Source organism: Acidithiobacillus sp. IBUN Pt1247-S3 (genome assembly GCF_041146875.1).
Lineage (GTDB): Bacteria > Pseudomonadota > Gammaproteobacteria > Acidithiobacillales > Acidithiobacillaceae > Igneacidithiobacillus.
Genome location: NZ_JBFRXP010000017.1, coordinates 1 through 56,284 on the forward strand (window position 1 = coordinate 1; position 56,284 = coordinate 56,284).

Here is a 56,284-nt window from a genome sequence, read left to right on the forward strand (position 1 = left end):
CACCACAGACGTTTTCGAAAATAGGCGCTGAAACCCCTATGAATGCTGGGGTGGCATTACGAATTTGACGATTTTTGCCGTTGAACTGTCGAACTCGGGAGGCACGAAGCGCACCAGCACCATGGGCGCGGCCGTGCTTGCCGACTATAGCTTCACCGATACCGTTTCCCTCGCTGGCCGGGTGGAGTACATCAGTAACTCGGGGAATATTGCTGACGGGGCTGCCAATCTAACCGGCTTTGGCGCGGGTTCGCACGCCTGGTCGCTCACGGTTACGCCGACCTATCAGAGCGGCGGTTTCTTTGCGCGCGCTGAGCTGGCTTATGTGGGGGCGAGTATGGCAGCAGATGCGGGTATTTTTGGGCGCAGCGGCCTGAATCAAAGTCAGGTCAGGGGGATGCTGGAAACCGGTTTCATGTTTTAATTTTTGGATGATTCTGCGATCGGCGCGTGGCGTTGGGCCTCGCGCCATTTTTTTGGGCTTCCCTGGCGGCGCTAACTACGCCAGAATGATCCTTCGCTACACCGCATGAAAAACGAGGAATTGAAGATGACCTATTGTTTGGCCATCCATGTCGAGGGTGGGTTGGTGTTTTGTTCCGATTCGCGGACCAATGCCGGCACAGACCATGTCAATACCTACTCCAAGATGCACGACTTCGCCAAGCCCGGGGAGCGCTACTTCTGCCTGCTTTCGGCAGGTAATCTGGCTACCACTCAAGTGGTCATGCAGCGACTGCGCCAGGATTTGGAGACCGCATCGGCACGTAGCTTGTGGACGGTAAAAACCCTCGCCGAGGCGGCGGATTATGTCGGTTGGGTAAACGCCGATACGCAGAGAGTGCAATCCAGCCGTGATACCGCCAACACCGTTTTTGAAGCGACTTTCATCCTCGGCGGGCAGATAGCTGGTGAGGCACCAGGAATTTATATGGTCTACCCGCAGGGTAATTATATTCACGAATCCGCGGAGCATCCTTTTTTGCAGATTGGGGAAATCAAATATGGGAAACCAATCCTCGACCGGGTAGTACAATCGGGCATCTCTTTAGAGATGGCCGCACGTTGTGCCCTGGTTTCTATGAATTCCACCATCCGCAGTAATTTGACGGTAGGACCACCCGTGGAGTTGGCGCTCTATCATAACGATGCAATGGAAAAAGGCGAATATCTGAGTTGCAGCGAGGATGACTGCCTATATAAAAGCATTGCCGACGGCTGGAGCGCAGGTTTGGCGCGTGCCTTGGATGAGTTGCCACACTTTCCCTGGGAAGATGCACCATTGTGATGCAAATCTGCTGGAGATAATGGCGTATATGCACCATTATTGTGCGGAAAATCGGGAGAATAGACCAAAAGTATACTGATGTAAGCGGCATGCCCCTTGCTAGTCTATAGCTAAGGGGTGCTGTACGACGGTACCCCACGACGGAGCAAGACCCGTAAGGGAGACAGGCGATGCAGAAGATACTCTATGAGTACCCAGAAGGAAGCTCATATGATGAGCTTTTGACAGCAGCGGGAAGGCCGCGTGCAGTGGCCCGCGCGGTGCTGGAGCATTTTGAAAGGCTCGGGCCCGAAGCCTTGCGTCAGCGTCAGGAAACGGCTGACACGGCCATCCGGGCTATGGGTATCACTTTTACGGTATATAGCGAGGCCGGTAATATTGATCGCTCCTGGCCCTTTGATATCGTGCCGCGCACCATGTCGGCGCGCGAGTGGAGCCATATCGAGGCCGGTTTACAGCAGCGCCTAAAAGCCCTCAACCATTTCATCGACGACATTTACAACGAGCAACGGGTTTTCGCGGATAATGTCTTCCCGCGGGAAATCTTGGAGGGTTCGCGTAACTTCCGCGCGGCCTGTCGCGGTGTGCATCCGCGCTTTGGCGCCTGGGCCAACATCTGCGGCACCGATTTGGTGCGTGACGCGGATGGCAAGATGTACGTGTTGGAAGATAACTTGCGTGTGCCCTCGGGGGTTTCTTACATGCTGGAAAACCGCGCGATTATGAAGCGGCTTTTCCCCGAGATATTCGCGATGTGCTCGATCCTGCCGGTAGATGATTACCCGGCACAGTTGGCAAGCATGCTCGGCGATCTCAGCCCGCGACCCAGCGACAAGCCGGTGATCGCAGTCCTTACCCCAGGTATTTACAATTCCGCCTACTTCGAGCACAGCTATCTGGCACAACAAATGGGTGCCTATCTGGCCGAGGGCACGGATTTTTTTGTCGATAGCGAAGACCGCGTGTTCTTGCGGACGATCTCTGGGTTGTTACAGGTGGATGTGATCTATCGCCGGGTGGACGATGACTTTCTCGACCCTGAGGTGTTTCGCGAAGACTCGGTCATTGGCATCTCTGGGCTCATGCGCGCTTGGAAGCGCGGCACGGTAGGCATTGCTAACGCCCCCGGAACTGGGGTTGCCGATGACAAGGTGGTCTACGCTTTTGTTCCAGATTTTATCCGCTATTACCTAAAAGAAGAGCCCATTTTGCCCAACGTACCGACCTACCTTTGCATGCGCGAAAAAGACCGGGAATATGTGCTTGCGCACCTCGACGAACTGGTGGTGAAGCCTGCCAATGAGTCAGGTGGCTACGGTATGCTCATCGGCCCCCGGGCAAGTGTAGAAGAGCGGCAGCGTTTTGCCGAGCGTATTCGCGAGGATCCGCGTAACTATATCGCCCAACCGACCCTCGCCCTGTCCACCGCCCCCACCTTGGTTGGAGATCATCTGGAGCCGCGTCATCTTGATATGCGCCCGTTCATCTTGCAGGCAAAGGACAGCTATGTGACCACCGGGGGGCTTACCCGCGTGGCCATGAATGCGGGCTCGTTGGTGGTGAATAGCTCTCAGGGTGGCGGCAGTAAAGATACCTGGATTGTCGAGGAGGATGACTGATGCTCTCGCGTGTTGCAGAAAACCTATATTGGATGGCCCGTTACCTGGAGCGGACCGAGGACCTGGGGCGCTTTATCAACTCAGCCACTATGTTGCTGCTCGATTTGCCTTTGGGTACGCGCTTTGGCTGGGATATTTTGTTGCAGATCACCGGCGAGGCAGAGCGCTTTCAACAGTATTATGGACAGCCAACGGAAAAGGCGATCATGCGCTTTTTGATCGCCGACAGTCGCAATCCTAGTTCCCTTCTGTCCTGTGTACATCAGGCGCGAGAAAATTGCCGCACCTTCCGTGACCTCTTACCCGGAGAGTTTTGGGAACGGATCAACTCCCTCTTTCTCTATGTGCAGGATGGTCTGGAAAAGGAGGATGTTGCGGAAGACCGGCGCGCGCGCCTCGATTTTCTCGAAAATGTCATCGCCCGTCGCCACGCCTTAGTCGGCTTGCTGGTGGGAAGCATGAGCCAGAATCCGGCCTACCAGTTCATCAAGTTGGGACGAAATCTGGAACGCGCAGACATGGGATCACGCATCATCGACGTCGTCAGTGCTGTGATTCCGCCGGAGGATCAGGGCTTGCGCAAGACCGTGTATCAGAGCCTTTGGGTGGGTGTGTTGCGCGCCATGAGTGCGCTGGAGATGTACCGCCAGCACGTGGGTGTGCAGATCCGTTCCGGGCGTGCGGTGGAGTTCTTGCTGCGCGATAGCAAATGCCCGCGCAGTGTACGGAGCTGCTTGGCAGACATGGAATTGGGCCTTGCTTACCTGCCCAACGCCGGTATTCCCGCCGAAGCCTTGCGCCGTACGCGCCGCCGTCTCGATCAGTTGCAGCTCAAGGAGCTAACGCCAGCGGTGTTGCATGAGTATCTGGATCAGGTGCAGAAGGATCTGGGGGTGTTGCATCGCAGCATCGAAAATGCCTATTTCCGCGTACGTGAGGAGAGGGACCCGTATCCGCATCCATCGTCGCAGCGCATCGCACTGCAGGCTTGAGCGGGGAATCTATGGCCATTCAGGTAGCGCTGTCGCATGTCACCGAGTACCGTTTTGACCGTCTAGTCGGAATGGCCCCCCACATCGTTCGGCTGCGGCCAGCGCCGCATTGTCGCACGCCCATTGTTGCCTACTCCCTGAACATTGAGCCGGAGCTGCACTTCATCAACTGGCAGCAGGACCCGTTCGGCAACTATCTGGCGCGCCTGATGTTCCCTGAGCCAACGCGAAACTTTCGCGTGGCGGTAGAGCTCATCGCCGAATTGGTAGCCATTGATCCCTTCGATTTCTTTTTGGAGGAAGCGGCAGAGGATTATCCCTTCCAGTACGATGCTGAGACACGGAGTTCTTTGCGCCCCTACCTCGAGTGCGAAACCGCCGGACCACTATTGCAGGATTGGCTCGCGGGAGTTTCGCGCAACCGGCACCGCACGATTGATTTTTTGGTCGACCTGAATCAGCGCTTGCAGAAGGATATTGGCTACCGCATCCGCATGGAACCCGGAATTCAGGCCTGCGAAAAAACCCTGGGTCTCGCCTCGGGTTCCTGCCGCGATAGCGCTTGGTTGCTGGTGCAGATCCTGCGTCATCTGGGCTTTGCCGCGCGCTTTGTTTCCGGCTACCTGGTGCAGTTAGTGGCAGACGAAAAGCCCATCAAGGGGCCATCGGGGCCAAGCGCCGACTTTACCGACTTGCATGCCTGGGCCGAAGTCTATTTGCCGGGAGGTGGCTGGGTGGGGCTCGATCCCACATCTGGCCTCTTTGCCGGAGAGGGCCATATTCCCCTGGCCTGCACCCCCAAACCCAGCGATGCGGCGCCCATCAGTGGCGCCATCGATCCTTGCGAGGTGGAGTTTTCCTTCAGTAATGACGTGCGGCGCATTCACGAGGACCCGCGGGTAACCTTACCCTACGATGAGTCGACCTGGGCAGACATTGTTGCTATGGGGCATAAGGTAGACGCTGATTTGCAGCGTTTGGATGTGCGCCTCACCCAGGGCGGCGAGCCCACCTTTGTTGCCGTCGATGACATGGATGCGCCAGAGTGGAACACCGAAGCCTTGGGAAGAGAAAAGCGCGCACGTGCCGAACAACTGCTGCGCCGCCTGGCGACCCAGTTTGCGCCTGGGGCGCTCTTTCATACGGGACAGGGAAAGTGGTATCCCGGTGAGCCGTTGCCCCGTTGGGCTTTGAGTTGTTATTGGCGGATCGATGGCGTACCCATCTGGCGCCAGCCGCAGTTGCAGTGGCAACCGGGCGCTGTGCCTGCCGCTGTCCCCGCAGATGCCGAACGTTTTGCCAGCATTCTCACGCAGCGTTTGGGTTTGCCTGCAGATTGCTTGAGCCCAGCCTATGAAGACCCCCTCTACCATCTCTGGCGCGAGGCGCAGCAGCCCACCGATGTCGATTGGTTGCAAGTGGAGGGTCTTGACGATCCCGCCGCGCGCAGCGAACTGGCTATCGCCCTTTCCCGCGGTTTACGCGCGCCGGCGGGCTTTGTCTTGCCGCTCTCCTGGGATTGGCGGCAAGGTACTTGGCACAGCGCACCCTGGGTGTTTCGTCGTGGTGCGTTATTTTTGCTGCCGGGCAACTCTCCGCTCGGTTTGCGCCTTCCTTTGGCGGGTCTGCCCTGGAGTGCCGAACAAGAAATTCAGCCCGAACCGGATCCCTTTGCGGAGCGTCCGCCTTTGGCTCCCGATATTCATGGCGAGGTTGAGGCGCGTTATTCCACTTGGACGCAAATCCAGTCACCGCAGCCGCCACCTGCGGATTTGCAAGTGCCAAACAGGGATTGGGTGAAAGTACCGCATACCGCCTTGGCAATCGAATGGCGCGAAGGTGGGCTGAATGTGTTTCTGCCACCCCTCCAGGTACTTGAACATTACCTCGATCTGGTGGCCGCCATCGAGGGCACCGCGGCTGAGTTGGGCGTACCGCTGCGTATCGAGGGATACCCGCCGCCCAAAGACGCGCGTTTGCGCAGCTTTGCCGTCACCCCCGATCCCGGCGTTATCGAGGTCAATATCCACCCTTCGGCGAGCTGGGATGAACTGCAGGACAAGACCGTGCGCCTCTTTGCCGAAGCACGGCAGTGTCGTCTGGGTGCGGAAAAATTCATGCTCGATGGCCGCCATACGGGCACGGGTGGTGGCAACCACATGACCCTGGGCGCGGCAAGGGCGGAGGATAGCCCATTTCTGCGTCGCCCCGATCTCTTGGGTTCCATGCTGCGCTACTGGCAGAACCATCCAGCGCTTTCTTATTTCTTTAGCGGCCTCTTTATTGGTCCGACCTCACAAGCGCCGCGGGTGGATGAGGGGCGTGATACTGCGCTCTACGAATTGGAGATCGCCCTGGCGCAACTGCCGCAAGGGGAGAGCCAAGCACCCTGGCGGGTCGATCGTCTGCTGCGCAATTTCCTCGTCGATCTCACCGGCAACACCCACCGCGCCGAGTTCTGTATCGATAAATTGTACTCCCCGGATTCCGCTAGTGGACGCTTGGGTCTGCTGGAGTTGCGCGCCTTCGAAATGCCGCCGCATCCGCGCATGGCTTTGCTGCAGAGCCTCTTGGTACGTGCGCTGGTGGCGCGCTTCTGGCAAACGCCCTATCTGGGGCGTTTGCAGCGCTGGGGAACGGGTCTCTACGATCGTTGGATGCTGCCGCATTATCTGTGGGAGGATCTGCGCGAGGTCTGTGAGGAACTGCAGGAGTTTTCCTATCCTCTGGCTCTGGATTGGTTTGCGCCGTTTCTGGAGTTTCGTTTTCCGGTTCTTGGACGAGTGCGCATTCGCGACGTGGAAATCGAGCTGCGTATGGCCTTGGAGCCCTGGCCGGTACTGGGGGAAGAGGCGACCGGGCAGGGCACGGCGCGTTTTGTCGATGCCTCACTGGAGCGCCTACAGCTGCGGGTGACGGGGATGCTTAGCGAGCGCTATGTGCTCGTTTGTAATGGTCGACGGGTGCCGCTGCGCAGCACCGGTACACAAGGCGAGGCAGTCGCTGGGGTGCGCTATCGTGCTTGGCAGCCAGTGTCGGCTTTGCATCCAGAACTTCCCACCCATGTGCCTTTGGTCTTTGACCTCATTGATACCTGGAATGGCCGCTCTATTGGTGGCTGTACCTATCACGTCTCACATCCCGGTGGGCGCAATTCTGAACGCTTTCCGGTCAATGCTTATGAGGCTGAAGGGCGCCGCATCGTGCGTTTCGAGCCCATGGGCTTCACCCAAGGCCCCCTGCTGCCGCCACCGGAACGCGGTGGTCTACGGGAGTTCTATCCCTATGGAAATCCGTTGGGGCCAATGCAGCCTCCCTCAGAAGGGCCGAACCCCGAGTATCCCTGCACCCTGGATATGCGTCGCCTCTAAGTAGAGGTGCCGCTCTCAGGGGTCGGGCGGCAGCTCCGTATCCTTCTCTGGTGAATTCAGTAGCGGAGCAGCTGCGGCAAGGTTTTGCCGGCGCTGCTCCAGGAGTATTCCCTCGGCGCGCGCCCCCAGATAGACATAGACCCCGAGAGCGGCAAGCAAGGTGGCGGTGGCGAGCAGTAGTAGCACAGCCAACCACAGTTCCTGCGGATGATCGAGGGCAAATTTAAAGACCAACATCAGCCCTTCGATGGAAACGGCAATGGCGATGGCGGCAACGAAGCGCGTTAGTGTGCGCCGCGTGGTGCTATGACGGCGCACATCCTTGCGTAGCAGAACCTCTTCTTCGACGATGGTCTTGGCGAGGTCAAAAACGGCCAAGGCCAGGGTGAATAGAATCGTTGCCTGGAAAGGTGCGGTGAAATCGCTCAGGGGGTTTTGCCAATGCCAGAGCCCCCGTAGTGCGACAAAGCCATGCAAACCCAAAGATGCACTGACGAGCAGCAATCCGCACGAAAAGAGTGCATAGAATGCCTTGAAAAAGGGCTCGAAGCTGCGCCGCGTATCGTCTTCCTGTAGCAGTGAGAGTGCACGATCAAGCTCGCTGTCGCCAACCAGTATGCCCAATAACCCCCCACTACCGTCGTAAACAGGGATGGCGACCGTGATACAAAGGCGGTTGGTAGCCAGAGACAGATAGGGTTCGGTAATGATGGATCCACTGGCGCTAAGCGCTAGGCGGTAGTACGGGCGGTGGCTGCGGTCGATGCCATCGCCACTGCGGGCGGCGCGTAGACGTCGGCAGGCGACATTGTCGCCGCGTTGAATGCCCTTGGCATCAAGAAGATAGAGCAGGTCGAGAAAGGAGTGGCGATGGATGAGATGCGCCAGCGTATGTCTTTGCTCGGCTGGGGACTGATGAAAGAGTTGTGGGCTGGCGATGCTTTCCACGGCTCCAGCTAGGAGCATGCGCAGCTCGCGCTGCGACTCGTGGAACTGTTCAAAGCGATTCATGGCTTGGACCTCCACGGACGGACTCAAGTAGAGCAAGCAAGGGTCGCGCCGCTACCTGGCACGGTAACTGCTAGATACAGAGCGATCATAGTCATGGTCACTCCTCCTCGAATGTCTCGGCGGCTTAGGCCGCCTTTTTTATTGGCCGGTCTGCCTTGGGCATCCGCTTTGCACTATACTGGTGCGGTGTTTGCCCCGGAATACGCAAAAATAGATATTTTTATTGGCATAGGCTTTGCACCATTCCGGCAAAGAGGAAATGGGAAATACTCGTGATTCCAATCAAACGTTCGAAAAAGAAACTCGCAGCCCCAGAGCCATTGGCCATCCTGGATGGACTTGATGCTGCAGTTGTGCTCTTGTCCGTAGGAAATGAGATCGAGTACCTCAATTCCAGCGCGGAAAATTTACTGCGAGTAAGTAGCAGTGTTTCTGTGGGGAAAGATCTGAAGTCTTTCTGTGCCACTCTGGAAGGAGAGAGCCTAGAAAATATTTTGAACGACGCGCGTCGTGCAGGCACGGTGGTTAGCCGTCATGCCTTGCCTCTGCGGGTGGCGGATGGTGGTCGGGTAGTGGTGGACCTACTTTGCAATGGGTTGAGCACGAGTAGGAGCTGGGTACTAGAGTTACGGCCGGTAGAGGCATCGCTGCGACGGGCGGAAGAAGAGATGCAAGACAAGGTCTTCGAGGCGGCGCAAGAAATGCTCGCTGGCCTGGCTCATGAAATCAAAAATCCTTTGGGTGGTTTGCGTGGCGCAGCGCAGCTCCTGGAGCGGGAATTGCCAACGCCGGAGTTGCAAGAGTACACCCGCATTATCCTGCATGAGGTGGATCGCCTGCGGCGCTTGGTCGACCGGCTACGGGGGGATAAGACCCAGCCACAGAGGCGAATGGTGAACATCCACGAGGTATTGGAGCATGTGCGCCGCTTGCTGCAAGTCAATTTACCGACCGGGGTCGCCCTGCGTTTCGATTATGACCTCTCAATCCCAGAATTTGAGGCGGACCCCGAGCAGTTGGTGCAAGTGTTTCTCAACCTCTTGCGCAATGCCCGCCAGGCCTTGGCCGGGCAAGGCATGATTCTGATCCGCACACGGGTAGAGCGCTTCGTTAACCTGCAACAGCATCTCTATCGCTTGGTGTTGCGCGTGGACATTAGCGATGACGGCCCAGGGATTTCCGAAGATCTGTTGCCACGCATTTTTTTGCCTTTAGTTACCAGCCGAGCAGAGGGAATGGGAATGGGGCTCGCGATTGTGCAAAATCTCGTGCGTGCTCACGGCGGAACAGTACATTGTCGTTCTCTGCCTGGAGATACCGAATTTTCGGTACGTCTACCGTTGTCTGATGGGAGATTTGCATGAATTCCGCTGTGTGGGTCATCGATGATGATCCTTCTATCCGTTGGGTTTTGGAAAAGGCCCTGCAAAAAGCAGAGATCCCCGTCCGCAGTTTTGCCGATGCCGACCTAGCCCTACGGGCAATGGGGCGGGAGCGTCCGGGCGCAGTGGTCAGCGACCTGCGTATGCCGGGTCTTGATGGATTGAGCTTTTTGCGCGAGATCCAACAGCGTCACCCGCAGTTGCCGGTCATCATCATTACCGCCCATTCTGATTTGGAAAATGCAGTAGCGGCATTTCAGGGTGGGGCATTTGAGTATCTCGCCAAGCCCTTTGACATTGATGACGCAGTGTCTTTGGTGCAACGCGCTCTTACAGTTGAGGGCAACCAAGCCTCGGAAGAGGAGACCGGTTTTGATCGTCGGGATACCGAAATCATTGGTGAGTCGCCAGCGATGCAAGAGGTCTATCGTGCCATCGGGCGCCTCTCCCGTTCCAGCATCAATGTGTTGATCTTGGGTGAATCGGGATCTGGCAAAGAACTGGTTGCCCGTGCGCTGCACCGCCATAGCCCCCGAGCCAATGGGCCCTTTGTGGCCATCAACACTGCAGCCATTCCTGCTGAGCTACTCGAATCTGAGTTGTTTGGCCATGAAAAAGGCGCCTTTACCGGGGCGGTCCAGACACGCAAAGGTCGCTTTGAACAAGCGGCGGGCGGTACCCTGTTTTTGGATGAGATCGGTGATATGCCGGCGGCGCTGCAAACCCGTCTGTTGCGCGTGCTTTCCGATGGCAGCTACTACCGCGTGGGTGGGCACGCATCGATCCGCTCCGACGTGCGGATTCTCGCGGCAACACACCAAGATCTGCAGGCCAAGGTGCGTGATGGTAGTTTCCGCGAAGATCTCTACCATCGCCTAAACGTTATCTCTGTGCACATCCCGCCACTACGCGAGCGTCGTTCTGACATTCCCCGTTTGGCACGCTATTTTCTGCATCGCGCAGCGGAAAGTTTGGGCGTGGAAGTGAAAATACTGAGCCCAGAGGCGGAAGCGCGGATGGCAGGGTGGTCGTGGCCTGGAAATGTGCGGCAGCTGGAAAATAGTTGCCGGTGGATTAGCGTGATGGCGCCCAGCCAGCGCGTGGAACTGGGCGACCTGCCACCAGAATTGTTGCCTCCGGGAGGCGTGAGCGAAGACAATGACGGCAGCATTGCATCCGGATTCATTGGGCAGGGAGACGGGGAGGTGCAACTTTCTGGCGATTGGCGCACGTTGCTGCACAAAGAGGCTGAGGCGCGCCTACTGAGTGGGGACAATGCCGTGCTCGATGCCCTCTTGCCCGATTTTGAACGCGTTTTATTGCAAGCAGCGTTGGATGCCAGCCGCGGCCACAAACAACTGGCGGCGGAACGTTTGGGCTGGGGGCGTAATACCATTGCCCGAAAGATGCGTTCCCTCGGCATGGAGTAATTGCAGATAAAAAAGCCCGGGCGAACCCGGGCCAATGACGACGGAGGGTAAAACACGGATCAGAGGCTGTAGTACATCTGGTATTCGACCGGGTGGGTGGTGACGCGCAGGGCCTGGACCTCGGCCCACTTTACTTCCAGATAGCCTTCCAGCCAGTCGGGGGTAAAGACGCCGCCCTTCAGCAAGAACTCATGGTCGGCTTCCAGCGCCCGCAGGGCCTCTTCCAGGGAGGCCGCCACGCCGGGGATCTTTTCCTGCTCTTCGGCGGGCAGATCATAGAGGTTCTTATCCATGGCATCGCCGGGATGAATCTTGTTCTGGATGCCATCCAGACCCGCCATCATCATCGCCGCAAAGGCCAGATAAGGGTTGGCGGTGGAATCTGGGAAACGCACCTCGATACGCCGCGCCTTGGGATTGCTCACATAGGGGATGCGAATGGAGGCAGAGCGGTTCTTTGCCGAGTACGCCAGCAGCACCGGTGCTTCAAAGTGCGGCACTAAGCGCTTGTAGCTGTTGGTGCTGGGGTTGGTGAGGGCGTTGATGGCCTTGGCGTGCTTGATGATGCCGCCAATGTAATAGATCGCCAGCTCCGACAGGCCGCCATAGGCATCGCCAGTAAAGAGGTTCTTGCCGTCCTTGCCCAGGGACTGATGCACGTGCATACCACTGCCGTTGTCGCCCACGATCGGCTTGGGCATGAAGGTGGCGGTCTGCCCATAGGCGGCGGCGACATTGTGGATGACGTACTTGAGGATCTGCACCTCGTCGGCCTTGCGGGTGAGGGTGCTGAAACCGACTCCAATCTCGTGCTGACCAGCAGTGGCGACTTCGTGATGGTGCACCTCTACCGTCAGGCCCATCTCTTCCAGGGCTAAGCACATGGCCGAGCGCAGGTCTTGCGCAGAATCTACGGGAGGAACCGGGAAATAGCCGCCCTTGACGCCGGGGCGGTGGCCCATGTTGCCGGATTCGTATTCCTTGCCGGAGTTCCAGGCCGCCTCTTCGGCATCGACCTTGTAGCCACAGCCGCTCATGTCGATGTGCCAGGTAACGGAGTCAAAGACGAAAAACTCATTCTCGGGACCGAAGTAGGCGGTATCGGCAATGCCGGTGCTCTGCAAATAGGCCTCAGCGCGCTTGGCCACCGAGCGCGGATCGCGCTCATAGCCCTGGCCGGTGGCCGGCTCGATCACGTCACAGCGGATAATGAGGGTGACTTCGTCGGTAAAGGGGTCGAGCACTGCGGACTCTGCTTCGGGCAGAAGGATCATGTCGGACTCGTTAATGCCCTTCCAGCCAGTGATGGAGGAACCATCAAACATCTTGCCTTCGACAAAGGTCTTTTCTTCGATGGTATGGGACGGCACCGAGACGTGCTGTTCCTTGCCCTTGGTGTCCGTAAAACGAAAATCAATGAACTTTACATCCTTGTCGGTGATGAGTTGTAAAACTTCTGCTGGGGTCATGCCCATCTGTATGCACTCCTCGGTTCTGTGAAAACTCATCGAAGTAGCAAGCAGGTTATGTGCCATCATCATCTGCGGCAAATAATGGAGATTGCTCTTTGTTTGTGCACTAACGTGGTGCATTGCGAAATATATCCGCACTAAAAAAGTGCATAAAATGCGGACACTGGTTTTTTATTTTGCGTAACATTTTATAACCATTGGATTATATGTTATTTTTTTAGTGGCACGGATTCTGCAGGAGGACATTCGCTTTTTTACCACCCACTGAGGACAACCGCGATGAAGAAAAAGCTTTTGGCAGTCACCGCTTCTGTTTTGAACGTTCTCGCTAGCAGATTGACTATACCAATCCTGCCGGTAGCAATTTTATCTGCATTGGCGCTGGTATCGGATATCGCCCATGCGGCGCCGCTACCGATGCCAGCGATGGCCGGTCCGCTTGGTTCTCCGTCACCCTTTCAGTTCGATGCCGGCCCCCTGGGGAAACTGGACATCACCGGGGTGATGAGCGGCATGGGCGTCTGGCAAGACAATCCGGTTCCTGGCGATCGATTCACGCACGCCGATATTAGTAACGGCCAGATCTTCATCCAGAAAACGCACGGACTGATTCAGTTTTTTCTCCAGGCCGGTGCCTACAACATGCCAGCATTAGGGACGCCCTTTCTTTCCACAGGAAACACGACCAGCGACTACTATGGTGCCTTGCCGCAAGCCTATCTGAAGATCGCGCCTACCAAGAATTTCTCGGTCCTGATCGGCAAACTCCCCACTCTGATTGGTGCGGAATACACCTTTACCTTCGAAAACATGAACATCGAACGCGGCTTGTTATGGAACCAGGAAAACGCCGTCAATCGCGGAATCCAAGTCAACTACAGCGCGGGGCCGCTGAGCGCATCTCTCGCATGGAGTGATGGATTCTATTCCAACCGCTTTAACTGGCTTTCCGGCGATCTATCCTACGCCATCAACTCCGCCAACACCGTGAGCTTCGTGGGCATGGGTAACGCGGGACAGACGGATTATTCCACACTTGCGACACCGTTATATCAAAATAATAGTGATATCTACAACCTGATTTACACCTATAGTTGCGGCCCATGGATGATTCAGCCCTACCTCCAGTACACCCAAGTGCCTGCCAACCCCGCTATCGGCGTGGAACACAGCACGGGGACCAGGGGCGCAGCTCTCTTGGCGAGTTATGCCTTCACCCCTCACGTTACCCTGGCCGCCCGGGCCGAGTACATTGCCAGCACCGGCAATGCCAGCGATGGCGCGGTTAATCTGATGTATGGGCCTGGTAGTAATGCCTGGTCCATCACATTGACGCCCACCTACCAAGATCACGATTTCTTCGCTCGTGCCGAGTTTTCCTATGTGCAGGCAACTAATTACACTCAGGGTGATGTCTTTGGCCCGCAGGGAAACAATCCTGCACAGGCTCGCGCACTATTCGAAACCGGCTTTCTTTTCTGATGGCAATCGCAAGGGAGTAGAGGTATGAAACTCGTTACGGCAATCATCAAGCCGTTCAAACTGGATGACGTTCGAGAGGCGCTCTCGGAAGTCGGTATTCAGGGGCTAACGGTGACGGAAGTAAAAGGGTTTGGGCGGCAAAAAGGCCACACCGAGTTGTATCGTGGTGCCGAGTATGTGGTGGATTTTCTGCCCAAGGTAAAAATCGAGACAGTGATCAAGGATGAATTTCTCGATATCGCCATCGAAGCTATCTCCAAAGGCGCGAAAACTGGGAAAATTGGCGATGGCAAGATTTTTGTTTCCGAAATTACGCAGGCCATTCGTATTCGCACGGGAGAGAGTGGCGACGAGGCCCTATAATTCCCTCTGAAAACGCATTACTTCAAGACACCGTTACAAAGGAGAAGTTTTATGTCTGTGTCCTGGTTAAATACCGGCGACAACGCATGGCAGCTTACCGCTGCAACCATCGTTGGCATGCAAAGTGTCCCCGGTCTAGTCGTCCTCTATGGCGGCATCGTCAAAAAGAAATGGGCCATCAATTCGGCATTTATGGCATTCTACGCCTTCGCGGCGGTTCTCATCGCCTGGGTTCTCTGGGCCTACAACATGGGTTTTGGGCACGAATGGTTCCCCTTTGTCGGGGTGCCACATCCGACTATCAGTATGGAGGCGGAGCTGACCCAAGCAGTGTTACCAACGTCAAATACTACAGCGAATTTCCCCATGGCGACCATGGTGTATTTCCAGTTTGTATTCGCGGCGATTACCCTGGTCATTATGGCGGGAGCCTTTCTTGGGCGTATGAGCTTCAAGGCATGGATGCTTTTTGTGCCGTTGTGGCTGACCTTCTCCTATACGATAGGGGCGTTCAGTCTCTGGGGCGGCGGTTTCCTCTCTACTTTGGGTGTTATCGACTACTCCGGTGGTTATGTGATCCATCTCTCGGCGGGCATCGCGGGCTTCGTTGGTGCTGCCGTCATCGGGCCGCGTTTGGCACGGGATCGGGAGAATTTTCAGCCCAACAACGTTCTCTTGTTGCTGGTGGGCGCTGGCCTGCTGTGGTTAGGGTGGAACGGTTTTAACGGCGGCGATCCGTACGCTGCCAGTCGGGATGCCGGTGCTGCGGTGCTCAACACGAACATCACCACGGCAGTGAGTGTCATTGTCTGGACGATGATGGATATCTTCTACTTTAAGAAGCCCTCTGTAATTGGCGCGGTACAGGGCATGATCACGGGGTTAGTGGCCATTACTCCGGCAGCAGGTGTGGTGGATGGCTATGGCGCAATCGCCATCGGTATTGCGTCTGGTATTATTCCCTGGATCAGCATGAACCTAGTTGGTAAGACGGCGCTGTTCCGCAAGGTGGATGATACCCTAGGGGTATTCCATACTCACGCGGTGGCCGGTGTACTGGGTGGCATCATGACTGGTCTGTTGGCCACCAAGGCGGGATGCGTGGCCTATGGACTCTCTAATCCTGGTGGTGCAATCGCAGGGAACTGGAATCAGGTTTGGTTGCAGGTGATTGGTGCGGCCTTCATTATTGGGCTGAACATTGTTGTCACCTTTATTTTGCTGAAACTAATCAGCCTCGTGACACCTCTACGCATGAGTGAGGAAATGCTGATGATCGGCGATGACGCGGTTCACGGTGAGGAGGCTTACGCTTTCTACGGTGAAGGTGAGCGCCATCCGGTACTGGGCGACTAACGGTACGTGTAGTCGGTAGACCCACGCAGCGGCGGCCCTTGGGCCGCCGTTTGCATTCTGGTAGGAGAGGTTTCCATGGCGACAATTTTGGTACTGCAACACCACCCAGATGAAGGGCTGGGTAGTCTGGCGCCGCTACTGACGGGGCATGGCTATAATTTTGACCTGCGCGAGCTAGACCGGGGCGATCCCGTGCCCACTAGCCTTGCACGCTATGCTGCCCTGATTCTCATGGGCGGGCCCATGAGCGTGCAAGACGAAGCAGAATACCCGTATTTGCACGCAGAGAAGAGTCTGATTCGTATGGCTGCCGATGATAGCTGCCCCATTTTGGGGCACTGCCTGGGAGCGCAGCTCATCAACGTGGCATTGGGGGGAACAGTAGCGCGCAATCCTTCCGGACAAGAACTCGGTTGGTGGCCTGTCGCTTTGACGACAGAGGGCGCTACCTACTGGCCTGCAGTGAATAGCGAATTGCTGCTCTTTCATTGGCACGGTGAACATTGCGCGACCCTCCCGCAGGACGCACGCGTGCTGGCGTATAATGCCGCGACGCCGGTACAAGGCTTTGCGCTGGGTGATAAAATTCTTGCGCTGCAGGCGCATCCTGAGGTGACTGCAGCGCAGATACAGCGGTGGATTGATGGCAATGCCGCCGATTTGGCGCAAGGTGGTGAATATATTCAACCGGTCGCAAAAATGCTGGGAGATCTTGATGACAACTGTGTGGGACTTGCCGCCGCCGCTGCGTTGTACCGTCCTTGGCTAGAACAGGTAGAGAGAAGAAGGTGATGTCCAGCGAAACATCCTGGGTGCGGGTCACCGCAATCGTCCGCCCGCAGCGTATGGACGCTGTGTGTGACAGTCTCGCGGAACTCGGCGTGGGCGGGGTTACCGTCAGCGATGTCGATGGTGTTGGTCAACAACTGGGTTACTCCACCTTGCACAGTGGCGCATGGTATCAGTCCCGCAGTCATCCCAAGGTTCAGATTGAAACCATCGTAGAAGCGAAAGATGCAGAGCGCGTGGTCTCATTGATTACCGCAAAGGCCGCGACGGGCGAAATGGGCGATGGCAAGATCTGGCTCGAGTCGGTATTGGGGATCGTGTCGATCCGCGCGGAAGAGGAAGCGTAAATACTGCGACGTTATAGTTGGTCGCTAACGATGGCTTGCAGCCGTGCTGGTTGAAAGCGTGCCCAATAGAATCCCCACGTGCTGGTTGCCAGGACCATCAGCAAAAACACAATGACCGTTGCTCCGATGCTTCCGCCCGGGAACGGCACTACCGTCCCATAAAACACCGCACCAAGTAAGGGCAGGCTGATCAAGGTAATCAGCAGACTAACCCAGCGCAGTGCAACACCACTACGAAAGAGATAGCGCAGCGCTGCCAGATTGCTCAGCCCGTACAGCAGCACAAAGCCTAACGCTGTAAAGGTGCCGAAAATATCGATCAGATCCAGCACTGAAGCATGGGTTAGCCAGAACAGCAGAATGCTGGCTAAAACCAGAGCCCCAAGAACCTGTAATGCGCGAATAGGGGTTCCATAGCGCACATGCCGCTGCGCCAGCGCCTGCGGCAACACCCGATGCCCAGCCATACTCAGGAGGATGCGCGAGATGCTGTTGAAGGTGGCAATACTCGCCGAGAACGCCGCCGTGGCCATCGCCAGATCCACCATAACGCCCAGCCAGGGTTCGCCCATGGCCGCAGCTATGGCGTTTAGCGGGGTCGAGGCGTTCCCCAGGGATTGTCCCAGCGCATGAAAGGCAAGGGTTTCTGTGTATGCGAGAAAGACAAAAAAGATCGCCACCAGAATCACCGCCCAACGCATGATGCCTGGGATGGCACGCGGCTGTTCTGCTTCCGCCGCCAGATTTCCCGCGGTCTCAAAGCCGCCGTAGGCGAGTAGAGACAAGACCAGGGCACTGAGTAGGGAGGGGGTGTGCAGGCCAGAGAAATGCCACTGTTGCGGGTCGCTAATGCCAAAATGGGCGAGAGTGAGAACAGCAATGAGCAGAATACAGGCCAGCGAAAACCACTCCACCCAGAGCCCCCAGCGCGCCGAAATTTCCACCCCGCGACGCGCTAAAGAAAACGCAATCGCCAGGGTCGCGAGCGCCAGCGGATCAAGTAGATCGGGTGCTGTAGGCCACAGGGTATGTAGCGCAGTGTTGGCGAAAAGGCCGCAGAGTAGCGGGGCACCAAGCAAGGCCCCGCCATAGCCAAGGATCATGGTAAAACCAGCAACCAAACCGGCGACGGGGTGCAATGCCTTCGCTAGATAAAAAAACAACGATCCTGGCGAGGGAAAATGCCGCGCCAATATGCCGAGCTGGATGGCTACCAACCACATGACCAACCCTACCAGGGCATAGGCCAGCCAAGTGAAGGCCCCGCCGTGGGCGGCGACTAGGACAATGGTCACCGCGGGCATGGCCGAGGGCGTGATGTTGGCTACCGCATGCCCCCAGACCTCGCGGGTACTGACCCGTCGCGACGACTCGACCATGCAACGGTCAGCTGCCAGCGATGGTCATCTTGTTGATGAGGATGGAAGGGCTGCCGGTGCCGCCATGAATCAGTAAATCGCTGCCGATGGCGCTGAAGCCCTGGAACATCTCGCGCAGGTTTCCGGCAATGGTGATTTCTTCCACTGGATACTGGATCTCACCATTTTCCACCCAAAAACCGGCAGCACCGCGCGAATAATCGCCAGTCACCCCATTTACGCCAAAGCCGATTAGCTCCGTCACAAACAGTCCGCGACCCATCCGCCGCAACAGGGCCTGTAAATCTTCACTGCCGGGCGCAAGGGTGAGGTTGTGCGCACCACCCGCGTTTCCCGTACTCTGCAGCCCGAGCTTGCGGGCGCTGTAGACGTCAAGCAGGTAGGACTGCAAGACGCCATCCTGGATCAACTCGCGGTTGTGGGTGGTCACGCCATCGCCATCAAAACTGGCACTGGCAAGCCCACGCCGGCGCAGGGGTTCTTCATAGATGCGCACATGCGCAGGGAAGATCGTCTGACCCAGACTGTCTTGCAGAAAGCTCGCCTTGCGATAAAGACTGCCACCACTGATGGCCTGCACGAAATGCCCGAGCAAACTGGATGCCACCTGATTTTCAAAAAGCACCGGCACGCTGCAAGTGCTGATTTTGCGTGCTCCCAAACGACGCAGGGTGCGTTCGGCACAGATTCGGCCAATTTCCTCCGGGCTGGCGAGATCCTCGTGGCGACGGGCAACGTCGTACCAATAATCCCGCTGCATGCCCTGTTCATCCTCGGCAATCACCGAGCAGGAGAGGCTGTGGCGTGCGCCTTGACTGCGCCCAAGAAAGCCCAGACTGTTGGCGTAGACGCTTACTCCTTCGCCGGTGCTGATGCTCGCCCCTTCCGAGTTCTTGATGCGTGCGTCGGCGCTGCGTGCCACCTCCTCGCATTGGCGCGCGAGATCGGCGGCTGCGTCGGGATTGATGTCCCAGGGATGATAGAGATCGAGATCGGGAAAATCCTTGGCAAGAAGCTCAGTATCCGCCAGACCTGAAAAGGAATCGGGCGCAGTATGACGGGCAATATTTATGGCTGCGTCTACTGTCTCGCTTAGAGCCTCCGTGGAAAAGTCGGAGCTGGAAGCAGAGCCCCTCCGCTCCCCCAGATACACGGTAACACCAACGCTCTTGTCGCGATGGTATTCCACCGACTCCACCTCGCCCAGGCGCACCGTCAGCGAAAGACCCTTACCTGTACTTACCCCCGCTTCTGCGGCGCTGGCCCCGCGGGCCTTGGCGATCTCCAGACAACGTAGCGCAATGTTATTAAGTTCCTGCGATTCGCTGCTGCTCATAGACCGTCCTTTTGATTAGTGTCCAATTCGCTCATAGTAAACGCTGAGAGCGCTGCGGGGAATGGCGCGCCTTTCCGCCGCGAGGCAAATCGGCGTAGTATTAACGCATTCCGAGAGACAAGGCAGTGTGTTATGGCAGGACAAACCCTCTACGACAAACTTTGGGAGCAACACCGCATCCTCAGTGAGGAGGATAGCCGCACGTTACTCTACATCGACCGGCAGCTACTGCACGAAGTAACCAGTCCGCAGGCCTTTTCGGGCTTGCGTGCGGCAGGGCGTAAGCTGTGGCGGGTAGATGCGAACATCGCGACGGCAGATCATAATGTCCCCACCACCGATCGCGCTGCCGGTATTGTCGACGCAACCTCGCGCCTGCAAGTCGATACTCTCGATCGCAACTGTGCGGAATTTGGTGTGGAAGAGTACGGCATGCTTGATCAGCGGCAGGGCATCGTCCATGTGATTGCCCCGGAGCAGGGGCTGACCCTTCCTGGCATGACCGTAGTCTGCGGCGATTCGCACACCGCCACCCATGGCGCCTTGGGCGCCTTGGCCTTTGGTATTGGCACTACCGAGGTTGAGCATGTGCTGGCCACGCAATGTCTTTGGGCACGCAAGTCCAAAAATATGCGCGTCTGGGTGGATGGCACACTGCCGCGCGGGGTGACGGCCAAGGACCTCGTCCTCGCCATCATTGGGCAAATTGGCACCGCTGGTGGCACTGGTCATGCCATCGAGTTTGCGGGTCCGGGTATCGAGGCGTTGAGTGTGGAAGGGCGCATGACCGTCTGTAATATGGCTATCGAGGCCGGTGCACGTTCGGGGATGGTAGCCCCCGATGCCGAGACCTTTGCCTACCTGAAAGGCCGCCCCTACGCGCCAGCAGGCGCCTTGTGGGACCGTGCACTCGCGTTTTGGCACACCTTGCACAGCGACAGTGACGCGAAATTCGATCGGGAACTGCGCATCGACGCCAGTCAAATCCTGCCGCAAGTGAGCTGGGGTACGAGCCCGGAGATGGTGCTGCCTATCGACGCGCAGATTCCCGATCCAGTTGCCGCGCCTGATCCCGTGCGCCAGGAGGCGTGGAGCCGCGCTCTCGACTACATGGGTCTGCGTCCAGGCACCGCAATTGCCGATATCTCCGTCGATAAAGTCTTTATTGGTTCGTGTACGAATGCACGGATTGAAGACCTGCGCGCCGCCGCCGAAATTGTGCGTGGCAAGCAGAAGGCCGACTCCGTAAAAGCGGTTTTAGTGGTGCCCGGCTCAGGTCTGGTCAAGTCCCAGGCGGAGGCCGAAGGATTGGATCAGATTTTCTTGCGGGCGGGTTTCGAATGGCGCGAGCCCGGCTGCTCGATGTGCCTGGCGATGAATGCCGACCGCTTAGAGCCGGGTGAGCGTTGTGCTGCCACCTCTAATCGCAACTTCGAGGGCCGTCAGGGTGCGGGCGGTCGTACGCACTTGGTCAGTCCGGCCATGGCGGCAGCGGCGGCTATCGCCGGTCATTTTGTCGACGTGCGGCAGTGGGACGCGTGAATACCCGTCTTTTCATATTACGGATTGCGCTGCTGGTCTTCAGTTGCGGTCTGACGGAGCTGGGCGCTGTTGCCGCCAACCGTGCCGCCGCCAATGAAATGGCGGCGGTCGAATATGTTGTTCTCAAGCGTTTGGAGAAGTCCTGAGATGCAAGCCTTTACCATGGTCGACTCGTCCGTGATCCCTCTGGACCGCGCTAACGTCGATACTGATGCCATTATCCCCAAGCAATTCCTCAAAACCATCGAGCGGCAGGGGCTGGGGAAATTCCTGTTCTTTGATTGGCGTTATCGCAATGGCGAACAGGGTGATCCTAATCCCGATTTCGTGCTCAATGAGCCGCACTTGCAGGGGGCGCAGGTCTTGCTCGCGCAACAGAACTTTGGCTGTGGTTCGAGCCGCGAACATGCCCCCTGGGCACTCGCGGACTATGGCATCCGCGCCGTCATTGCACCGAGCTTTGCCGACATCTTCGCCAACAACTGTGTGCAGAACGGCATTCTGTTGATTACCTTGCCGCAGGCACAGATTGATGCCCTCTTTGCCGCGACACAAACAGCGCCGTTACAGGTTCACGTCGACCTTGCTGCGCAAGAGCTGAAGACGGCGGATGGCCAGCGCTATTCCTTCGAGATTACTCCGGGCGTCAAGCATAAGCTTCTGAATGGCCTCGATGATATCCAGATGACTCTCGCCCATGCCGATGCCATTCGTGATTATGAGGCCGAACGCCGCCGCCAGATGCCCTGGCTATTTCGCGAGGTAAAGCATGGTTGAGCAGGAAGAATCAGGATTGCCAGCACTTACGCCGCATGCCTGTGTGATTGAGGGGCAGACGCGGCGCGGTAAGCCCTGCCGGATCGTAGATAACACAGGTCAGGTTGCCGAAAGCGAGTTACGCATTTTGTTGGACGAGCTTATTGAGCAAGACCAGTTTCAGCCTCTGGGTTTGAGTATGGCGGGCGGCAACTCTATCCAGGTTGGCGCTCCGCAGACTGCCCATGTGCAGCTTGGCGATGATCTCTATCGGCTGATTGTGCTTGACTACGAGGCACGCATCGAGGGTTTCTAGGCTCGTCCGCCCATCAGGGCATCAGACGGGCAATGCGCCAGCTGTCTCCATCAGGTGTGTAGACAAAGCGATCATGCAGGCGATTGCTCCGCCCCTGCCAGAACTCGAAGCGCTGGGGTGCCAGCCGATAACCGCGCCAGGCCGGATTGCGGGGCACGTCGCCATTGGGGTAGTGAGCTTTGAGCTCCGCCACCCGCGCTTCCAAGCTGACTCGGTCGGCGATCTCCAGGCTCTGTTCCGATGCGGCCGCAGCCAGGCGGCTACCTAGCGGCCGTTGCCGGAAATAACTTTCGGCGTCCTCTTCCGGCAGCAGCGCGACCGTGCCCGCTAGCCGCAATTGCCGATCGAGTTCCGGCCAATAAAAGACGATGGCAGCGTGCGGATTGGCCGCCAATTCCTGCCCCTTCTGGCTGCGATTGTCGGTGTACCAACAGACGCCCCGTACATCGAAGTGCTTAAGTAGCACATAGCGCACGCTAGGTACGCCGTTGCTATCGGCGGTGGCCAAGGCCATTGCCGTCGGATCAAAATTACCCGCGCTTTCCGCCTCCTGCAGCCACCGTTGCATCTGCACCCAGGGATCGGGGTTAAGTTCTGCCCGCGCCAAGGTGCCCGCGCGAAAGTCGCGGCGGGTTGCACGATGGTCAATTTCCCCCTCCATGCCTGTATGCGCCTATTGCGATGTGCTGCTGCGGCGAATGACGCCCTCGGGGCTACCCAGCAACACCACATCGGCGTGGCGCAAGGCAAAGATACCGTTGTCCAGCACTCCTGGAATGCTGTTGATCTTGCTCTCCATGGCTACGGGGTCAGTCAGGTTGAGGCCGACAACATCGAGGATCACATTGCCATTATCGCTGGTGAAGCCGCTGCGCAGGCTGGGGTTGCCGCCCAGTTTGACCAACTGCCGGGCAACAAAGCTGCGGGCGAAGGGCAGGACCTCTACCGGCAAGGGAAAGCTGCCCAGTTTGCTGTGATCTTTTGAGTTGTCGGCAATACAGATAAAGCGCCGTGCCGCCGAGGCAACAATTTTTTCGCGCGTCAGGGCGCCACCGCCACCCTTGATGAGGCGAAAGTGCGGATCGATTTCATCGGCGCCATCCACATATACCGGGATGTCGCCAGTATCATTCAAATCAAGGACACGCAGTCCCAGTGACTTGAGACGCTCGGCGGTTCCCAGGCTGGAAGGCACATAGCCGTCTACGGAAATCTTGGCCCGACCGAGAGCATCGATAAAATGATTGCTGGTGGAACCCGTGCCAACACCCACAACCATACCCGGCTGAATGTAATCCAAGGCGGCTTCGGCAGCCATGCGCTTCAGTGCATCAACGTCCATGTTTACTTCCTCTATAGCGACGATTTTCCTCCAGACGTTGCAAAAACGCCTGCGCTAGAGGCAGAGCAGAGGCAGGATTCTGGCCGCTAAACAGGTTGCGGTCCTGGACCACCTGCGCTTGCCAAGGCGCTCCAGCCGTGATCTGAAAACCATTGTCTCGCAGGCGCTCCGCCAAGTGATACGGCCAGCGCCCTGCGAGACTGGTCTGCTCTTCCTCAAACTTCTGAAAGCAGCTTACCTGAAAGCCTGCAAAAGGGCGATCCTGCCTGCTGCTGGGGCGGGCGAGGAGGGCGGCGGCGCCATGACAGAGAGAGGCGACGGGGATGTTTTGTTTGTGACAGTGTTGGAGAAAAGTGCCAACCGTCACTGATTCGGGAAAATCCGTCAGCGGTCCGTTGCCGCCGGGAATGAAGACGCCTCGTAACGCCGGCAGCAAGGGCAAAACGCTGGCGACGGAGACGGTGTTGTCGAGCGGCAGCAGGGCCGACTCCTGTTCCAAATAGTGCTGTTTGTTGATGTCACCCTGTAGATTTTCCAGGAGTAGGCTCTGCGGGTCGATTTGCGCACCTGCGCCATCCGGGGTGAGAAAGAGGATTGGCCAGCCGGCATTGCGGAAAGTTTGCCAGGGTGTCAGCAGTTCCTCGGCCCAGGCTCCGGCAGCGATGGAGTCGCCATTGCGCAGATGGAGGGACTTTGCGCTGCTGAGGAGGAAGGCGATGAAGGGTTGGCTCGGTAGCATGTGATGATGATAGCAGAATGTTTGCGGCAATAAAAAAATAAAATTGTATTTTTATTATCGTGCTATCGCTGAAAATATAAATATTATTGTAAGGTTAGAGTATATTTCGCAGTCTCTTCTTCTGACCGCGCAGCTGTTCTCTGATAAATATGGGAAAAGTAATATTAGAAAAATCTAAAATAATTATATTTTGTTTTTACTAAATTCAATGCTCTAATCAATATTGCGTGTGCCCAAAAATATTTGAAGTCTTTCTCTATTGCTTCCCCGTTTTCACTAGAATACCTTAAACGCCGAAAAAGTAGACTGTTGTAAAAATATAATTTTGTATGAATATGGTGCTGATTCGCTATTGGAATCGAAATTCCAGTTGGCCTGGCCCATGTTCTCTGGGTAATGTAGCGGCAGGGGCAGTAAAGGGAGTGCCTCGATCCGCCAATGGGGTGCCGCAAGGTAGTGCGGTGGTAAAACGATACGGAACTAGGAATCCGTCAGGGAGAAAGTGTTCATGTTCAATAAGCAAGCAAAACGACTGGCATTATGGGGAGGAGGCACGCTGGCATCTTTATGGGCCGGTCTTGCCAATGCCAATATTTTCTGGATCTTTGATCCGCACGGCACTATGGCCGACACGAACCTGCGCTACATGATTATCGACGTGGTGATCATGGGTGCCATTGTCGGTATCACGGCGCTCTTGGTGATCTGGTTCATGTGGAAGTATGCCAAGGGTAAGAATCGCGGTGTGTACGATGCCCACTGGTCACACTCCAATACGCTCGAAGTTCTCGTTTGGGGCATACCGATCATTGCGGTGGGTTTCTTGGCCTATTATGCGGTGAAGGGAACCTTTGAAATCAATCCCTACAATCCTACCGTTATCACCAAGCACATGGCGCCTAAAGGCGATCCAGTGGACGTAGAGGTGATCGCTACCGATTGGCAGTGGCTATTCATTTACCCGCAATACCACATGGCGGTGGCCAACGAATTGGTTTTGCCTGTGCATACACCAGTTTTCTTTCGTTTGACCTCGACGGCGGTTACCTCGGGCTTCTTCATCCCGCAGTTGGTTGGCATGATCGACGTGATGCCCGGCATGCGCACCAAGAACGCGCTGGAAAGTGACCGCGTTGGTGTCTATCAGGGCATTGCTTCAGATTACGCGGGCGCTGGTACTTCGTGGATGACCTTCCCGACTAAGATGGTCAGTAAAACGGACTTCCAAAGTTGGGTAAGTAAGGTACAGGCCTCGCCGAAGACCATGACCTATGCCAGCTTTGATCGTTTTGCCGAGCCTTACATCAACGTCAATCATCGCGTCGCGTATTTCTCGAATGTGGAGGATGGGATTTTCGATCATCTGATGATGGAGGTGATGGACGGTAAGACCTGGCCCTTGCCGCCAGCAATGACTGAAAACATGGTGGCTTATATGAAAAAACAAGCCGCAGAGCAGCGCGACTAGGAAAAAAGGAGAGGTGACGCAAATGCTCGTTCAAGTGCCTGGGGGCTGGAACCCCATCCTAGGGAGACTGGCAATAGACCAGATCCCCTATACGAATCCGATCCTCGCGCCGCTCTTCGTGGCCGTGGTCATCGGCGCAATTCTGGTGTTCGGACTCATCACTTACTACCACAAGTGGGGGTATCTCTGGAAAGAGTGGTTGACTACGGTCGACCATAAAAAACTTGGGGTGATGTACATCATCCTCGGCTTGGTCATGCTCTTCCGCGGTTTTATCGACGGTTTGATGATTCGAACCCAGCAGGTATGGGCCAACGGGCCGCAATCCTCTGGTGTGTTTGGGGCGGTGCATGGGTATTTGACGCCTTTCCACTTTGGACAGGTCTATAGCGCCCATGGATTGATCATGATCCTGTTGGCCGCTACGCCGTTGCTGGTAGGCTTTATGAATATCATTGTGCCGATCCAGATTGGTGCGCGCGATATGGCCTATCCCTACCTGAATGCCTTGGGTCTGTGGATTACGGCTGCTGCTGTGGCACTGATCATGATCTCGCTCTTTGTGGGCGACTTTGCGCACAATGGCTGGTTCGGTTATGCGCCAATCTTCGAGCTACAGTATAGCCCCGGCGTGGGTGTGGATTACTGGATTTGGACTCTGGAGCTGACCGCGCTCGGTACGACCCTAGGCGGTATCAACCTGATCGCGACCATTGTCAAAATGCGCGCGCCGGGTATGACCTGGTTCCGCTTGCCCATCTTCACCTGGGCGAGTCTGTCGGCCAACATCATTGCGTTAACCTCTTTTCCCGCATTGCAGGTGGCTTTGTTCTTGGTGGCTTGTGACCGCTACTTTGGTGCGCATTTCTTTACTGCGGGCTTTGGCGGCAATTTGATGTTGTACACCAACCTGTTCTGGCTCTGGGGTCATCCCGAAGTGTACTTCGTGATCCTGCCGGCCTTCGGCATGATGTCGGAAATCTTCCCCGTCTTTTCTGAAAAGCCGCTATTCGGTTATATCACCATGGTGGCAGCGAGTTTCGCTATTGCCGGAGTTTCCTGGCTGGTGTGGCTGCACCATTTCTTCACCATGGGCGCGGGACCAGACGTCAACAGCGCGTTCAGTGTGGCGACCATGCTGGTCGGCATCCCCACCGGTGTGAAGGTCTTCAACTGGGCCTTTACCATGTACCGCGGGCGCATCACCTACACCGCAGCGATGCTTTGGGCCATCGGTGCCCTGTTCCTACTCTTGATCGGTGGCTTGACCGGTATGATGCTGGCCATCCCGGCGATCAACTACATGGTGCACAACAGCGTCTTCGTGATTGCGCACTTCCACTCCATGTTGCTGGTGATCGTCTATGCCATTTTTGGCGCAGTGATCTTCTGGTTCCCCAAGGTCTTTGGCTTCAAACTCGACGAGTTTTGGGCGAAAACCATGTTCTGGCTCTTTAGTGCCGGTACGGCCCTAGTCTTTGTGCCGATGTACATGCTCGGTTTTATGGGGCAGACCCGGCGTTTGGATTATGTTTTCAACACCGCTTGGCATCCGTACCTAGTGACCGAGGAAATCGGCATTGCCGTTTACTGCCTGTCGGTGGCAGCCTTCTTTGTGCTGCTCTATGTCAGTACCCGTGATCGGGTGAAAAACCGTGTTGCGCAAGATGCCTGGGGTACTTCGCGTTCCCTGGAGTGGTTGGCCCACTCACCGCTGCCGTTCTACAACTTTGCCGTGACCCCCCACATCAACGCCCGCGATGAGCTGGCTTGGCGTCGTCACAACGGTATCAGTGAGGCACAGCCGACGAAGTACGTCGATATCCACATGCCGAATAATACCGGCGTTGCGGTCTATATTGGTGCGTTGACCTTCGTCTTGGGCTTTGCCCTGACTTGGCGGGTCTGGTGGCTCAGTCTGTTGAGCTTGCTGGCCATTATCGTGTTGATGATCGTGCGTTCCTGGCGTGGTGATCCCGGTTACATCGTCACTGCAGCGGAACTCGAGAAGATGGAGCGCGAGGCGATGCAACGTCAGCAGCAGGTAGAAGGATACCTGCCGCATCCGGGCGGGCATGCCGTTCCTGGCGGGGCGATGGCCTATGAAAGCCATGACGTGAGCCCTTTGGGTACACCGCCGAGCTCTGGCGATCAGCACTAAGGATGGTGGGCGTGGCGCAGGTCACGCCCCATACAAGAGGATTTGATTTATGAGTGCACATGATTCACCCGATCCAAGTAAGGCAGTGTTGTGGGACACCCACTACCACGGCCATGACGTGATCTCTACCCGCAGTTTTGGGTACTTTCTCTACCTGCTCAGCGACGGCATGCTCTTCGCTACCTTGTTCGCTGCCTATGGAGTGCTGAGCTATTCCCATAGCTACTTCAATGGCCCAACCCCAGCGGATTTCGTTCACCCCTGGTACACCTTTACCCAGACCGTGGCGCTCTTTTTGAGCGTGCTGGCCTATGGCATGGGGATGAGCGCCGTCAAAAAGGGTAACAAGGCTGGTCTGATGAACGGCCTGATCGCTGCCTTTGTTCTGGGCGTGGTTTTCCTTGGTCTCGACATCCACGACATGATGGACTTGGCCGCGCACGGGATCACGGTACAAACCAGTGGTGGCACCTCAGCTTTTATCGTTCTGACACAGGTTCATGCTGCCCACATCTTCTTCGGCTTGATCTGGATTCTGGTGATGATGACGCAGGTGATGAGCAAAGGCTTCACCACCGATACCGTGGGTCGTCTGTTGAGCCTGCGCATGTTCTGGCATTTGCAAGCGATCATCTGGGTCTTTGTCTTCGTCTTTGTTTATCTCTGGGGGTACATGTCATGAGTCATGGTCACGACAATCCGATCTTGCACCCGGAAGTGCAAATGGCGAGCACCCGCGGCTATTTTACCGGCTTTCTGGTCTCCCTGATCCTGATGACTGGGGCCACGGCGATGGTCTCCTCGCATGCCTTTCCGCCCTTTGGCCTGTTGCTGGTGATAACGGTTTGTGCCGCCATTGCCATCGTCGCGCAGATCTATTTTCTGCTGCACATCGACATCTCGGAGCACAATATCTGGAACACGGTTTCCTTGGTGCTCTTCATTCCGTTGTTCATTATCACGATCGGCTTGACCTGGTGGATGTTCTCGCAGCTCTACCTGCGCACCATGCCGATCATGCCGGGGATGCACTGAGCATCCGGGAGTAAAATATGTCTGGCGTTGTAGAGAGTGGTCGGGTAGCCGCAGCGACGGGACGGGAGAGAATCCCCCACGCCGTCGAACCGGAAATGACCCCCTTCGTGCGTGCCATTGGCAAGTTCATTGGGATTGCATTGATAGCTGCTGTCGCAGCGGGGGTGGTCGAGGGATTGCGTAGCAACGGGGGCATTGTCGATGCCCTGGTGCGCGCGCTGTCGACTACCGAAGTTGGCTTTGCCATGGTGCTGATCCTGCTCGGTAGTCTGGTGGAAGGCTTCGGTTATGGTCTGTCGTTGGGGACCAAGTGGCCCTATACCCGCAACATTGTGATCTTGATGTTGCGCAGCGATCCGGAGGCTGCACACCGGGTTGTGGCTACCCTGGTCGGCCTCGTTGCAGTTGCTCTTGCCATTCTTGCGCTAGACGTTAATACCCTTTCCGGTTTGGGACTGATTGTGGTTACCGCGCTCTTTGGCATGGGTACCCTCTACGTCCTGGCCGGTAAGGCCCCTTCCCTAGTCCATGGTATCCATGGGCTACTCGCCTACGGGGTCTTTTTGATCTTTTTGGTCAATCTGGTCTATCCGGGCATGAATTTCTGGACCTACCTCGGTTCGATGGGCGCGTTGCACGCGCTACTCTTTGCCGTATTGCTGGGCGGTATGACCACCGGGCAGCGCGGTTTTGGCAAGGCCATTGGCGCCTTTGTGAAGCCACAGAAGGCCTCACAGTGGACGGTGGCGGCGCACGTCAGCGCGGCATTGCTCCTGGTTGCGACTCTGGGTTGGATGATGCCGGCCTATCCGGTGGCCTTCTATTTGGCGGTGATTCAGGTCGCCGTCGGCTTTCTCTTGTTTCACTCGGTCAACCTCAAGCCCAAGGATCCTGGGATCATGGTGGCCTTTCATCAGGGCATGGTGCTCTCTATGAGTCTCGCTATCGTCCTCGTATGGCGGTAAGGAAAACAAATGGCTAAGTCTCTTGGTACCTCATCACCCTTAACTCTTCCTGGCCCGAATGCTGGCGTACAATTGCTGCGCGACCTCTGGGTTTTGGCCAAGGCGCGGGTGGTTTCTTTGCTGGTGTTTACTGCTTTGGTGGGTGAGTTGCTTGCCCCCAATGGTATCCAGCACTGGCCAGCGGCGCTGGCTGGTTTGCTCGGCATCGCGTTCGCTGGCGGTGCCGGAGGCGTCCTCAATCAAATTGTTGAGCCGGAGCTCGACCAGCACATGCGCCGCACTCATCGCCGGCCTCTCGCCGAGGGCCGCATCGGTCGCAAGGGGGCGATCGCCTATGCCACGGTCCTGCTCAGCGTGAGTATTGCTGTGTTGTGGACCTGGACCAATCCCCTGACCTTGGCGCTGACCTTGCTTGGCACTGTGGGTTATGGCGTCGTATATACCCTGTATCTCAAGCCGAGTACGCCGTGGAACATCGTTTGGGGCGGGCTGGCGGGTGCGTTGCCACCGTTGATTGGCTGGACCGCAGTGACCGGCACGGTGGCCTTGCTGCCACTCTTTCTGGTGGCCTTGATCTTCGTCTGGACCCCAGCGCATTTTTGGCCCCTGGCCATCTACTGCCGGCGGGACTATGCCAAGGCCTGTATCCCCATGTTACCGGTGACCCACGGGGTAGACCGTACGCGCAAGGAGATCCTGGTCTATGCAGTAGCTACCTGGCTGGTGAGTTTGGTCCCGGCCTTCCTCAACCACGATTGGATATATGGTGGCATTGCCTGGATTGCTGGGGCCTGGTTTGTGGGCATGGCCCTACGCCTACGCAAGTTGCCAGAAGGTGCCGAGATGGACTTGTATGCGCGTAAAATGTTCGCCTTTTCCATCAGTTATCTATTTCTTCTCTTTACCGCACTCCTTGTGGGCAAGGCATTGTTAGGTTATGGCATCCTCTAAAAAGCGGCGCCAGCGTCAAGCTGGCCCGCCAATGACCGCAACAGAAAAGAAGGCCGTTTTCGGCCTCAGTTTTATCTACATGACGCGTATGCTCGGGCTCTTTATGTTGATGCCCGTGCTCGCCCTCGACAGCCACTCCATGCGCGACAGTACGCCCTTTCTTTTGGGCCTGGCGGTGGGTATTTACGGTCTCGCTCAGGCCCTGCTGCAATTTCCCTTTGGTAGTGCCTCAGATCGCCTGGGACGCAAACCGGTTCTGGTGTTTGGGCTGCTCCTTTTTATTGCCGGATCGGTCTTGGGCGCGCTTACGGAGAACATCTGGGGAGTGGTCCTGGCGCGTGTGTTGCAAGGGGCTGGAGCGGTTTCTTCCGTGTTATTGGCGACGGCGGGCGATCTCACCGACGACGCTCATCGTACCAAGGCCATGGCGGCAATTGGTGGCAGCATCTCTATCGCCTATGTCCTGGGCATGGCCTTGGGTCCCGTCATCTACGGTTTTGCGGGCCTCGCTGGGGTGTTCTGGGGGGCGGCGGTCTTCGGCGTTTTGGCATTTTTGCCCTTATTCCTGGTCATTCCTGGCATCCCCGAAAGGCAGCAGCGCCGTATGGGTTCTTTCCGCGATGCCCTGCGCATTTTCTCTCATCCCGCAGTACAGGCGGCCAGTGTCGGTATTTTCATTTTGCAGATGGTCTTGGGTGCTAGTTTTGTTGTCTTATCGCCGGAATTGCTGCGTGCTACCGAACTTACCCAGGGCGCCATCTGGGAAGTGTATCTGCCGGTGATGTTCGGTGGGATTATTTTCATGCTCTACCCAGTGATCTATGCCGAAAAAAACAAGGAGCACCGGCGGGTGCTGTCGATGAGTGGGGTGGTGATTGCCGTCGGCGCGCTGCTCATGGGCATCTTTGCCGGTCATTTTTGGGCGGTAGGCATTGCCGCAATTATTTTCTTTACTGGCTACAATATCGCCTCTGCTATTTTGCCGTCGATGATGAGTCGCTCCACTACGCCAGAGCAACGTGGCGCCGCTAGTGGTGTGTATTCGTTGATGCAGTTTCTCGGCATTTTTACCGGCGGCGTAGTTGGCGGCTGGGGTCTGGGCTGGATTGGCGTGCAGGGGGTGTTTTACATCCTCACCGCCGTGGGTCTTGCCCTGGCCTTGCAGAGTGCCGTTGCCACGGGTGCTGTAGGCAAGTTGATGGCGGCAGAAGAGCGCTCCTGAAAGAGTGCACTTGCATCGACATCAGGTACGATTTTACAACCCGCCATTACCGACAATCAGCGCAAAAGCGCCAAAGAGAATGCAGTAAATTCCAAACGGGCGTAATGCCTTGATTTCGTGCTGGTGAAAATACCGCATCAAAAACCACACGGAAAACCAGGCAAAGATGGCAGAGATTACCCCGGAGATCACGATCACGCCGAGAAGTCCGTGATTCAGATGTTGATGTGCTAGCTTTGGCACTTCCAATAAGCCTGCGGCACCAATGATGGGCGTAGCCAAGAGAAAAGAAAAACGTGCCGAATTGGCATAGTCCAAGCCTACGCCAATGCCTGCCACTAAGGTTGCGCCAGAACGGGAAAAGCCGGGAATCAGTGCCAGAGATTGCGCAAAACCAATAATCAGGGCGCGCCGCCAACTGAGCTTCTCCAGGGTATGACTGGGTTCCCGGGCACGCAGATGATCGCCCCAGATCAGTAATGCCCCATTCACCATCAGGGCCACCGCGGCAAAGCTGAAACCACCAAAGAGGTCCTTGATGCGGTGGGCGAGGGCTAGCCCGAGTAGGCCCGCGGGGATGCTGGCCAGAATCAGGAGCCAGAGCAGGCGTGTCTCGGCACTGCGCGGACGACCCCGATCACGCAGAAAAGCGCCAATCAACTCGACCCAGTCGCGCCAAAAGAAACTTAGCAGTGCCGCCAGCGTGCCCAGGTGCAAGACGACGATGAAAGGCAGAAACCACGAAGCATCACGATCGATTGGCCAACGGAACAAGGCGGGCACGAGAATGCTGTGCCCCAGGCTGGAAATGGGGAAGAGTTCCGTTACGCCTTGTATGGCCGCGAGCAGAAACAGATAGAAATGATGGAGCATAGAAAGGATTCCCGTTGGCGCCCGGGCTGGGCGCCGCAGTCGTGCTACTTAGATGTAGCGAACGGAGAGGATGCTGTATTCGCGCGTGCCGCCAGGGGCAATGACCTCGATACTGTCGCCTTCATGTTTGCCAATCAACGCACGGGCGACGGGCGAGCTGATAGAGATCTTGTTTTCTTTGATATCGGCCTCGGCATCGCCAACGATTTGATAGGTGATGGCTTGTCCGTCCTGGTCCTCGAGTTCGACGGTGGCGCCAAAGACGATGCGATCACCGGCATTCAAAGACTTGGGATCGATGATTTGCGCACGGGCGATGAAGTCCTCGATTTCGCGGATACGTCCTTCGATAAAACCCTGCTGCTCTTTTGCGGCATCATATTCGGCGTTTTCCGAAAGGTCGCCCTTGGCACGTGCCTCGGCGATGGCCTCGATCACCGCGGGGCGATCCTTGCTTTTCAGCCGCTGAAGTTCTTCGCGCAAACGCTGGGCGCCGACGACCGTCATCGGAATTTTATCACTCATGGAACTTTACCTCCGGGAAGGGGACTGGCTGGCCAGATCCTGCAAACAAACGACACTGCGCTCCTGGCTGAGCAGTACACCCAGGGCAGCCGTACCCGCCGTGGCGCCAGCCAGGGTGGTGTAGTAGGTAAGGCCCATCTGTAGGGCCGCGCGACGAATACTAAAGGAGTCGCGTACCGACTGGCGCTCATCGACCGTATTGATGATGATTTGCACCTTGCCGTTCTTGATGGCATCGACAATGTGGGGCCGCCCCTCGGTAACTTTGTTCACCGCCGTGACGCTCAGGCCGGCATGTTCAAGATGCTTAGCAGTGCCGCGGGTAGCGAGCAGCGCAAAGCCCAGCCGATGTAATTCACGCGCAACGGGGATGATCCCATCCTTGTCGGCATCCCGTAGGCTCAAGAATACCGTACCCTGTCGGGGAAAGTGCTCGCCGGCGGCGATCTGCGCCTTAAGAAAGGCCTCGCCGAAGCTCGTGCCAATCCCCATCACCTCGCCCGTGGACTTCATCTCCGGGCCAAGAAGCACATCTACCCCGGGGAACTTGAGGAAGGGAAAGACGGCTTCCTTGACACTGAAGTGCTGCCCCAAGGTGATTTCTTCCACACCCTGCTTGGCCAGGGTGTTGCCCGCCATACAGCGCGCCGCAATCTTGGCCAGAGGGATGCCCGCTGCCTTGGAAACGAAGGGCACGGTGCGCGAGGCTCGGGGATTCACCTCCAAGACGTAGACATCCGATCCCTGCACGGCAAACTGGCAGTTCATTAGGCCAACCACACCCAGGGCCTTGCCCAAGGCCTCGGTCTGCTGCCGCAATTGGCTTTGTATCTCGCTCGGCAGGGAATAGGGCGGCAGGCAGCAGGCGGAGTCGCCGCTATGCACACCCGCCTGCTCAATGTGTTCCATAATGCCGGCCACCAACACCCGCTCGCCATCCGCGACAGCGTCGATGTCGACTTCCAGCGCATTGTTCAGGAAGCGATCGAGGAGCACTGGTTGATCTTCGGATACGCGCACCGCCTCTTGCATATAGCGCTCCAGATCATCCTCGGCATAGACGATGCGCATGGCACGACCACCGAGCACGTAGGACGGGCGCACGACCAGGGGATAACCGAGGGCGCGGGCGTGGGTCAGGGCCTCGCTGCTACTGCGGGCGATGGCATTTTCCGGTTGGCGCAATTGCAGACGCTGCAGCAGTTGCTGAAAGCGCTCGCGGTCCTCCGCCAAATCGATGGAGTCGGGGCTGGTACCGATGATCGGCACCCCGGCCACCGCGAGATCATTGGCGAGCTTGAGCGGCGTCTGACCGCCAAACTGGACGATGACGCCCTCCGGTTGCTCGATTGCCACGATCTCCAGTACATCTTCGAGGGTGAGCGGTTCGAAATAGAGGCGGTCGGAGGTGTCATAATCCGTAGAGACGGTTTCAGGATTACAGTTGACCATGATCGTCTCATAGCCATCTTCGCGCATCGCCATGGCCGCATGCACGCAGCAATAGTCGAACTCAATACCCTGACCAATCCGGTTGGGGCCGCCGCCCAAGATCATGATCTTTTTGCGGCTTGTCGGCTCTGCCTCGCACTCGTCTTCATAGGTGGAGTAGAGATAGGGCGTGGGAGAGTGGAACTCGGCGGCACAGCTATCCACCCGTTTGTACACCGGACGAATACCCAATTTATAGCGATGCTCGCGCAAGGCGGACTCGCGGCAACCAAGTAATTGCGCCAGGCGCCTATCGGAAAAGCCCATGCGCTTCAGGCGGCGTAGCTTGGACTTGTCTAGGCTGGCTAGGGCAAGTCCGCGCAGGTCATTTTCTACGGTTACGAGTTCGGCAATTTGCTCCAAAAACCACGGGTCGATCTGCGTCAGCTCATGGACCCACGCCAGCGTCCAGCCGAGGCGGAAGGCATCGGCCGTTTGCCAGAGCCGTTCTGGCCCGGGGTTACGCAGGGCCTGCTCCAACTGCGCTGTGCTCAAGCTCTTGCTGTCGACCTCATTCAGCCCGTCCATCCCCGTTTCCAGTCCACGCAGGGCCTTTTGCAGAGATTCTTGGAAACTCCGGCCCATGGCCATGACTTCGCCCACCGACTTCATTTGCGTGGTGAGGTGGGCGTCGGCATCGGGAAATTTCTCAAAGGCGAAACGGGGGATCTTGGTCACCACATAATCGATGCTGGGCTCGAAGCTGGCCGGAGTGGCCTGGGTGATGTCGTTGCGCAATTCGTCCAGGGTGTAACCGAGGGCCAATTTGGCTGCGACTTTCGCGATCGGGAAGCCCGTTGCCTTCGATGCGAGTGCGGAGGAACGCGATACCCGCGGGTTCATCTCGATCACCAGCAGGCGACCGTTGCGAGGGTTGACGGCAAACTGCACGTTGGAGCCGCCGGTATCGACGCCGATGCGCCGCAGCACGGCAATCGACGCGTCGCGCATGGTCTGATATTCGCGATCGGTCAGAGTCTGCGCCGGGGCTACGGTGATGGAGTCACCGGTATGCACCCCCATGGGGTCGATGTTTTCGATAGAGCAGACGATGATGCAATTATCGGCGCGGTCGCGCACTACCTCCATTTCAAATTCTTTCCAGCCAATCACCGACTCCTCGATAAGGATTTCGTGGGTGGGGCTGGCCTCCAGACCACGATGGGCGATTTCTTCAAATTCCTCGCGATTGTAGGCTACGCCCCCCCCAGTGCCGCCGAGGGTGAAGGACGGACGGATGATTACCGGATAGCCGATGCTTTCGGCAATCTCCCGCGCCTCATCAAGCTGATGCCCGAAGGCCGAGCGCGCCACCTCTAGGCCAATCTCTTCCATGGCCTTCTTGAACAGCCCCCGGTCCTCGGCCTCGCGAATGGCGGCAATGCTGGCGCCAATCAGTTGCACGCCAAAGCGGTCAAGCACCCCTTCCCGGTGCAGATCCAGGGCGCAATTAAGGGCTGTCTGGCCACCCATGGTCGGGAGTAGGGCGTCGGGGCGTTCGCGCTCGATGATTCGTGCCACCGTCTCCCATTCTACCGGCTCGATGTAGACGGCATCGGCGGTCTGCGGATCGGTCATGATGGTGGCCGGGTTGGAGTTCACCAAAATCACCCGACAACCTTCTTCGCGTAGGGCCTTGCAGGCCTGCACGCCGGAATAATCGAATTCGCAGGCCTGGCCAATGACAATGGGGCCAGCGCCGATGATCAATACACTTTTCAGATCTTCACGCCGGGGCATGGTCTTTCCTTGTGGCGAAACTGGCGACGAACTCATCGAAAATGACGCTGGCATCGTGGGGGCCGGGGCCAGCTTCGGGATGTCCCTGGAAAGAGAAAACCGGAAGCTGGCGATGGCGCATCCCTTGCAGGCTGCCATCAAAGAGTGACACATGGGTGACCTCGACACTATCCGGCAAGCTCTCCGCGGCTACGGCAAAGCCATGATTCTGGCTGGTGATGAGTACCCGGCCAGTCCGCAGGTTGCGTACCGGGTGATTGGCGCCGTGGTGGCCGAATTTCATTTTCTGTGTTTTGCCGCCCAGGGCGAGGCCGAGCAGCTGATGCCCAAGACAGAGGCCAAAGGTGGGGATGCCAGCTTCGACGACTGCGCGCATGGTGTCCTGTGCCTGGGTCAGGGCGGCGGGATCGCCCGGGCCATTACTGAAAAGGACGCCGTCCGCGCCGAGGCTCAGGATTTCGGCGCTGCTGCTTTGTGGGGGGAGTACGGTGACGCGGCAGCCGCGATCGGCGAGCAGGCGCAGAATATTGCGTTTGGCACCAAAATCCACCACAACGACATGGTGCTTCGCCTGCCGCTGTTCCTGGCTAAGGTAATCATGCTCCGGACTGGGACTGCAGCGCGCCCACTCGTGCCGTTTGCCATCAGTAACTTCAGCAATGAGATCGGCCCCTTCCAAGCCTGGAAAGACACGGGCTGCCGCCAATACCTGATCAATGTCCAGCGTGTTGCCAACGGCAAGGGCGCCGTTCTGTGCCCCGTGTTCGCGTAAATGACGGGTCAGGGCGCGGGTGTCAAATTCGGCCATGCCAGGGATGCTGTGGTGGCGCAGATACGCGTCGAGATCTTCCTGCGCGCGCCAATTGCTCGCCGCTCGCGGCAGGGTGCGCAGCAGAAGCCCGGCACAGAAGATCTCGCGGCCTTCGGCATCTTCGGGGTTAATGCCCACATTGCCGATGTGGGGGTAGGTCAGGGTAACGATCTGCCCGCGATAGGATGGATCCGTCAGGATCTCCTGATAACCGGTCATTGCCGTGTTGAAGCAAACCTCGCCGGCGCGCACGGCTGCAGCGCCGAAGCCCACTCCATGAAAGATACGCCCATCGGCCAATGCCAGGACTGCGTCCAAATCCCACCTCGAATCCAGATAGTTAAGATGCAAAAAATGGGAGCGCGGATGCCTCCCATGGATCTTTTCTATTCTAAAGAACCGGGCACAACCGGGTCAAACCCGGGAAACATTGAGTTGCATGCAGAAAACTGCTTTACTCGCGCCGTTGAGCTCGGTAATATGCCGCCCTCATGACTGTGGCGAGCGTTTCTACCTTGCTGATTTCCCGCGTTTCTGTGGCGGGAGAACAGCTGATCGGAGAGCCGGATTTTGCACGCTGGGCACGCTTGCAGCAAGCTGTGCAGCGACTCGATTCGGTGACTGTGGATTTGCGTTTAGAGCGACGCGGTCGGGTGCTCTTGGTCGATGGTGAGCTGCGCATTCAGGGAATGTTGCGCTGCGAGCGTTGCCTGGGTGGCATGCCCTGTGACCTTCGCCAAGATGTGCAGGTGGGGGTAGCCGAGTCCGAAGCGGCCCTGGCAGCAGTTGATGCCGAGCGTGAGCTGGTGTTGGCGCCGGAAGGAAAATTGGTCGTGCAGGATTGGCTGGAGGAAGAAGCGCTATTGGCGCTGCCGCTCTTGCCGCGTTGTACGGAGTGGTCATCCGGCATTTGTCCGGTGTCTGGAATCGAGGTGCCAAGCCTCGATACGAGTCAGTAGTTTGTTGATGGAGAAGCGAGATCATGGCAGTTCCCCAGAGTAAAACCTCCAAGTCCAAGCGCGACATGCGCCGCGCTCACGATTTCTTGACAGTGAGCAACCGGTCGACCTGCGATCATTGCGGAGCGAGCAAGTTGCCCCATCACGTTTGCCCCGAGTGCGGTCACTACAAAGGCCGCGAGATGGTGCGCAAGTCCGTCGAAGCCTGAACGCTGTTTCGGGCACCAAGAAATTGCCGCAGATTGCCGTCGATGCCATGAGTGGCGACTCAGGACCGCGCACGGTCCTGCGCGCCCTTGCTGGCCTCGTCAAAGACTATCCGGATGTGCAGTTTCATCTCGTTGGTGACGAGGCCGTATTGCGACGCGAATTGCAGCGCAGCCGTTTGAAAGACACGGCGCAGGTGCAAATTCAACACGCTAGCCAAGTTGTAGGAATGGACGAAGCGCCCTCCCAGGCGCTGCGCGGCAAGCGAGATTCCTCCATGCATGTGGCGATTGGCCTGCTGCGCGACGGTCACGTGGATGCAGTGGTCAGTGCTGGCAATACCGGTGCGCTCATGGCCATGGGTAAGGTCTTCTTGCGTACCATCCCTGGTATCGACCGTCCGGCAATCGCGGCGTTTTTGCCAACGCAAAAAGGCCGGGTCCTGGCGCTCGACTTAGGTGCAAATGTGGATTGCCATCCCGAACATCTGCTGCAGTTTGCGGTGATGGGATCTATTCTCTTCGCGCAAGTAACCGGTACGCAAAAGCCGCGGGTGGGCTTGCTCAACATTGGTTCCGAAGAAATCAAAGGGAATGAATTGGTAAAGGCAGCCAATGGCTTGCTACGCCAGAGTCATTTGAATTTTATCGGCAATGTGGAAGGCACACAGGTGTATCAAGGTGGCTGTGAAGTGCTCATCTGTGACGGTTTTGTCGGTAACATCTTCCTCAAGGCCTCCGAAGGGCTGGCAGGAATGGTTCGGCAAGAATTGCGCGCGAGTTACACCCAGGGTTTTTATGGGCGCCTTGCCTATCTCATCAATCGCCCAATCCTACAAAATTTACGTCGCAGACTGGATTCGCGGCAATACAATGGCGCGACCCTGTTGGGCCTAAATGGCATCATCATCAAAAGCCATGGCAATGCCGACAGACTGGCCTTTGCCCGGGCGGTAGAAGTGGCCATTGCCGAGGCCCGGCACCGCCTTACCCTGGAGATCGCCAAAGTGGTACAAGACGATTTGGCACAAGTAATTCGTAATAGCGCCTCATGCCCAATTATAGTCAATTGATCGCCACCGGTTCTTACCTGCCGGAGAGAGTGCTCGATAACCACGAACTCAGCACCTGGGTGGATACCAGCGACGAATGGATCGTTGCGCGTACCGGTATACATAAACGGCACTTGGCGGCAGAAGGACAGGGAAGCGTTGATATGGCAACCCGCGCTGCTGAACGTGTCCTAAGCGCTGCGGGGCTCCAGGCGGCGGACATCGACTTGATCATTGTGGCGACCACAACGCCGGATCAGATCTTTCCCAGCACTGCCTGTCTGGTGCAGGCACGCTTAGGAAATCAGGGTGCTGCTGCGTTCGATGTGCAAGCAGTGTGTACCGGATTCATTTATGCCCTGGCCACAGCCGATCAGTTTCTGCGCAACGGTGCTGCCAAAACGGCCCTAGTCATTGGTGTCGAGACCATGTCGCGCATCGTCGACTGGAAGGATCGTAGCACCTGCATACTTTTTGGCGACGGAGCCGGTGCTGTTATTCTCACTGCAGCCGATCAGCCCGGTATTCTCTCTACGCACTTGCACGCCGATGGGCGCTATGCCGAACTCCTGCAGGTCCCGCAGGCGGAAACGCATTTGACGATGCAGGGCAATGCGGTGTTCCGCATGGCCGTGCGTACCTTGGGCGAGATCGTCCAGGAGACCCTTGCCGCCAATGGCCTACAGGACAGTGATATCGATTGGTTGGTACCGCATCAGGCCAATATTCGCATCATTCAGGCCACGGCCGATAAATTGGGGCTACCCATGGAGCGGGTGGTGGTAACAGTGGGCGAGCATGGTAATGTCTCGGCTGCCTCCGTCCCATTGGCCCTGGACCATGCCGCACGACGCCATTCTTTCCGTCCGGGTCAGCTGCTGCTGCTCGAGGCCTTTGGTGGTGGTTTCACCTGGGGCTCGGCCCTGCTACGCTGGACCTGAGCGTTAGGTCACTAAATTCGTATCAAGGAGAGTACCAGTGCAGGGTTCCATCGCCTTCGTTTTTCCCGGTCAAGGATCACAGTCCGTAGGCATGCTTGCCGCCATCAGCGCCAGCCGCCCGGTGTTGCGCGACGTATTTGTCGAGGCCTCCGATCTACTGCATCGTGATCTTTGGCAGTTGGCACAGGAAGGTCCCGTCGAGGAGCTGAATCAAACCCGTTGGACGCAACCGCTGATGCTCACCGCGGGCTACGCCATGTACCGCGCCTGGGAAGAGGAAGGCGGGTCGAATCCAGACTTCGTTGCCGGCCACTCCCTGGGTGAGTACACGGCGCTGGTAGTTGCCGGGAGTCTCGATTTTGCAGACGCGCTCAAGCTGGTTGCCCGCCGTGGCGAACTGATGCAGGGTGCCGTCCCTGAGGGCGAAGGCGCGATGGCCGCGGTTCTTGGCATCAGTGAAGAGGAGCTGCGTACCCTCTGTCAGCGCGAGGCCCAGGGCGAAGTCCTGGAATTGGCCAACCTCAATGCGCCGGGGCAGATCGTAGTGGCCGGTCAGCGCGCCGCCGTGGAACGGCTCAGTGAACGGGCCAAGGATGCCGGAGCGAAAAAGGTCGTTGTGTTGCCGGTCAGTGTCCCTAGCCACTGTTCCTTGATGAAGGCGGCGGCGGAGCAATTTGCTGCTGACCTTGCCCAGGTGGAGATCCGCAGTCCGAACGTCCTTCTGGTGCACAACGTGGACGCACAAAGTCACCGTGATCCAGCGGCTATTCGCGAGGCATTACGACGGCAGATCTTTTCGCCAGTGCGCTGGACCGAGAGCATTCGCTTCCTCGCCCGGCAAGGGGCTACCACCTTTGTCGAAATGGGTCCGGGCAAGGTCTTGTCTGGACTGGGTAAACGCATCGAGCCGAGTCTGCGCATGTTGTCTCTCGATGATGAAAAGAGTTTCGTTACCACTCTGGAAGACCTCTGATGAGCGTCGCGATGGATGGGCAGGTAGTGCTGATTACCGGCGGCAGCCGCGGAATTGGCGCGGCAGTGGTCGAGGAATTTCTCGCCCAGGGAGCGCGCGTCGCTGCCACGGCGACCAGTGCGGTCGGGGCAGAGGCGCTTTGCGACAAGCTTGGCGAGCAGGGCCGCGGTTATGTCTTGGACGTTACCGATGATGCGGGCATGGATGCGACCCTGGCGCAGATCCGTGCCGATCTGGGTGCCCCCAGCATTCTCATCAATAATGCCGGAATCACGCGCGATCAGTTGCTACTGCGCATGAAAGACGAAGACTGGGATCGGGTACTGCAGACCAATCTGCGGGCTGTCTATCGCCTGAGCCGCCTCTGCGTGCGCGATATGATCAAGGCGCAGTATGGGCGCATCATTAGTGTCACCTCGGTAGTGGGGATGATGGGCAATGCCGGGCAGAGCAACTATGCCGCAGCCAAGGCTGGCGTAATGGGCTTCAGCCGTGCCCTGGCGCGTGAGGTTGCTGGGCGTGGGGTGACGGTTAATTGCGTTGCCCCGGGCTTCATCGCCACCGATATGACCGCGGCACTGAACGAGGCGCAGCGCGAACATCTCCTGCAGCAGATCCCTGCCGCCCGCCTGGGAACCGGACAGGATGTGGCGGCCGCCGTCGCCTTCCTGGCTTCTGCTGCGGCCGGTTACATTACCGGCGAGACCTTGCAGGTAAATGGCGGTCTGTGGATGGGATGACGCCTTTTACCTTTACAGGACCGCGCTAGCTGTGGTCCAATTCTGCCGAAAATAATTTTTACCAACTGAGGAGTCTCTCCCATGGATGATGTCGCAGCACGTGTGAAAAAAGTGGTCGTCGAGCAATTGGGTGTGAATGAAGATGAGGTTACCAACGAAGCCTCTTTCGCCGACGATTTGGGTGCCGATTCCCTCGACAACGTCGAGTTGGTAATGGCCCTCGAAGAAGAGTTCGATTGCGAAATCCCCGATGAAGAAGCAGAAAAAATTTCTACGGTGCAGCAGGCCATCGACTACGTCAGTGCGCACCTACCCAAGCAGGATGCCTAAGATTATTTCTCCTTTGGGTTTGGAGTCTCTGCGTTGAAAAGACGTGTAGTAGTTACCGGCATGGGGATTGTCTCTCCAGTTGGCATCGGTTTGTCCGCCTCCTGGGACAGCATTGTCCACGGCCGCAGCGGCATCGCCCGGGTCACGCGTATGGATCCCGAGCCGTATGCCTCGCAGATCGCTGGCGAAGTCAAAGGCTTTGACGTTGGCCAGTATTTGCCGGTCAAAGAAGCCCGCAAGATGGAGTTGTTCATCCATTACGGGCTTGCCGCTGCCATGGAGGCAATGGAAGACTCCGGGCTCAAAATCACCCCCGATTTTGCCGAACGCGTTGGCGTCTCGATTGGCAGCGGCATTGGCGGCCTGCCGGGAATCGAGTCGGAGCATTCCGTTGTCACTGAGAGTGGACCACGGCGTATCTCACCGTTTTTCATCCCACGCTGTATCGTCAACATGGTGTCCGGCCACGTCTCCATTATGTATGGCGCGAAAGGGCCGAATATCGCCATGGCGACTGCCTGCTCTACCGCCACGCACTCGATTGGGGATGCGGCGCGGCTCATCGAGTATGGCGACGCCGATGTGATGATTGCTGGTGGCGCCGAGGCCGCTATCAGCCCCCTGGGTTTGGGTGGTTTCTCTGCCGCGCGTGCCCTATCAACCCGCAATGACGATCCAGAAAAGGCCAGCCGGCCTTGGGACGAGGGGCGTGACGGCTTTGTACTGGCCGAGGGTGCCGGTATTCTTGTTTTGGAAGAGCTGGAGTTTGCCCGTAAGCGGGGGGCGAAGATCTATGCCGAGGTAGTCGGCTACGGCATGAGTGCTGATGCCTATCACATGACCCAGCCCGCCAGTGGCGGGGAGGGCGCCGCGCGTTGTATGCAGGTTGCCCTGCGTAATGCGGGTCTGCCCGTGGACGCCGTCGATTACATCAACGCTCACGGTACCTCTACACCCCTGGGTGACTTGGCTGAAACGGAAGCAGTGAAGGCGGTATTTGGCGCGCATGCCAAGCAAGTTGCCATGAGCTCGACCAAGTCGATGACGGGTCATCTCCTGGGCGCCGCTGGTGGTATCGAAGCAGTCTTTACGACCCTGGCGATCCACCATGGCATCCTGCCGCCGACCATCAACCTGGAGCAGCCGAGTGAGGGCTGTGACCTGGATTATGTAGCCAATGTGGCGCGGCAGCAGTCCATCGAGGTCGCACTAAGCAACTCCTTCGGTTTTGGTGGCACCAACAGCACCCTCATATTCCGCAAGTTCCACGACTGAGGACCTGTGGCGGTCCTGGCCTGCAGTATCGATGGCGTTTCCCAGGACGCTGCTACGTTTCCCCCCCTTGCGCGGGCCAGCCAATACGGTGATGGACTCTTTGAGACCATCGCCATAATTTCTTCTCAACCCCTTTTCTGGCAAGAACATCTGGCGCGTTTGCGCCACGGCGCTGCCATATTGGGGATTTCCGTCCCAGAAGATACCGTTTTGGCTCGCTACTGGCAGCGGCTGCAAGCCAACCTCCCCGGTGGTGTAGTGCCAGGGCGCCTGGTGCTAAAGATCCTGTTAGTCCGCAGCGAGGGCCAAGGCTATGCCACGCCAAAGGAAAGCATTGGGCAACTGCTCTTTCTCTTGCAAGACTGGCCTGAGCGGCCCGCCGCGTATTGGCAAGAGGGCATCCGTGCGGGCTTGTCCACGGTTCCCCTGCAATGCGGTGCGCCTTATTTAGCGCTCAAGTCGCTGAACCGGCTCAATCAAATTTTGGCCCGCCGAGCCTTGACTGAGTTGTGGCAAGAGGCCGTACTCTGTGATCTGGAAGGATTCTTGCGCGAGGGTATTCAAAGCAATCTCCTTTGGCGCCACGGCGACGCACTTTATACCCCGGATCTGCACGATGGCGGCATTAGTGGTATCCAACTGGGTGCCATTCTGCGTCAGGCGGAGGAGTGGGGATTTTCGGTGAAAATCGTGCGGGAAACGCCGGACGCTCTTCATCAAGCTGAGGAAATTCTCTTCTGTAATAGCCTGATTGGTTCCTGGCCGGTACAGCAATGGCAGGATCGTGGTCTCCCTGGCGCTGCTGGTACTTTGGCACAGCGCCTTAGCGCGTGGCAGCGTGGTTTGGGACTGTTTCCGGAGGCTTTGTGAGGACTTGGTTGCGGCGCTTGGCGATGCTTATACTCATCGCCATTCTCGTCTTGCTCGGTTGGCTTCTGTGGGATCTGTACCACCCGACCTCACTGCCAGCGGCGGGGGTCAAGGTGCCGATTCGATTGGGGAGCAGCGTCGATATCAGTATTCGCGAATTACAGCGGAAGGGTCTGTTATCATCCCCCTGGCTGTTTCGACTGCTTTGGCAGATAGACGGGCGTCCGCCCTTACAAGCTGGCCTTTATCTATTCCGCGGGCGCGTGGATATGACGGACGTGCTGGGAACCTTGCGCGCCGGGCGTACGCAACCCCTCAACTTCACCATTGTACCGGGAATGAATCTGGCACAAGTGTATCAACGACTGCAGAACGCACCCTATTTAGCGCGCACGGACATCCCGCCTGCAGAACAGTTACCCGAATTGCTTGGGGCGATGGCCGCTACACAAGAGAATGCCGAGGGCTGCCTGCTGCCGCAAAGTTACCGCTATGTGCCCGGCGAGCCGGCCCTGACCATATTGCGGCAATCCGCACGTGCCATGCAGCAGACCCTGCAAAAACTGTGGCCGAAGCGTGCCGGTGACCTGCCGCTGAGCAGTCCCTATCAGGCGCTGATCCTGGCCTCTATCGTGCAGCGCGAGGGCGCGCCGCAGGCGCAACAACAACGCATTGCCGCCGTCTTTCTCAACCGCTTGCGGGCAGGGATGCCGCTGCAATCCGACCCGACGGTGATTTACGCCCTGGGCAAAGCCTATGACGGACATCTGAAGCCCACGCAGATGCAGGTGCAGAGTCCCTACAATACCTACCTGCATGGCGGCCTGCCGCCAACCCCCATCGCTATGCCCTCCGAACAGGCCCTGCAGGCGGTTTTACATCCTGCGCCGGGTGATGATCTGTATTTCATCGCCAAGGACAACGAATATCACTACTCTAAGGGCTTTACGGAGCATCAGCAGCAGATCCAGCGCTACCTCCAGTCGGGTACCAAAAATGACGGATAAAACGGGAATTTTCATCACGCTTGAAGGGATCGAGGGGGCCGGAAAAAGTACGGTCTTGCCTTTCCTGACCGAGCAGATCGAGACACTGGGCTACACCGTAGAACGCAGTCGCGAACCCGGCGGTGGGCCTTTGGGCGAGGCCCTTCGGGCCATCTTTCTCAATCCCGACTTGCAACTGGATGTGGAAGAGGAGCTGCTCTTGCTCTATGCCGGGCGGCATAACCACCTGCGCAGTCGTATCCTGCCAGCGCTGGCGGCAGGCAAGGTCTTGCTCTGTGACCGCTACGAGGACTCCACCATTGCTTATCAGGGCGGTGGCCGAGGGGTGCCGCTGGCGCGCATTGCCGAGCTGTCGCACTGGGCAGGGATCTCGCGCCAGCCCGACCTGACCTTTTGGCTGGACATCGATCCGCAGTTAGCCGCCGAGCGCATTCGCGATCGCCGGCCCGATCGTATGGAGCTGGAGAGTATCGACTTTTTCCGCCGCGCCCGGGCGGCCTTCGCGGAGCGCGCTGCCTCCGACCCAAAGCGTTTCTGCCATATCGATGCCAGCCAGCCCCTGCTGCAGGTGCAGGAGCAGCTGCGTGCGGCATTGCTGACGCGGGTTCCCACGCACAGATCGGGCAATGGATAGCGCCGCGCTCGCCTATTTCGCCCCGCCCGCCTGGCTTGTCGCAGATCGCGCCAGGGCGCTGCCGCAGTCCTTGCTCCTCGAAGCGACAACAGATGGTCTGGCCGCAGAATGGACGGAGCAGCTCGTGCGTCTGTGGCTCTGCCATCAGGCGGGCGAAGAACCCTGTGGCAACTGCCTTTCCTGCCATTTGCTCGATGCCGGAAATCATCCCGATTACCTTGATGTCATTGCGAAAAACGGCAAAACCCTGGGGATTGAGCAAATTCGCGAAGCGCTGGAGTTTCTTGCTTACACCCCGCAGTCCGGTCCATTGCGGGTGCTGCGTATCCTTGCCGCGGAGCAAATGAGTACCGCGGCGGCCAACGCCTTGCTCAAGGGGCTGGAAGAGCCGCCCGCCCGCGCGCGCATCCTGCTGTTGAGCGCCGCACCCGCGCGTCTTTTGCCCACTATTCGCTCGCGTTGCCAGCGACTGAGGGCGCCTGTGCGTGAGGTCGAAGCCTGCGCGCACTACTTGCGCTCTCAAGGCGTGGGCGATGCGGACGTCCAGACGCTTGCCGAGCGCTACCCCGACCGCCCGGGGCGTGCCCTCGAGCTCGTCAGTGCTGCAGTTTGGCGCGAACTACAGGAGGCGCAGTCCCAACTATGTAGCGAAACGCCGCGCTCGGAACTGATATGGAGGCTGGTAGCGCAGTGGGGTAAGGACGAGGAACGGATCCTGTTGCTGCGAGACTTGCTGTTGGACTTGTATGCTGACATTTTTCGACTACAACAAGGGGTAGAGGCAAATTCCGCTGCACAGGCTCTGTTGGAACGAGCCAAAAGTCGTTCGCCGGCAGAGCTGTGGCTGGATTACCAGGCCTGGTTGTGCCTAGCGACAGATCTGCGCCAGAATCTGCAAATACCTATGCGCTTGGAACGCCTATTGTGGCGTTGGTTTTTTGGAGACAGGGAAGAATGAGTACATTGGATTCTGGTGCCCGTGCGCTTTCGGTGGTCTTGCGCGACGCCGAGTCGGTGCAGCGCTATTTTTTGCCTCAGGTACGTGGCGGGGGGATTCTGGTCGAGACGCAGAATCTACTGCCCATCGGCGCCGATGTACTGCTGATGATCACCCTACCCGACAATGGTCAGCGAACCCCCCTGCAAGGCAAGGTGATTTGGGTCATGCCGAAAGAAAATCGTGATGGACACCCGCCAGCGATCGGGATTCGTTTCACCAACGACCGTTCTGGCATGCTGACTCGTATTCAGAGCATTATTGGTAGCCTACCCAAAGGACAAAAGCGCGAGATCCTCGCTTTTTGAGATTGGGTCGCCGGCCCGGTAAAATAAGCGCTAACGTATCTCGATTGCTTGGCATCGGCAAACGGGCTACACTTGCGCCCCTACGGAGAGGTGACCGAGCGGCCGAAGGTGCAGCACTGGAAATGCTGTGTACTCCAAAAGGGTACCGTGGGTTCGAATCCCACTCTCTCCGCCAACATTCACCCCCTCGCGCCACAGTGCTTCCCATGATCTCTCCAATTTTTGCGGCCCAAGACCAATATCTGCAGGATGAGGCCTTTGCCCGTCTGTTGCAGGAGCGTGGAATTTCTATCCTACAGGACTTTTTGCCATATCGTTCCATTGCGGAACAATTCTGGCAGCAATATATTCCTGAGCCTCTGCCCCAGACGGTCATCCTGGGGCTGAACCCCGGACGCTTGGGGGCGGGCCTGACGGGCATCCCTCTGCTGGATTTTCGCAGCCTGGCCAGTTTGTTCCCGGATGGCCGCCTGCCGCGCAACGATACCGAGCCATCGGCCAACTTTTTTCATCGTGTAGTGCAGAACGTGGGTGCCGAGAAGTTCTATCGGGAATTCTATGTGAGCAATGTCTCTGCTGTGGGCTATCTGCGCGACAACAAAAATTGCAACTATCACGAACTGCCCGATGCGGCACAGCGGATTGTCGAAGAGCGCTTTGTCGCGGAGATGGCCGTAGTGGCTCCCAAGCGCATCATTGCCCTGGGGCGTGAGGTGGAGGCAACGGTGCAGCGTTTATTTCCCGATGGCTCGGTACGCATCTCGCACCTGCCACATCCGTCGTGGATCATGACTTATCGCCTGCGCGAGGCGCAGTCCTGGGTGCGCCGCTACACGCAGATGCTCTTGCAGGGCTAGGTCGCCGCGCCGCGCGGGTGTATCCTATGTTTTCTAATGAATTGAGGAGGTTGTCATGGCCGACGAATTGCCCGTTCTTCCTGCCAAGCGCAAGCTCGAACCGCTCTGCCAAAAAATCGGTTTACCCACCATTCGTGCCGTGGTGGACGATTTCTACAATCGCATTCAAAAGCATCCTACCCTGGCCGAGCCATTTGCCATTGTTGGCGACTGGGAGCTGCACAAAGAACGCCTCACCCATTATTGGTGGACGGTGATGGGCGGCTTGCCTTATCAGGATTTTCGCTATGCCTTGGGCGACAAGCATGCCCCGGTGGGCGTGACCAACGCCTTGGTAGACGATTGGTTACAGCTTTTTCATGAGACCATGCTCGACCATATGGACGCCGATCTGGCCAAGCGTTGGCATGGCATGGCCAACGGCATTGGTGAGTCGCTACGGCTGATGTTCGCCCGCGACACGTAAGCGCGGCGTTTGCTCCTCGCCTTGCCCGAGGAAGAAGCGATAGGCAGGATTTTCGGTCTCTTCGGCGTAGGGAAGTCCGAGGCGGTCAAGCATGGCCTCGAATTCCGCTGCATCTGCCACTGGGACTTCAAAACCCGCCAGCACGCGATCGAAGTCCACACCGTTGTTGCGGTAGTGGAAAAGGCTGATATTCCAACGCCCGCCTACCTTGTCGAGAAATTCCATCAGGGCGCCGGGGCGCTCGGGAAACTCAAAGCGAAAGATGCGTTCGTTGCGCGCATGCACGGCATGACCGCCGACCATGTGGCGGATATGCAGCTTGGCCATCTCGTCCTCACTGAGGTCGAGCGCGGTATGACCAGTATCGCGCAGGCCGCACAATAGGCGCTCGGCATCGTCGCGATCCTGCACCGCCACCCCAACAAAGATCTGCGCCTCATCGCGGTGATGTAGGCGGTAGTTGAATTCGGTGATGACGCGTTGCCCGCCAATGGCGGCGCAGAAGCCCTGGAAGGCGCCGGGGCGCTCGGGGATGGTGACGGCGAAGAGGGCCTCGCGCGCCTCGCCAATTTCGGCACGCTCGGCAATGAAGCGCAGGCGGTCGAAGTTCATGTTGGCGCCCGAAAGAATGGCGGTCCATGCCCCTTGTCCGGCGCGCACGGGCTCTTCCAGCGCCAAGCGCTTGAGTCCTGCCACTGCCAAGGCACCCGCGGGCTCCATCACCGTGCGGGTTTCGTCGAAGACGTCTTTGATGGCGGCGCAGATCTCGTCATTGCTCACGCGCACGATCTGATCCACGTTGTCCCGGCACAGGGCAAAGGTATGTTCCCCCACTTTGCGCACTGCGACGCCATCGGCAAAGATCCCGACCTGATCCAGTTCGATGCGCTCGCCAGCCTGCAAGGACTGATACATGGCGTCTGCCTCGAAGGGCTCGACGCCAATGATGCGAATTTCGGGGACGATGCTTTTCAGGTACGCCGCCACCCCAGCAATTAATCCGCCGCCACCCACGGGCACGAAAACGGCATCGAGACCGGTGCCACGTTGGCGCAGCAGCTCCGCGCCTACGGTGCCCTGACCGGCAATCACCAGCGGATCGTCGAAGGGGTGGATGAAAACCATGCCGGTCTCAGCAATAAGTTGCTGGCAGTGCGCTTGCGCATCCGAGTAACTGTCGCCATGCAGAATCACCTCGGCACCCAGGGCGCGTACGGCGCGCACCTTGATTTCCGGCGTGGTGCGCGGCATGACGATACAGGCGCGAATACCCAGAAACTGTGCGCTGCGGGCAACGCCCTGGGCATGATTGCCGGCGCTGGCGGCAATTACCCCGCGCTGGCGCTCCTCGGCACTGAGCTGGGCGATGCGATTGTAGGCGCCGCGCAGCTTGAAGCTGAACACCGGCTGCAGGTCTTCGCGCTTGAAGAGCACCTCGCGTCCAAGGCGCGCGCTCAGCTTGGGCGCGGCTTCGAGAGGCGTCTCACGGGCAATGTCATAGACCCTGCTACAAAGAATTTCGCGCAATAGTCCCTTCATTCTGCATTTCCATAGCTAGGGGGCAGAGGGCCGTCAGGACGTAACCACTGGCGAAACTGGGCGATGTCTTCGTCCAGCGCGGCATTGGCCTTTTCTTCCATAGCCTCATAATGCGCGAGCACCTCTTTACCCAACTCCGTAAGAAAGGCGCCGCCGCCGCGGGTACCGCCAGTCGCGGTGCCCACCAGGGGGCCAATGAAGGAGCGATTCATGGTATCGACCAGCAGCCAGGCGCGGCGATAGCTCATGTTCATCGAGCGCGCCGCCGCCGAGATGGAGCCCTTCTCGCCAATACGCTGTAAAAGCTCAGCCTTGCCGGGGCCAATGGCGATGGCCTCGGCCAGCAGAATGCGCAGGCGCGGTGCGATGACATGACTATGCTTTTGCATCTGTACCTTCTCCCTGAAAAAAGCGCAGGATTTGTTCGGGTAGCCAACGGGTTCTTCCGGGAAATTTCCCTTGCACATAGCCCACGTGGCCGCCGCGCTGGGTAAAACAGGTAGATACGGCGCTACTACGTGGCCATTGCGCGACTGCATCTACCGGTACGATAGGATCATTGCGACTATTGATCAACAGAGTATGCGTGCGTACCCGCGCGAGACCGGGGCCGGAAGAGCCTGCCCGCCAGTAGCTCATGGCATCATCAAAGCCATGCACTGGCGCGGTAAAGGCATCGTCAAATGCGTGCAAGGACTTTGCCCGGTGGACGGCTTGCCAATCGACCAGATCGGGAAAACGCCGAGCGTAACGCCCCATCTGGCGCTTGAGGGTGCGCACGAAGTACTGCTCGTAGAAGGGCTGGGTGGCGATGTGTGCGGCCGTGGCCACGAGGTCGACGGGGGCACAGACGGCAGCTGCTCCCGCAAGGTAGTCCGGGTGCTCTTCGCCCAGATATTTGAGCAGGGCATTGCCGCCCAAAGATACCCCAACCGCATAGAGCGGCCGCTGGGAATGATGCAGGCGCTCGATAATCCAGGCGATTTCCGCGCTATCGCCGGCGTGATATGCGCGCGGCAGCAGATTGTCGACGCCACCGCAGCCGCGAAAATTCACGAAGCAGCCATTCCAGCCGAGCTGTTGCAAGGCCGCGCCCAGCGATAGGGCATAGTGCCCGCGACTGCTGCTGCCCAGGCCATGAAACAGCACCAGCAAGGGTGCGCTCGCGTTGCCCTCCACCCAATCGACAGCAATACGGTCTTCGTCCGGTGTGGTCCAGAGTTCGCGGCGCAGCGAGGCGGGTTCCTTGCGGGAGAAAAAGGGTGCCCAAATGGTTTCAAAATCGCCGTTGGGGAGCCAGAAAGGAGGGCGAAAAGTGCAGGAGGAGGTCAATCTTCAATATAGGCGTCGTGCGCCCGCAGGAACTGCTCCAGCTCTTCGATACAGCTACCACAGCCGGAGCCGCAGCCGGCATGCACCATCAACAGCTCCATAAAGGGCAGGGGCTCGGCGCGCTGGCGCTCGAGAATTTCCTGAAACGTGGCCGCCGAGCAACAGCAGTATGGGCTGTCGTCGAGTACCTGGGCTTCTGCTGACATTCCTTTTACTTACCTCAAGCCATAAAGTGGTGCGAAGAGGGAGACTCGAACTCCCACGCCTTGCGGCGCTGGAACCTAAATCCAGTGCGTCTACCAATTCCGCCATCCTCGCGACTGCGCTATCTTATCGCCTAGAGCCCTCTTGGACAACGATGGAGCCGAACATGGCCAAGTCTCCGCAACGTCTGCGCCAATTATTAGCGGTAGAAGCGGCACGCATCATGGTTGACGAAGCCGTGGGAGATTTTCGCAGTGCCAAGGAAAAGGCGGCGCGCCGTCTGGGGGTCGATGCGCAACAGCACTGGCCGAGTAATACCGAAATCCACAGCGAGTTGCAGGCGCGTCTGCAGCTTTTTCACGCCGATACTCAGCCCGTGGCCCTACGTCGCCTGCGGGAGGTCGCTCTGCACGCCATGGAGTGGCTGCAGGAGTTTCAACCGCGTCTGGTTGGGCCGGTATGGGAGGGTGACGCCACCGAACATAGTAAAATCACCTTGCATCTCTTCGCCGACGCCCCGGAGACTGTCCTGTTCTTTCTGCTCGATGCGCAGATTGAGTATGAGGAGGGCTGGCAACGTTTGCGTTTTGGCGACGCCGCGCCCATCGACTATCCCACTTTCTTGCTGGAGTATGAGAGTGCGCCTCTACGCCTGGTAGTTTTTGCTCTCGATGAAGATCGCCGTAGCCCGGCATCGGCCCGCGATGGCAAGCCCCTGCCGCGTGGCAGCGCCACGCAGCTACGGCGGGTGCTGGCAGAGGGAGGGCACGCGTAAAGCGGTGCTTCAAGAAGGGGCAGTCGGTGTCGCTATGTGGCCCTTCAGTCGGTTTGTGACTTCGCCTTATGTGGGCGGAAATAGACCCAAGCGGCCAAGAACAGAAAGGCAATGATGTAGATGTTGGTGGTGCCTAATACATCGCCCTTGTTGGCAGTGCTGCCGGGTAGGTAGGGGGCACCCCAGCCCTCGGCGGTGGTCCAGACGCCAAAGCTGTAGGCGATGCCTACGGGAATGATCCAGCGGAGGCTCTTGCCGCCAATGAGCAGGAAAAAGGCAATGATACTTTCCATCACCGCGGCAACGACACCGAACACGAAGGGGCCGACGGCGTTGATAACGGTGATGAAAAAGGTGATGTAGGCGGCAATCCATGCGGGCTCGCCAGGTAAGGCTTGCTGCAGGTAGGTGACGGCGTTGTGCAGGAAAAACGGTTGCCATTTCCAGAAGGCGTCAAAGGCCCAGAGAAGGCCAAAGAGGATGCGTGCGGTATGCATGGCGGCAGGCGCGACGGGTTGGGCCTTGGCACCCGAAAGGTTCCAGCAGCTCCAAGAGCGGCTGGCGATAACGTAACCAAAGACCAGGGCATAGATGATTGCCGTACCGGGGTCTGTCGCGCCCTGGGTATACGGGCCACCAAAGCCACCCACGGTGCTCCACAGCCACAGGTTGTACACTACCCCGACATAGGCGAGGAAGGGCAAACCGAGTCCGGTGATGAGACTGACGGCCAAAAATGCATCGAGAATGATGGTGATCCAAGCGACGAAGTGAGCGCCGATCCCGCCAACCAGAGACGCCATCCAATGACCATAGGCCATTACCCAAGCGGGTTGCCCGCTGACCCAATCCGCGTTGAAGGTGCCGAGAAAATGGGTGCGATAGGCGGGACTGAGCTGCAAGGCGGTATTGGCTAGCCAAATGAAACCAAAGAGGATGCGCACGGCGGCAAAGGCACGATGTTGGGGCGAATACTCGGCAGTAGCGGATGCTACGGTAGCTGCGGTAGTCATTTATCAACTCCTTATTTTACAAGTGGGCCAAGCCCTTTGCAGGGTGACATAAATGCCGGGCATCACCAACAATACCAGTGGGATTTCGGCGAGTAGACCAGAGATGATGGCGATGGCCAGGGGGGCCTGCATTTCTGCGCCGGCACCCAGACCTAAAGCCAGGGGCAAGAGGGCGAGGATGGCAATGATCGCCGTCATGAGTACCGGGCGCAGGCGTGCCGCGCCGGCCCGCACGATCTCCGCTGGGTCGTTACTGCGTAGCTCGGCGAAGTAAAAGATGGCGGTTTCTGTAACGATGCCGACGATCATGGTCATGCCGATCATGGCGGTGAGGTTGCGTTCGGTGCCCGTCAGCCATAAGCCCACAAATACGGCCCCTAGCGCCAGGAGTGCAGTAAGGAGAATGCTGAGCACGATGGCAAAATTTTCATATAAAAAGAGCAACAAGGCGGCAACCAGCAAGATCGCGGCGAGCAGGACCAGTGCCAGCGCATGCATGGCCTGCTGCTGTTCCTGGTACAGCCCACCGTATTGCAAATAGACGCCCTGCGGCAAGTTTTGCTTGGCCAGGCGTTGCTGGATTTGAGCAAGCACCGTACCCATGGCATAGCCGTTTTCGATGCGCGCGGTAACGGCGACCATGGGTTGCAGGTTTTCCGCGTTCAGCTCGGCTTGTCCGGGCTGGATCGAGATATTCGCGACCTGATTCAGGAAAAAGGTGTGTCCGTCGGGCGCGATTAACGGAAGACGGCGCAACTGTTCGATGTGTTGCGCGAGGTCCTGTGGGGCGCGCAGGCGCACACCGATCATTTCCTCGCCGTGCGCGATGTGCGTGACCACCTGACCTTCCAGCAGGGTGCGTAGTTGCTGAGCGACCTGGGCGGGCGTCATGCCGGCGATCGCCTGGGCGCGCAGCGGATCGACATGGATGTCGATGGCGTCACCAGCTATGGTGATGCCAGCAAAGGCTTCGGTGACGCCAGGGACGCCTTGGATGGACTGCGTGACCCGACGCGCGACTTGCTCCAGGACTTCTGGCCGGCTGCCGAAGATCTTGATTTCGACGGGCTGAGGAACGGCCGTCAGGTCACCAATCAAATCTTCCATAAGCTGCCCGGTTTCCACCCGTAGGCCCGGGACCTGGTCCTGGATCTGTTGTCGTACACTATCCATCACCTGCCAAATACTGTGCTGACGATGCTGTTTCAAGCGGATGAAGAAATCGCCGGTGTTGGCCTCGGTAATGCCGCCACCCAGTTGCAGACCGGTGCGCCGGGAATACGCAGCCACTTCCGGTGTTTGCGCAAGAATCTGCTGCACCTGGCCCAGCAGGCGATCGGTTTCGGCCAGAGAAGTGCCCGGCGGCGCGCGATAGTCCAAAACAAAGCCACCCTCGTCCATGGGGGGCAGGAAACCGCTGCCGACCTGGGTATAGGACCAGGCGGCCGCGACGATCAACAGGCCTACGGAAAGCAGAAGCCAAAGGGGTTTTCGCAGAAACCGCGCCAGCAGCCGGCAGTAGCGCGCGGTCAACCAGGCTTGCAGCGCTCCCTGATGCTCGGCCTTGTCGGCGTCCTTTTGCCGCAGGAGCAACTGTGCCAACACCGGGACGGCAAGGAAGGCCACCAGAAAGGAAATGAGCAGGGCAGCGGCAATGGCAATGGCCAGAGCCTGAAAAAATGCCCCGGTTACCCCCGATAAAAACGCCAAGGGAATAAAAATAATCAGGGTTGCTGCCGACGAACCCGCCAGGGGCGTGCTCAGCTCCTGGGCCAGATGCAGGATCGACCAGTTCTCGCGTTCTTCTGTAATGCGACGCATCAGGTGCTCGAGCATCACTACCACATCATCTACCACCAGCCCTACCGCTGCCGCCATGCCGCCCAAGGTCATGATGTTGAAACTCTGATGCAGTACGTACAGCACCAATGCGCTCGCCACCAGGACGCTGGGTAGGGTGATGGCAACAATCAGGGTGAGACGCAGATTGCGCAAAAAGGCGAAAAGCACCAGGGCCGCAAGGATCGCGCCAATGATGATGGCATCGCGCACGCTGCCGGCAGCGGCGGTGATGAGCCGGCTTTGGTCGTACCAGGTGCTGATCTGTACCCCTTTGGGTAGTGACGCCGCACTCTTGTGCAAGAGCTTGCGCAAGGCGGCGTCGATGGCGACAGTGTTGCCACCTGGTTGTTGCAGGATGTTCAAGAGCACCGCGTTGTGCCCATTGGCGGTGACGGTCGTCCACTCGGGGC

56 protein-coding genes and 2 tRNA genes (1 of these 58 cut by a window edge) are annotated in these 56,284 nt (G+C 57.9%); 40 read left to right on the forward strand and 18 right to left on the reverse strand.

Annotated elements, in window-relative coordinates:
• The first annotated feature begins 64 nt into the window (after positions 1–64).
• The 5 genes from AB4090_RS11450 (at position 65) to AB4090_RS11470 (ending at position 7,270) form a co-directional block, all read left to right on the forward strand.
• Positions 65–424 (forward strand): outer membrane beta-barrel protein, encoded by a 360-nt coding sequence (locus AB4090_RS11450; protein ID WP_369574014.1) that lies wholly within the window; start codon positions 65–67, stop codon positions 422–424.
• A 105-nt stretch (positions 425–529) separates the two neighbouring features.
• Positions 530–1,288, forward strand: a complete 759-nt coding sequence (locus tag AB4090_RS11455) for a peptidase (protein ID WP_369574015.1) — start codon at positions 530–532, stop codon at positions 1,286–1,288.
• 170 nt (positions 1,289–1,458) lie between these two features.
• Positions 1,459–2,907: a circularly permuted type 2 ATP-grasp protein gene (locus AB4090_RS11460; protein ID WP_369574016.1), complete on the forward strand. Its 1,449-nt coding sequence runs from the start codon at positions 1,459–1,461 to the stop codon at positions 2,905–2,907.
• A complete protein-coding gene (locus AB4090_RS11465) occupies positions 2,907–3,899 on the forward strand; it encodes an alpha-E domain-containing protein (protein ID WP_369574017.1) in 993 nt (330 codons plus the stop codon). Before AB4090_RS11460 ends, AB4090_RS11465 begins: the two co-directional genes overlap by 1 nt.
• A complete protein-coding gene (locus AB4090_RS11470) occupies positions 3,896–7,270 on the forward strand; it encodes a DUF2126 domain-containing protein (RefSeq protein WP_369574018.1) in 3,375 nt (1,124 codons plus the stop codon). Before AB4090_RS11465 ends, AB4090_RS11470 begins: the two co-directional genes overlap by 4 nt.
• A gap of 15 nt (positions 7,271–7,285) precedes the next feature.
• On the opposite strand, the gene AB4090_RS11475 is transcribed toward AB4090_RS11470, so the two are convergent.
• Complete coding sequence (locus AB4090_RS11475; RefSeq protein WP_369574019.1) at positions 7,286–8,281, reverse strand: PDC sensor domain-containing protein; 996 nt, start codon at positions 8,279–8,281, stop codon at positions 7,286–7,288.
• A gap of 272 nt (positions 8,282–8,553) precedes the next feature.
• Between AB4090_RS11475 and glnL the strand changes: the two genes are divergently transcribed.
• Both glnL and ntrC read left to right on the forward strand, forming a co-directional pair.
• Positions 8,554–9,645, forward strand: a complete 1,092-nt coding sequence (glnL, locus tag AB4090_RS11480; RefSeq protein WP_369574020.1) for a nitrogen regulation protein NR(II) — start codon at positions 8,554–8,556, stop codon at positions 9,643–9,645.
• Complete coding sequence (ntrC, locus tag AB4090_RS11485) at positions 9,642–11,093, forward strand: nitrogen regulation protein NR(I) (protein WP_369574021.1); 1,452 nt, start codon at positions 9,642–9,644, stop codon at positions 11,091–11,093. Before glnL ends, ntrC begins: the two co-directional genes overlap by 4 nt.
• Positions 11,094–11,152: 59 nt before the next feature.
• Here the strand turns inward: ntrC and glnA are convergent, their stop codons facing one another.
• Positions 11,153–12,568, reverse strand: coding sequence for a glutamate--ammonia ligase (gene glnA / locus AB4090_RS11490; RefSeq protein WP_369574072.1), 1,416 nt, complete (start codon positions 12,566–12,568; stop codon positions 11,153–11,155).
• A 276-nt stretch (positions 12,569–12,844) separates the two neighbouring features.
• Here glnA and AB4090_RS11495 point away from each other — a divergent pair, with 276 nt between their 5' ends.
• From AB4090_RS11495 to AB4090_RS11515, 5 genes are all read left to right on the forward strand, one after another.
• Positions 12,845–14,047 carry a porin gene (locus tag AB4090_RS11495; RefSeq protein WP_369574022.1) on the forward strand — a complete coding sequence of 401 codons (1,203 nt, stop codon included), beginning with the start codon at positions 12,845–12,847 and terminating at the stop codon, positions 14,045–14,047.
• A 24-nt stretch (positions 14,048–14,071) separates the two neighbouring features.
• A complete protein-coding gene (gene glnK, locus AB4090_RS11500) occupies positions 14,072–14,410 on the forward strand; it encodes a P-II family nitrogen regulator (RefSeq protein WP_369574023.1) in 339 nt (112 codons plus the stop codon).
• Positions 14,411–14,461: 51 nt separating this feature from the next.
• A complete protein-coding gene (gene amt / locus AB4090_RS11505) occupies positions 14,462–15,766 on the forward strand; it encodes an ammonium transporter (protein ID WP_369574024.1) in 1,305 nt (434 codons plus the stop codon).
• 75 nt (positions 15,767–15,841) lie between these two features.
• A complete protein-coding gene (locus tag AB4090_RS11510; RefSeq protein ID WP_369574025.1) occupies positions 15,842–16,558 on the forward strand; it encodes a type 1 glutamine amidotransferase in 717 nt (238 codons plus the stop codon).
• A complete protein-coding gene (locus AB4090_RS11515) occupies positions 16,558–16,902 on the forward strand; it encodes a P-II family nitrogen regulator (RefSeq protein WP_369574026.1) in 345 nt (114 codons plus the stop codon). The genes AB4090_RS11510 and AB4090_RS11515 overlap by 1 nt, the downstream gene beginning before the upstream one ends.
• 11 nt (positions 16,903–16,913) lie before the next feature.
• On the opposite strand, the gene AB4090_RS11520 is transcribed toward AB4090_RS11515, so the two are convergent.
• Both AB4090_RS11520 and pmbA read right to left on the reverse strand, forming a co-directional pair.
• Positions 16,914–18,281, reverse strand: a complete 1,368-nt coding sequence (locus AB4090_RS11520; RefSeq protein ID WP_369574027.1) for an APC family permease — start codon at positions 18,279–18,281, stop codon at positions 16,914–16,916.
• A gap of 7 nt (positions 18,282–18,288) precedes the next feature.
• Positions 18,289–19,617, reverse strand: coding sequence for a metalloprotease PmbA (pmbA, locus tag AB4090_RS11525; protein ID WP_369574028.1), 1,329 nt, complete (start codon positions 19,615–19,617; stop codon positions 18,289–18,291).
• A gap of 132 nt (positions 19,618–19,749) precedes the next feature.
• Here pmbA and leuC point away from each other — a divergent pair, with 132 nt between their 5' ends.
• From leuC to AB4090_RS11545, 4 genes are read left to right on the forward strand one after another with little or no spacing between them, the layout of a single operon-like run.
• Complete coding sequence (leuC, locus tag AB4090_RS11530) at positions 19,750–21,159, forward strand: 3-isopropylmalate dehydratase large subunit (protein ID WP_369574029.1); 1,410 nt, start codon at positions 19,750–19,752, stop codon at positions 21,157–21,159.
• Positions 21,156–21,305 carry a hypothetical protein gene (locus AB4090_RS11535; RefSeq protein WP_369574030.1) on the forward strand — a complete coding sequence of 50 codons (150 nt, stop codon included), beginning with the start codon at positions 21,156–21,158 and terminating at the stop codon, positions 21,303–21,305. Before leuC ends, AB4090_RS11535 begins: the two co-directional genes overlap by 4 nt.
• A gap of 1 nt (position 21,306) precedes the next feature.
• Entirely contained in the window at positions 21,307–21,936 is a 630-nt protein-coding gene (leuD, locus tag AB4090_RS11540) for a 3-isopropylmalate dehydratase small subunit (protein WP_369574031.1), read from the forward strand.
• On the forward strand, positions 21,929–22,231 hold the full coding sequence (locus AB4090_RS11545; RefSeq protein ID WP_369574032.1) for a hypothetical protein: 303 nt from the start codon (positions 21,929–21,931) through the stop codon (positions 22,229–22,231). Before leuD ends, AB4090_RS11545 begins: the two co-directional genes overlap by 8 nt.
• A gap of 13 nt (positions 22,232–22,244) precedes the next feature.
• Here AB4090_RS11545 and pdxH read toward each other — a convergent pair whose 3' ends face one another.
• Genes pdxH through AB4090_RS11560 form a run of 3 tightly spaced genes read right to left on the reverse strand, consistent with a single transcriptional unit; the run spans position 22,245 to position 24,312 of the window.
• Complete coding sequence (pdxH, locus tag AB4090_RS11550; protein ID WP_369574033.1) at positions 22,245–22,892, reverse strand: pyridoxamine 5'-phosphate oxidase; 648 nt, start codon at positions 22,890–22,892, stop codon at positions 22,245–22,247.
• Positions 22,893–22,904: 12 nt separating this feature from the next.
• Entirely contained in the window at positions 22,905–23,573 is a 669-nt protein-coding gene (rpiA, locus tag AB4090_RS11555) for a ribose-5-phosphate isomerase RpiA (RefSeq protein ID WP_369574034.1), read from the reverse strand.
• Positions 23,563–24,312, reverse strand: coding sequence for a type 1 glutamine amidotransferase domain-containing protein (locus tag AB4090_RS11560; RefSeq protein ID WP_369574035.1), 750 nt, complete (start codon positions 24,310–24,312; stop codon positions 23,563–23,565). Before AB4090_RS11560 ends, rpiA begins: the two co-directional genes overlap by 11 nt.
• Positions 24,313–24,820: 508 nt before the next feature.
• Here AB4090_RS11560 and AB4090_RS11565 point away from each other — a divergent pair.
• The 7 genes from AB4090_RS11565 to AB4090_RS11595 are packed head-to-tail and all read left to right on the forward strand — an operon-like array spanning position 24,821 to position 32,114.
• The gene (locus AB4090_RS11565; RefSeq protein ID WP_369574036.1) at positions 24,821–25,780 is read left to right on the forward strand and encodes a ubiquinol oxidase subunit II; all 960 of its coding nucleotides are present in this window, start codon (positions 24,821–24,823) and stop codon (positions 25,778–25,780) included.
• Positions 25,781–25,802: 22 nt separating this feature from the next.
• A complete protein-coding gene (locus tag AB4090_RS11570) occupies positions 25,803–27,941 on the forward strand; it encodes a cbb3-type cytochrome c oxidase subunit I (RefSeq protein WP_369574037.1) in 2,139 nt (712 codons plus the stop codon).
• A gap of 49 nt (positions 27,942–27,990) precedes the next feature.
• Complete coding sequence (locus AB4090_RS11575; RefSeq protein WP_369574038.1) at positions 27,991–28,623, forward strand: cytochrome c oxidase subunit 3; 633 nt, start codon at positions 27,991–27,993, stop codon at positions 28,621–28,623.
• The gene (locus tag AB4090_RS11580) at positions 28,620–28,976 is read left to right on the forward strand and encodes a cytochrome o ubiquinol/quinol oxidase subunit IV (protein WP_369574039.1); all 357 of its coding nucleotides are present in this window, start codon (positions 28,620–28,622) and stop codon (positions 28,974–28,976) included. Before AB4090_RS11575 ends, AB4090_RS11580 begins: the two co-directional genes overlap by 4 nt.
• Before the next feature lie 17 nt (positions 28,977–28,993).
• Positions 28,994–29,941, forward strand: coding sequence for a cytochrome C oxidase assembly protein (locus AB4090_RS11585; protein WP_369574040.1), 948 nt, complete (start codon positions 28,994–28,996; stop codon positions 29,939–29,941).
• 9 nt (positions 29,942–29,950) lie between these two features.
• Positions 29,951–30,892 (forward strand): heme o synthase, encoded by a 942-nt coding sequence (locus tag AB4090_RS11590; protein WP_369574041.1) that lies wholly within the window; start codon positions 29,951–29,953, stop codon positions 30,890–30,892.
• 31 nt (positions 30,893–30,923) lie between these two features.
• On the forward strand, positions 30,924–32,114 hold the full coding sequence (locus AB4090_RS11595; protein ID WP_369574042.1) for an MFS transporter: 1,191 nt from the start codon (positions 30,924–30,926) through the stop codon (positions 32,112–32,114).
• Between the two features lie 33 nt (positions 32,115–32,147).
• On the opposite strand, the gene AB4090_RS11600 is transcribed toward AB4090_RS11595, so the two are convergent.
• From AB4090_RS11600 to carA, 4 genes are read right to left on the reverse strand one after another with little or no spacing between them, the layout of a single operon-like run.
• Positions 32,148–32,987 carry an undecaprenyl-diphosphate phosphatase gene (locus AB4090_RS11600; RefSeq protein WP_369574043.1) on the reverse strand — a complete coding sequence of 280 codons (840 nt, stop codon included), beginning with the start codon at positions 32,985–32,987 and terminating at the stop codon, positions 32,148–32,150.
• A gap of 48 nt (positions 32,988–33,035) precedes the next feature.
• Positions 33,036–33,512, reverse strand: a complete 477-nt coding sequence (gene greA, locus AB4090_RS11605; protein ID WP_369574044.1) for a transcription elongation factor GreA — start codon at positions 33,510–33,512, stop codon at positions 33,036–33,038.
• 6 nt (positions 33,513–33,518) lie between these two features.
• On the reverse strand, positions 33,519–36,743 hold the full coding sequence (carB, locus tag AB4090_RS11610; protein WP_369574045.1) for a carbamoyl-phosphate synthase large subunit: 3,225 nt from the start codon (positions 36,741–36,743) through the stop codon (positions 33,519–33,521).
• Positions 36,730–37,872, reverse strand: coding sequence for a glutamine-hydrolyzing carbamoyl-phosphate synthase small subunit (gene carA, locus AB4090_RS11615; protein WP_369574046.1), 1,143 nt, complete (start codon positions 37,870–37,872; stop codon positions 36,730–36,732). The genes carB and carA overlap by 14 nt, the downstream gene beginning before the upstream one ends.
• A 173-nt stretch (positions 37,873–38,045) precedes the next feature.
• Between carA and AB4090_RS11620 the strand changes: the two genes are divergently transcribed.
• The 16 genes from AB4090_RS11620 to AB4090_RS11695 all read left to right on the forward strand — a co-directional run bounded on the left by AB4090_RS11620 (position 38,046) and on the right by AB4090_RS11695 (position 49,169).
• Positions 38,046–38,513: a YceD family protein gene (locus AB4090_RS11620; RefSeq protein ID WP_369574047.1), complete on the forward strand. Its 468-nt coding sequence runs from the start codon at positions 38,046–38,048 to the stop codon at positions 38,511–38,513.
• A gap of 23 nt (positions 38,514–38,536) precedes the next feature.
• On the forward strand, positions 38,537–38,722 hold the full coding sequence (rpmF, locus tag AB4090_RS11625; protein ID WP_369574048.1) for a 50S ribosomal protein L32: 186 nt from the start codon (positions 38,537–38,539) through the stop codon (positions 38,720–38,722).
• Between the two features lie 23 nt (positions 38,723–38,745).
• Positions 38,746–39,792 carry a phosphate acyltransferase PlsX gene (plsX, locus tag AB4090_RS11630; RefSeq protein ID WP_369574049.1) on the forward strand — a complete coding sequence of 349 codons (1,047 nt, stop codon included), beginning with the start codon at positions 38,746–38,748 and terminating at the stop codon, positions 39,790–39,792.
• Positions 39,771–40,712 carry a beta-ketoacyl-ACP synthase III gene (locus tag AB4090_RS11635; protein ID WP_369574050.1) on the forward strand — a complete coding sequence of 314 codons (942 nt, stop codon included), beginning with the start codon at positions 39,771–39,773 and terminating at the stop codon, positions 40,710–40,712. Before plsX ends, AB4090_RS11635 begins: the two co-directional genes overlap by 22 nt.
• A gap of 37 nt (positions 40,713–40,749) precedes the next feature.
• Positions 40,750–41,685 (forward strand): ACP S-malonyltransferase, encoded by a 936-nt coding sequence (gene fabD / locus AB4090_RS11640; RefSeq protein WP_369574051.1) that lies wholly within the window; start codon positions 40,750–40,752, stop codon positions 41,683–41,685.
• Entirely contained in the window at positions 41,685–42,425 is a 741-nt protein-coding gene (gene fabG, locus AB4090_RS11645) for a 3-oxoacyl-ACP reductase FabG (RefSeq protein WP_369574052.1), read from the forward strand. Before fabD ends, fabG begins: the two co-directional genes overlap by 1 nt.
• Before the next feature lie 81 nt (positions 42,426–42,506).
• On the forward strand, positions 42,507–42,755 hold the full coding sequence (gene acpP / locus AB4090_RS11650) for an acyl carrier protein (RefSeq protein WP_369574053.1): 249 nt from the start codon (positions 42,507–42,509) through the stop codon (positions 42,753–42,755).
• A 33-nt stretch (positions 42,756–42,788) separates the two neighbouring features.
• Positions 42,789–44,030 carry a beta-ketoacyl-ACP synthase II gene (gene fabF, locus AB4090_RS11655; RefSeq protein ID WP_369574054.1) on the forward strand — a complete coding sequence of 414 codons (1,242 nt, stop codon included), beginning with the start codon at positions 42,789–42,791 and terminating at the stop codon, positions 44,028–44,030.
• Positions 44,031–44,036: 6 nt separating this feature from the next.
• Positions 44,037–44,900, forward strand: a complete 864-nt coding sequence (locus AB4090_RS11660) for an aminotransferase class IV (protein WP_369574055.1) — start codon at positions 44,037–44,039, stop codon at positions 44,898–44,900.
• Positions 44,897–45,907, forward strand: a complete 1,011-nt coding sequence (gene mltG / locus AB4090_RS11665; RefSeq protein WP_369574056.1) for an endolytic transglycosylase MltG — start codon at positions 44,897–44,899, stop codon at positions 45,905–45,907. Before AB4090_RS11660 ends, mltG begins: the two co-directional genes overlap by 4 nt.
• Positions 45,897–46,541, forward strand: a complete 645-nt coding sequence (gene tmk, locus AB4090_RS11670) for a dTMP kinase (RefSeq protein WP_369574057.1) — start codon at positions 45,897–45,899, stop codon at positions 46,539–46,541. The genes mltG and tmk overlap by 11 nt, the downstream gene beginning before the upstream one ends.
• A complete protein-coding gene (locus tag AB4090_RS11675) occupies positions 46,534–47,499 on the forward strand; it encodes a DNA polymerase III subunit delta (RefSeq protein WP_369574058.1) in 966 nt (321 codons plus the stop codon). The genes tmk and AB4090_RS11675 overlap by 8 nt, the downstream gene beginning before the upstream one ends.
• Entirely contained in the window at positions 47,496–47,846 is a 351-nt protein-coding gene (locus AB4090_RS11680; protein ID WP_369574059.1) for a PilZ domain-containing protein, read from the forward strand. The genes AB4090_RS11675 and AB4090_RS11680 overlap by 4 nt, the downstream gene beginning before the upstream one ends.
• An 84-nt stretch (positions 47,847–47,930) precedes the next feature.
• Positions 47,931–48,021: transfer RNA gene (locus AB4090_RS11685), tRNA-Ser, on the forward strand.
• 31 nt (positions 48,022–48,052) lie between these two features.
• Complete coding sequence (locus tag AB4090_RS11690; RefSeq protein WP_369574060.1) at positions 48,053–48,703, forward strand: uracil-DNA glycosylase family protein; 651 nt, start codon at positions 48,053–48,055, stop codon at positions 48,701–48,703.
• A gap of 55 nt (positions 48,704–48,758) precedes the next feature.
• Complete coding sequence (locus AB4090_RS11695; RefSeq protein ID WP_369574061.1) at positions 48,759–49,169, forward strand: truncated hemoglobin; 411 nt, start codon at positions 48,759–48,761, stop codon at positions 49,167–49,169.
• Here AB4090_RS11695 and ilvA read toward each other — a convergent pair.
• The 5 genes from ilvA to AB4090_RS11720 form a co-directional block, all read right to left on the reverse strand.
• Positions 49,140–50,708 carry a threonine ammonia-lyase, biosynthetic gene (gene ilvA / locus AB4090_RS11700; protein ID WP_369574062.1) on the reverse strand — a complete coding sequence of 523 codons (1,569 nt, stop codon included), beginning with the start codon at positions 50,706–50,708 and terminating at the stop codon, positions 49,140–49,142. The genes AB4090_RS11695 and ilvA overlap by 30 nt on opposite strands.
• Positions 50,705–51,097, reverse strand: a complete 393-nt coding sequence (locus tag AB4090_RS11705; RefSeq protein ID WP_369574063.1) for a winged helix-turn-helix domain-containing protein — start codon at positions 51,095–51,097, stop codon at positions 50,705–50,707. The genes ilvA and AB4090_RS11705 overlap by 4 nt, the downstream gene beginning before the upstream one ends.
• Complete coding sequence (locus tag AB4090_RS11710) at positions 51,084–52,040, reverse strand: YheT family hydrolase (protein ID WP_369574064.1); 957 nt, start codon at positions 52,038–52,040, stop codon at positions 51,084–51,086. Before AB4090_RS11710 ends, AB4090_RS11705 begins: the two co-directional genes overlap by 14 nt.
• Positions 52,037–52,246, reverse strand: coding sequence for a (2Fe-2S)-binding protein (locus AB4090_RS11715; protein WP_369574065.1), 210 nt, complete (start codon positions 52,244–52,246; stop codon positions 52,037–52,039). Before AB4090_RS11715 ends, AB4090_RS11710 begins: the two co-directional genes overlap by 4 nt.
• 27 nt (positions 52,247–52,273) lie before the next feature.
• A tRNA-Leu gene (locus AB4090_RS11720) sits at positions 52,274–52,358 on the reverse strand.
• A 52-nt stretch (positions 52,359–52,410) separates the two neighbouring features.
• On the opposite strand from AB4090_RS11720, the gene AB4090_RS11725 reads away from it, so the two are divergent.
• Complete coding sequence (locus tag AB4090_RS11725) at positions 52,411–53,019, forward strand: nucleotidyltransferase (protein ID WP_369574066.1); 609 nt, start codon at positions 52,411–52,413, stop codon at positions 53,017–53,019.
• A 44-nt stretch (positions 53,020–53,063) separates the two neighbouring features.
• Here the strand turns inward: AB4090_RS11725 and AB4090_RS11730 are convergent, their stop codons facing one another.
• Positions 53,064–54,032: a hypothetical protein gene (locus AB4090_RS11730; protein ID WP_369574067.1), complete on the reverse strand. Its 969-nt coding sequence runs from the start codon at positions 54,030–54,032 to the stop codon at positions 53,064–53,066.
• Positions 54,033–54,035: 3 nt separating this feature from the next.
• Positions 54,036–56,284, reverse strand: the 3' portion of a protein-coding gene (locus AB4090_RS11735) for an efflux RND transporter permease subunit (RefSeq protein WP_369574068.1). 787 nt of this gene lie beyond the right edge of the window; the window shows 2,249 of its 3,036 coding nt (coding positions 788–3,036); its start codon lies beyond the right edge, outside the window; it ends in the stop codon at positions 54,036–54,038.

What these genes read in the sequence shown, in the direction of transcription:
- AB4090_RS11565 (WP_369574036.1), top strand. Translation starts at nt 24,821, where the DNA reads ATGTTCAATAAGCAAGCAAAACGACTGGCATTATGGGGAGGAGGCACG.
- rpiA (WP_369574034.1), bottom strand. Translation starts at nt 23,573, where the DNA reads ATGGACGTTGATGCACTGAAGCGCATGGCTGCCGAAGCCGCCTTGGAT.
- AB4090_RS11590 (WP_369574041.1), top strand. Translation starts at nt 29,951, where the DNA reads ATGGCTAAGTCTCTTGGTACCTCATCACCCTTAACTCTTCCTGGCCCG.
- AB4090_RS11595 (WP_369574042.1), top strand. Translation starts at nt 30,924, where the DNA reads ATGACCGCAACAGAAAAGAAGGCCGTTTTCGGCCTCAGTTTTATCTAC.
- AB4090_RS11730 (WP_369574067.1), bottom strand. Translation starts at nt 54,032, where the DNA reads ATGACTACCGCAGCTACCGTAGCATCCGCTACTGCCGAGTATTCGCCC.
- pdxH (WP_369574033.1), bottom strand. Translation starts at nt 22,892, where the DNA reads ATGGAGGGGGAAATTGACCATCGTGCAACCCGCCGCGACTTTCGCGCG.
- tmk (WP_369574057.1), top strand. Translation starts at nt 45,897, where the DNA reads ATGACGGATAAAACGGGAATTTTCATCACGCTTGAAGGGATCGAGGGG.
- AB4090_RS11475 (WP_369574019.1), bottom strand. Translation starts at nt 8,281, where the DNA reads ATGAATCGCTTTGAACAGTTCCACGAGTCGCAGCGCGAGCTGCGCATG.
- pmbA (WP_369574028.1), bottom strand. Translation starts at nt 19,617, where the DNA reads ATGAGCAGCAGCGAATCGCAGGAACTTAATAACATTGCGCTACGTTGT.
- AB4090_RS11515 (WP_369574026.1), top strand. Translation starts at nt 16,558, where the DNA reads ATGTCCAGCGAAACATCCTGGGTGCGGGTCACCGCAATCGTCCGCCCG.
- AB4090_RS11690 (WP_369574060.1), top strand. Translation starts at nt 48,053, where the DNA reads ATGATCTCTCCAATTTTTGCGGCCCAAGACCAATATCTGCAGGATGAG.
- acpP (WP_369574053.1), top strand. Translation starts at nt 42,507, where the DNA reads ATGGATGATGTCGCAGCACGTGTGAAAAAAGTGGTCGTCGAGCAATTG.
- AB4090_RS11575 (WP_369574038.1), top strand. Translation starts at nt 27,991, where the DNA reads ATGAGTGCACATGATTCACCCGATCCAAGTAAGGCAGTGTTGTGGGAC.
- AB4090_RS11460 (WP_369574016.1), top strand. Translation starts at nt 1,459, where the DNA reads ATGCAGAAGATACTCTATGAGTACCCAGAAGGAAGCTCATATGATGAG.
- AB4090_RS11725 (WP_369574066.1), top strand. Translation starts at nt 52,411, where the DNA reads ATGGCCAAGTCTCCGCAACGTCTGCGCCAATTATTAGCGGTAGAAGCG.
- glnA (WP_369574072.1), bottom strand. Translation starts at nt 12,568, where the DNA reads ATGGGCATGACCCCAGCAGAAGTTTTACAACTCATCACCGACAAGGAT.
- AB4090_RS11570 (WP_369574037.1), top strand. Translation starts at nt 25,803, where the DNA reads ATGCTCGTTCAAGTGCCTGGGGGCTGGAACCCCATCCTAGGGAGACTG.
- AB4090_RS11465 (WP_369574017.1), top strand. Translation starts at nt 2,907, where the DNA reads ATGCTCTCGCGTGTTGCAGAAAACCTATATTGGATGGCCCGTTACCTG.
- amt (WP_369574024.1), top strand. Translation starts at nt 14,462, where the DNA reads ATGTCTGTGTCCTGGTTAAATACCGGCGACAACGCATGGCAGCTTACC.
- AB4090_RS11620 (WP_369574047.1), top strand. Translation starts at nt 38,046, where the DNA reads ATGACTGTGGCGAGCGTTTCTACCTTGCTGATTTCCCGCGTTTCTGTG.
- carB (WP_369574045.1), bottom strand. Translation starts at nt 36,743, where the DNA reads ATGCCCCGGCGTGAAGATCTGAAAAGTGTATTGATCATCGGCGCTGGC.
- AB4090_RS11705 (WP_369574063.1), bottom strand. Translation starts at nt 51,097, where the DNA reads ATGCAAAAGCATAGTCATGTCATCGCACCGCGCCTGCGCATTCTGCTG.
- AB4090_RS11600 (WP_369574043.1), bottom strand. Translation starts at nt 32,987, where the DNA reads ATGCTCCATCATTTCTATCTGTTTCTGCTCGCGGCCATACAAGGCGTA.
- ilvA (WP_369574062.1), bottom strand. Translation starts at nt 50,708, where the DNA reads ATGAAGGGACTATTGCGCGAAATTCTTTGTAGCAGGGTCTATGACATT.
- AB4090_RS11510 (WP_369574025.1), top strand. Translation starts at nt 15,842, where the DNA reads ATGGCGACAATTTTGGTACTGCAACACCACCCAGATGAAGGGCTGGGT.
- AB4090_RS11495 (WP_369574022.1), top strand. Translation starts at nt 12,845, where the DNA reads ATGAAGAAAAAGCTTTTGGCAGTCACCGCTTCTGTTTTGAACGTTCTC.
- leuD (WP_369574031.1), top strand. Translation starts at nt 21,307, where the DNA reads ATGCAAGCCTTTACCATGGTCGACTCGTCCGTGATCCCTCTGGACCGC.
- fabG (WP_369574052.1), top strand. Translation starts at nt 41,685, where the DNA reads ATGAGCGTCGCGATGGATGGGCAGGTAGTGCTGATTACCGGCGGCAGC.
- AB4090_RS11695 (WP_369574061.1), top strand. Translation starts at nt 48,759, where the DNA reads ATGGCCGACGAATTGCCCGTTCTTCCTGCCAAGCGCAAGCTCGAACCG.
- AB4090_RS11520 (WP_369574027.1), bottom strand. Translation starts at nt 18,281, where the DNA reads ATGGTCGAGTCGTCGCGACGGGTCAGTACCCGCGAGGTCTGGGGGCAT.
- greA (WP_369574044.1), bottom strand. Translation starts at nt 33,512, where the DNA reads ATGAGTGATAAAATTCCGATGACGGTCGTCGGCGCCCAGCGTTTGCGC.
- AB4090_RS11560 (WP_369574035.1), bottom strand. Translation starts at nt 24,312, where the DNA reads ATGCTACCGAGCCAACCCTTCATCGCCTTCCTCCTCAGCAGCGCAAAG.
- AB4090_RS11455 (WP_369574015.1), top strand. Translation starts at nt 530, where the DNA reads ATGAAAAACGAGGAATTGAAGATGACCTATTGTTTGGCCATCCATGTC.
- ntrC (WP_369574021.1), top strand. Translation starts at nt 9,642, where the DNA reads ATGAATTCCGCTGTGTGGGTCATCGATGATGATCCTTCTATCCGTTGG.
- AB4090_RS11545 (WP_369574032.1), top strand. Translation starts at nt 21,929, where the DNA reads ATGGTTGAGCAGGAAGAATCAGGATTGCCAGCACTTACGCCGCATGCC.
- glnK (WP_369574023.1), top strand. Translation starts at nt 14,072, where the DNA reads ATGAAACTCGTTACGGCAATCATCAAGCCGTTCAAACTGGATGACGTT.
- AB4090_RS11580 (WP_369574039.1), top strand. Translation starts at nt 28,620, where the DNA reads ATGAGTCATGGTCACGACAATCCGATCTTGCACCCGGAAGTGCAAATG.
- AB4090_RS11675 (WP_369574058.1), top strand. Translation starts at nt 46,534, where the DNA reads ATGGATAGCGCCGCGCTCGCCTATTTCGCCCCGCCCGCCTGGCTTGTC.
- AB4090_RS11635 (WP_369574050.1), top strand. Translation starts at nt 39,771, where the DNA reads ATGCCCAATTATAGTCAATTGATCGCCACCGGTTCTTACCTGCCGGAG.
- rpmF (WP_369574048.1), top strand. Translation starts at nt 38,537, where the DNA reads ATGGCAGTTCCCCAGAGTAAAACCTCCAAGTCCAAGCGCGACATGCGC.
- AB4090_RS11680 (WP_369574059.1), top strand. Translation starts at nt 47,496, where the DNA reads ATGAGTACATTGGATTCTGGTGCCCGTGCGCTTTCGGTGGTCTTGCGC.
- AB4090_RS11715 (WP_369574065.1), bottom strand. Translation starts at nt 52,246, where the DNA reads ATGTCAGCAGAAGCCCAGGTACTCGACGACAGCCCATACTGCTGTTGC.
- leuC (WP_369574029.1), top strand. Translation starts at nt 19,750, where the DNA reads ATGGCAGGACAAACCCTCTACGACAAACTTTGGGAGCAACACCGCATC.
- AB4090_RS11585 (WP_369574040.1), top strand. Translation starts at nt 28,994, where the DNA reads ATGTCTGGCGTTGTAGAGAGTGGTCGGGTAGCCGCAGCGACGGGACGG.